Origin of the sequence: Salinicola acroporae (assembly GCF_003206615.1) — a bacterium.
Lineage (GTDB): Bacteria > Pseudomonadota > Gammaproteobacteria > Pseudomonadales > Halomonadaceae > Salinicola > Salinicola acroporae.
This window is the reverse complement of the sequence record NZ_PZJW01000008.1, coordinates 57,672-114,592: the sequence shown is the minus strand read 5'-3', so window position 1 is coordinate 114,592 and position 56,921 is coordinate 57,672. Positions and strand designations below refer to the sequence as shown.

50 protein-coding genes (2 of these 50 cut by a window edge) are annotated in these 56,921 nt (G+C 65.3%); 42 read left to right on the top strand and 8 right to left on the bottom strand.

The annotated features are described in order from the left end of the window. The 14 genes from DOM54_RS14455 to DOM54_RS14395 all read left to right on the top strand — a co-directional run. Positions 1–1,055 carry the 3' portion of an NAD(P)(+) transhydrogenase (Re/Si-specific) subunit beta gene (locus DOM54_RS14455; RefSeq protein WP_110717017.1) on the top strand. 388 nt of this gene lie to the left of the window's left edge, so only the last 1,055 of its 1,443 coding nucleotides appear in the window; its start codon lies off the left edge, out of view; it ends in the stop codon at positions 1,053–1,055. 226 nt (positions 1,056–1,281) lie between these two features. Further along, a complete protein-coding gene (locus DOM54_RS14450; protein WP_240613918.1) occupies positions 1,282–2,361 on the top strand; it encodes an NAD(P)H-dependent glycerol-3-phosphate dehydrogenase in 1,080 nt (359 codons plus the stop codon). Continuing rightward, the gene (gene sixA, locus DOM54_RS14445; RefSeq protein WP_110717015.1) at positions 2,361–2,831 is read left to right on the top strand and encodes a phosphohistidine phosphatase SixA; all 471 of its coding nucleotides are present in this window, start codon (positions 2,361–2,363) and stop codon (positions 2,829–2,831) included. The genes DOM54_RS14450 and sixA overlap by 1 nt, the downstream gene beginning before the upstream one ends. Positions 2,832–2,922: 91 nt before the next feature. Further along, positions 2,923–3,963, top strand: coding sequence for a LacI family DNA-binding transcriptional regulator (locus DOM54_RS14440; protein WP_110717014.1), 1,041 nt, complete (start codon positions 2,923–2,925; stop codon positions 3,961–3,963). Between the two features lie 189 nt (positions 3,964–4,152). Further along, the gene (locus DOM54_RS14435; RefSeq protein WP_110717013.1) at positions 4,153–5,283 is read left to right on the top strand and encodes an L-talarate/galactarate dehydratase; all 1,131 of its coding nucleotides are present in this window, start codon (positions 4,153–4,155) and stop codon (positions 5,281–5,283) included. Positions 5,284–5,402: 119 nt separating this feature from the next. After that, on the top strand, positions 5,403–6,731 hold the full coding sequence (locus DOM54_RS14430) for an enolase C-terminal domain-like protein (protein ID WP_110717012.1): 1,329 nt from the start codon (positions 5,403–5,405) through the stop codon (positions 6,729–6,731). A gap of 203 nt (positions 6,732–6,934) precedes the next feature. Next, the gene (locus tag DOM54_RS14425; protein ID WP_110717011.1) at positions 6,935–8,854 is read left to right on the top strand and encodes a GGDEF domain-containing protein; all 1,920 of its coding nucleotides are present in this window, start codon (positions 6,935–6,937) and stop codon (positions 8,852–8,854) included. Between the two features lie 353 nt (positions 8,855–9,207). Beyond that, positions 9,208–9,339: a C2 domain-containing protein gene (locus DOM54_RS20530; RefSeq protein WP_276309684.1), complete on the top strand. Its 132-nt coding sequence runs from the start codon at positions 9,208–9,210 to the stop codon at positions 9,337–9,339. 302 nt (positions 9,340–9,641) lie between these two features. Further along, positions 9,642–10,643: a TRAP transporter substrate-binding protein gene (locus tag DOM54_RS14420; protein ID WP_110717010.1), complete on the top strand. Its 1,002-nt coding sequence runs from the start codon at positions 9,642–9,644 to the stop codon at positions 10,641–10,643. 70 nt (positions 10,644–10,713) lie between these two features. Beyond that, positions 10,714–11,235 carry a TRAP transporter small permease gene (locus DOM54_RS14415; protein ID WP_110717009.1) on the top strand — a complete coding sequence of 174 codons (522 nt, stop codon included), beginning with the start codon at positions 10,714–10,716 and terminating at the stop codon, positions 11,233–11,235. A gap of 4 nt (positions 11,236–11,239) precedes the next feature. Continuing rightward, the gene (locus DOM54_RS14410; protein ID WP_110600967.1) at positions 11,240–12,520 is read left to right on the top strand and encodes a TRAP transporter large permease; all 1,281 of its coding nucleotides are present in this window, start codon (positions 11,240–11,242) and stop codon (positions 12,518–12,520) included. A 77-nt stretch (positions 12,521–12,597) separates the two neighbouring features. Next, the gene (locus tag DOM54_RS14405; RefSeq protein WP_110717008.1) at positions 12,598–13,407 is read left to right on the top strand and encodes an NAD-dependent epimerase/dehydratase family protein; all 810 of its coding nucleotides are present in this window, start codon (positions 12,598–12,600) and stop codon (positions 13,405–13,407) included. A gap of 78 nt (positions 13,408–13,485) precedes the next feature. Beyond that, positions 13,486–14,265: a FadR/GntR family transcriptional regulator gene (locus tag DOM54_RS14400; RefSeq protein WP_240613917.1), complete on the top strand. Its 780-nt coding sequence runs from the start codon at positions 13,486–13,488 to the stop codon at positions 14,263–14,265. A 125-nt stretch (positions 14,266–14,390) separates the two neighbouring features. Beyond that, positions 14,391–15,968, top strand: a complete 1,578-nt coding sequence (locus DOM54_RS14395) for an aldehyde dehydrogenase (NADP(+)) (protein ID WP_110717007.1) — start codon at positions 14,391–14,393, stop codon at positions 15,966–15,968. A 91-nt stretch (positions 15,969–16,059) separates the two neighbouring features. On the opposite strand, the gene DOM54_RS14390 is transcribed toward DOM54_RS14395, so the two are convergent. Further along, a complete protein-coding gene (locus tag DOM54_RS14390) occupies positions 16,060–17,007 on the bottom strand; it encodes an AEC family transporter (protein WP_110717006.1) in 948 nt (315 codons plus the stop codon). Between the two features lie 227 nt (positions 17,008–17,234). Between DOM54_RS14390 and DOM54_RS14385 the strand changes: the two genes are divergently transcribed. The 3 genes from DOM54_RS14385 to DOM54_RS14375 are packed head-to-tail and all read left to right on the top strand — an operon-like array spanning position 17,235 to position 19,992. After that, on the top strand, positions 17,235–18,041 hold the full coding sequence (locus DOM54_RS14385; RefSeq protein ID WP_110717005.1) for an alpha/beta fold hydrolase: 807 nt from the start codon (positions 17,235–17,237) through the stop codon (positions 18,039–18,041). Beyond that, positions 18,038–18,919: an alpha/beta fold hydrolase gene (locus DOM54_RS14380; RefSeq protein WP_110717004.1), complete on the top strand. Its 882-nt coding sequence runs from the start codon at positions 18,038–18,040 to the stop codon at positions 18,917–18,919. Before DOM54_RS14385 ends, DOM54_RS14380 begins: the two co-directional genes overlap by 4 nt. Continuing rightward, positions 18,916–19,992, top strand: a complete 1,077-nt coding sequence (locus DOM54_RS14375) for a patatin-like phospholipase family protein (protein ID WP_110717003.1) — start codon at positions 18,916–18,918, stop codon at positions 19,990–19,992. The genes DOM54_RS14380 and DOM54_RS14375 overlap by 4 nt, the downstream gene beginning before the upstream one ends. A gap of 153 nt (positions 19,993–20,145) precedes the next feature. Here DOM54_RS14375 and DOM54_RS14370 read toward each other — a convergent pair whose 3' ends face one another. Beyond that, the gene (locus tag DOM54_RS14370; RefSeq protein ID WP_110717002.1) at positions 20,146–20,718 is read right to left on the bottom strand and encodes a Smr/MutS family protein; all 573 of its coding nucleotides are present in this window, start codon (positions 20,716–20,718) and stop codon (positions 20,146–20,148) included. Positions 20,719–20,876: 158 nt separating this feature from the next. Here DOM54_RS14370 and prmB point away from each other — a divergent pair, with 158 nt between their 5' ends. Next, on the top strand, positions 20,877–21,833 hold the full coding sequence (gene prmB / locus DOM54_RS14365) for a 50S ribosomal protein L3 N(5)-glutamine methyltransferase (protein WP_240613916.1): 957 nt from the start codon (positions 20,877–20,879) through the stop codon (positions 21,831–21,833). A gap of 33 nt (positions 21,834–21,866) precedes the next feature. Next, a complete protein-coding gene (gene aroC, locus DOM54_RS14360) occupies positions 21,867–22,958 on the top strand; it encodes a chorismate synthase (protein WP_110717000.1) in 1,092 nt (363 codons plus the stop codon). A gap of 30 nt (positions 22,959–22,988) precedes the next feature. Here the strand turns inward: aroC and DOM54_RS14355 are convergent, their stop codons facing one another. Both DOM54_RS14355 and DOM54_RS14350 read right to left on the bottom strand, forming a co-directional pair. Beyond that, positions 22,989–24,377, bottom strand: a complete 1,389-nt coding sequence (locus DOM54_RS14355) for an MFS transporter (RefSeq protein ID WP_110716999.1) — start codon at positions 24,375–24,377, stop codon at positions 22,989–22,991. Between the two features lie 115 nt (positions 24,378–24,492). Then, positions 24,493–25,392 (bottom strand): LysR family transcriptional regulator, encoded by a 900-nt coding sequence (locus DOM54_RS14350; RefSeq protein WP_110716998.1) that lies wholly within the window; start codon positions 25,390–25,392, stop codon positions 24,493–24,495. Positions 25,393–25,588: 196 nt separating this feature from the next. On the opposite strand from DOM54_RS14350, the gene leuC reads away from it, so the two are divergent. The 18 genes from leuC (at position 25,589) to DOM54_RS14260 (ending at position 45,718) form a co-directional block, all read left to right on the top strand. Then, positions 25,589–27,043: a 3-isopropylmalate dehydratase large subunit gene (gene leuC, locus DOM54_RS14345; protein WP_110716997.1), complete on the top strand. Its 1,455-nt coding sequence runs from the start codon at positions 25,589–25,591 to the stop codon at positions 27,041–27,043. After that, positions 27,040–27,684 carry a 3-isopropylmalate dehydratase small subunit gene (gene leuD, locus DOM54_RS14340; RefSeq protein WP_110716996.1) on the top strand — a complete coding sequence of 215 codons (645 nt, stop codon included), beginning with the start codon at positions 27,040–27,042 and terminating at the stop codon, positions 27,682–27,684. The genes leuC and leuD overlap by 4 nt, the downstream gene beginning before the upstream one ends. Continuing rightward, positions 27,629–28,462, top strand: a complete 834-nt coding sequence (locus DOM54_RS14335; protein WP_240613915.1) for a class I SAM-dependent methyltransferase — start codon at positions 27,629–27,631, stop codon at positions 28,460–28,462. Before leuD ends, DOM54_RS14335 begins: the two co-directional genes overlap by 56 nt. Before the next feature lie 9 nt (positions 28,463–28,471). Next, positions 28,472–29,551, top strand: a complete 1,080-nt coding sequence (gene leuB / locus DOM54_RS14330; protein ID WP_110716995.1) for a 3-isopropylmalate dehydrogenase — start codon at positions 28,472–28,474, stop codon at positions 29,549–29,551. A 163-nt stretch (positions 29,552–29,714) separates the two neighbouring features. Next, positions 29,715–30,830, top strand: a complete 1,116-nt coding sequence (gene asd, locus DOM54_RS14325) for an aspartate-semialdehyde dehydrogenase (protein WP_110716994.1) — start codon at positions 29,715–29,717, stop codon at positions 30,828–30,830. A gap of 156 nt (positions 30,831–30,986) precedes the next feature. Continuing rightward, positions 30,987–33,341 (top strand): FimV/HubP family polar landmark protein, encoded by a 2,355-nt coding sequence (locus tag DOM54_RS14320; RefSeq protein WP_110716993.1) that lies wholly within the window; start codon positions 30,987–30,989, stop codon positions 33,339–33,341. Positions 33,342–33,365: 24 nt separating this feature from the next. Continuing rightward, a complete protein-coding gene (truA, locus tag DOM54_RS14315) occupies positions 33,366–34,343 on the top strand; it encodes a tRNA pseudouridine(38-40) synthase TruA (RefSeq protein ID WP_110716992.1) in 978 nt (325 codons plus the stop codon). Then, positions 34,340–35,017, top strand: a complete 678-nt coding sequence (locus DOM54_RS14310) for a phosphoribosylanthranilate isomerase (RefSeq protein WP_110716991.1) — start codon at positions 34,340–34,342, stop codon at positions 35,015–35,017. Before truA ends, DOM54_RS14310 begins: the two co-directional genes overlap by 4 nt. A gap of 13 nt (positions 35,018–35,030) precedes the next feature. Continuing rightward, positions 35,031–36,245 carry a tryptophan synthase subunit beta gene (trpB, locus tag DOM54_RS14305; RefSeq protein WP_240613914.1) on the top strand — a complete coding sequence of 405 codons (1,215 nt, stop codon included), beginning with the start codon at positions 35,031–35,033 and terminating at the stop codon, positions 36,243–36,245. An 11-nt stretch (positions 36,246–36,256) separates the two neighbouring features. Continuing rightward, positions 36,257–37,087 (top strand): tryptophan synthase subunit alpha, encoded by an 831-nt coding sequence (trpA, locus tag DOM54_RS14300; RefSeq protein ID WP_110716989.1) that lies wholly within the window; start codon positions 36,257–36,259, stop codon positions 37,085–37,087. A gap of 96 nt (positions 37,088–37,183) precedes the next feature. Further along, complete coding sequence (accD, locus tag DOM54_RS14295; protein ID WP_110716988.1) at positions 37,184–38,131, top strand: acetyl-CoA carboxylase, carboxyltransferase subunit beta; 948 nt, start codon at positions 37,184–37,186, stop codon at positions 38,129–38,131. 15 nt (positions 38,132–38,146) lie between these two features. Beyond that, positions 38,147–39,430, top strand: coding sequence for a bifunctional folylpolyglutamate synthase/dihydrofolate synthase (locus DOM54_RS14290; RefSeq protein ID WP_110716987.1), 1,284 nt, complete (start codon positions 38,147–38,149; stop codon positions 39,428–39,430). Positions 39,431–39,491: 61 nt separating this feature from the next. Then, positions 39,492–40,217 carry an SPOR domain-containing protein gene (locus DOM54_RS14285; protein WP_110716986.1) on the top strand — a complete coding sequence of 242 codons (726 nt, stop codon included), beginning with the start codon at positions 39,492–39,494 and terminating at the stop codon, positions 40,215–40,217. Beyond that, positions 40,217–40,828 carry a CvpA family protein gene (locus tag DOM54_RS14280; protein WP_110716985.1) on the top strand — a complete coding sequence of 204 codons (612 nt, stop codon included), beginning with the start codon at positions 40,217–40,219 and terminating at the stop codon, positions 40,826–40,828. Before DOM54_RS14285 ends, DOM54_RS14280 begins: the two co-directional genes overlap by 1 nt. 175 nt (positions 40,829–41,003) lie before the next feature. Beyond that, complete coding sequence (purF, locus tag DOM54_RS14275) at positions 41,004–42,515, top strand: amidophosphoribosyltransferase (RefSeq protein WP_110601013.1); 1,512 nt, start codon at positions 41,004–41,006, stop codon at positions 42,513–42,515. Positions 42,516–42,567: 52 nt separating this feature from the next. Continuing rightward, positions 42,568–43,770: an O-succinylhomoserine sulfhydrylase gene (locus DOM54_RS14270; RefSeq protein WP_110716984.1), complete on the top strand. Its 1,203-nt coding sequence runs from the start codon at positions 42,568–42,570 to the stop codon at positions 43,768–43,770. Between the two features lie 710 nt (positions 43,771–44,480). Next, positions 44,481–45,035, top strand: coding sequence for a cytochrome b (locus DOM54_RS14265; RefSeq protein WP_110601015.1), 555 nt, complete (start codon positions 44,481–44,483; stop codon positions 45,033–45,035). A gap of 95 nt (positions 45,036–45,130) precedes the next feature. Further along, a complete protein-coding gene (locus DOM54_RS14260; RefSeq protein WP_110716983.1) occupies positions 45,131–45,718 on the top strand; it encodes a YceI family protein in 588 nt (195 codons plus the stop codon). A 124-nt stretch (positions 45,719–45,842) separates the two neighbouring features. Here the strand turns inward: DOM54_RS14260 and DOM54_RS14255 are convergent, their stop codons facing one another. Beyond that, positions 45,843–46,985 carry an NAD(P)/FAD-dependent oxidoreductase gene (locus tag DOM54_RS14255; RefSeq protein ID WP_110716982.1) on the bottom strand — a complete coding sequence of 381 codons (1,143 nt, stop codon included), beginning with the start codon at positions 46,983–46,985 and terminating at the stop codon, positions 45,843–45,845. A 137-nt stretch (positions 46,986–47,122) separates the two neighbouring features. Here DOM54_RS14255 and dkgB point away from each other — a divergent pair, with 137 nt between their 5' ends. Together dkgB and DOM54_RS20090 are read left to right on the top strand one after the other, a co-directional pair. Continuing rightward, entirely contained in the window at positions 47,123–47,935 is an 813-nt protein-coding gene (dkgB, locus tag DOM54_RS14250; protein WP_110716981.1) for a 2,5-didehydrogluconate reductase DkgB, read from the top strand. A gap of 117 nt (positions 47,936–48,052) precedes the next feature. Continuing rightward, on the top strand, positions 48,053–48,499 hold the full coding sequence (locus DOM54_RS20090) for an EF-hand domain-containing protein (RefSeq protein WP_162619885.1): 447 nt from the start codon (positions 48,053–48,055) through the stop codon (positions 48,497–48,499). Between the two features lie 91 nt (positions 48,500–48,590). Here DOM54_RS20090 and DOM54_RS14245 read toward each other — a convergent pair whose 3' ends face one another. From DOM54_RS14245 to DOM54_RS14235, 3 genes are all read right to left on the bottom strand, one after another. Further along, positions 48,591–49,781 carry an amino acid aminotransferase gene (locus tag DOM54_RS14245; RefSeq protein WP_110716980.1) on the bottom strand — a complete coding sequence of 397 codons (1,191 nt, stop codon included), beginning with the start codon at positions 49,779–49,781 and terminating at the stop codon, positions 48,591–48,593. Continuing rightward, positions 49,774–50,121 (bottom strand): 4a-hydroxytetrahydrobiopterin dehydratase, encoded by a 348-nt coding sequence (locus tag DOM54_RS14240; RefSeq protein WP_110716979.1) that lies wholly within the window; start codon positions 50,119–50,121, stop codon positions 49,774–49,776. Before DOM54_RS14240 ends, DOM54_RS14245 begins: the two co-directional genes overlap by 8 nt. 70 nt (positions 50,122–50,191) lie before the next feature. Continuing rightward, positions 50,192–51,178: an aldo/keto reductase gene (locus DOM54_RS14235; RefSeq protein ID WP_110716978.1), complete on the bottom strand. Its 987-nt coding sequence runs from the start codon at positions 51,176–51,178 to the stop codon at positions 50,192–50,194. A 145-nt stretch (positions 51,179–51,323) separates the two neighbouring features. Between DOM54_RS14235 and DOM54_RS14230 the strand changes: the two genes are divergently transcribed. The 3 genes in view from DOM54_RS14230 to DOM54_RS14220 are tightly spaced (at most 3 nt apart) and all read left to right on the top strand, a layout consistent with a single transcriptional unit that may run on beyond the window. Then, positions 51,324–52,772, top strand: coding sequence for a hypothetical protein (locus DOM54_RS14230; RefSeq protein ID WP_110716977.1), 1,449 nt, complete (start codon positions 51,324–51,326; stop codon positions 52,770–52,772). 3 nt (positions 52,773–52,775) lie between these two features. Continuing rightward, complete coding sequence (locus DOM54_RS14225; protein WP_240613913.1) at positions 52,776–53,717, top strand: hypothetical protein; 942 nt, start codon at positions 52,776–52,778, stop codon at positions 53,715–53,717. After that, positions 53,714–56,921, top strand: partial view of a coiled-coil domain-containing protein gene (locus DOM54_RS14220; RefSeq protein ID WP_110716976.1) — the 5' portion only. It continues 1,709 nt past the right edge of the window; the window shows 3,208 of its 4,917 coding nt (coding positions 1–3,208); its start codon is at positions 53,714–53,716; the stop codon falls past the right edge of the window. Before DOM54_RS14225 ends, DOM54_RS14220 begins: the two co-directional genes overlap by 4 nt.

The following is a 56,921-nucleotide window of genomic DNA, read 5'->3' as shown; positions in this document are numbered from 1 at the left end:
CCGCGACCCTGGCCCACAAGACGCCAGCGGAACTCGCCTTCCTGCAGGGCGAGGTGGTGCTGGGCGTGTTCATCGGTGCGGTGACGTTTACTGGCTCGGTGGTGGCGTTCGGCAAGCTGGCCGGCAGGATCGGCGGCAAGCCGCGCAAGCTGCCCGGCGGGCATCTGCTCAACGCCGGCGCGGTAGCGCTGTGCCTGCTGCTGGCCATTGCCTATTTCAACGGCGCCGGTTTCTGGACGCTGTTGCTGCTGGCGGCGCTGGCGTTCTTCATCGGCTGGCATCTGATCATGGGCATCGGCGGCGCCGACATGCCGGTGGTGGTATCGATGCTCAACAGCTACTCCGGCTGGGCGGCGGCGGCGATCGGTTTTACCCTTTCCAACGATCTGCTGATCGTCACTGGCGCCCTGGTCGGTTCTTCCGGCGCGATTCTCTCCTACATCATGTGCAAGGCGATGAACCGCAACTTCGTTAGCGTGATCCTGGGTGGCTTCGGCGGGACCCAGGGGCCGGCCGCGGAGATCGAGGGCGAGCAGATCGCCATCGACACCGGTGGGGTGGCGAGCGCGCTCAACGATGCCGACAGCGTGATCATCGTCCCCGGTTACGGCATGGCCGTGGCCCAGGCCCAGAACGCGGTGAGCGATCTGGTGCGCAAGCTGCGGGCGGCGGGCAAGGAGGTGCGTTTCGGTATCCATCCCGTCGCCGGCCGCCTGCCGGGGCACATGAACGTGCTGCTGGCGGAGGCCCGGGTGCCCTACGACATCGTGCTGGAGATGGACGAGATCAATGACGATTTCGCCACCACCGACGTGGTGATCGTCATCGGCTCCAACGACATCGTCAATCCGGCGGCGCAGGAAGATCCCGCGAGCCCCATCGCCGGCATGCCGGTGTTGAAAGTATGGGAGTCGAAGCAGGTGTTCGTGTGCAAGCGAGGCCAGGGCACCGGCTACTCCGGTATCGAGAATCCACTGTTCTTCAAGGACAACACACGCATGCTCTACGGGGACGCCCGCGCCAGCATCGACTCGCTGGTCGGGATGATCGACTAGGTACTGTCTGAAAAGTGCCGTGCTCGCCCATGCGGCGTTGAAAATCGGCTGGCGTGCCAGTTCACGCAGGCAGTTGCAGGCCTCGAGCCGAGCCCCGGCAGTTCTGGTGCCAAGCTTGGTGATCGCGACGTGTTGCCGATAGCGCGGATCTGGCAAGAGCAACGCCCCGTTTTCGGGGCGTTTTTTCGTTACACTGTGGGTATCGCTCATCGTCAATGGAACGACCATGTCAGACAAGCACGGGTCAGAACAACGCATGCAGGTCGCGGTACTCGGCGGGGGCAGCTTCGGTACCGCCATCGCCAGCATCGCCGCCGACAATGGCGCCGAGGTTCGTCAATGGCTGCGCGACGAGGCCCTGGTCGATCAGATCAACCGCGAACACCGGAATGGCCGCTATCTGCCGGACTATCCGGTCAATCCGGCAGTGGTGGCCTCCACCGATCTGGCGACCACTGTCGCCGAGGCCGCCGTGGTGTTCATCGCGATCCCCTCCAAGGCGTTCCGCCAAGTGCTTCAGCAGGTGCGCCCGCACCTGAGACCGGAGCAGATCCTGGTCAGTACGACCAAGGGGATCGAGGCCGACGGTTTCAAGCTGATGAGCCAGGTGATCGAGGAGGAGACCGGCTCGTCGCATATCGGGGCATTGTCCGGTCCCAACCTGGCTGCGGAAATCGCTCAGAAGCATCTCACGGCCACGGTGATCGCGAGCGACGACCCGGTGACGCGGGCCTATGTCCAGGCGGCGCTGGGCTGCAGTTACTTTAGAGTCTACGCGGGCAACGATCGCTACGGCGCGGAGCTCGGGGGCTCGCTCAAGAACATCTACGCCATCGCCGCGGGCATGGCGGCGGCGCTGGGCATGGGCGAGAATACGCGCAGCATGTTGATGACCCGGGCGCTGGCCGAGATGAGCCGCTTTGCGGTGGCCCTCGGCGCCAATCCGATGACCTTTCTGGGGCTTTCCGGGGTCGGCGACCTGATCGTGACCTGTTCATCCGAGCTGTCGCGCAACTACCGGGTCGGCTATGCCCTGGGCCAGGGACACGATCTCGACTCCGCCATCGAAGTGCTCGGCCAGGTAGCGGAAGGCGTCAATACGGTCAAGCTGGTCTGCGAGAAAGCCCGCCAGGAGGATATCTACATGCCGCTGGCCCAAGGGCTCCATCAGGTCATGTTCGGCGGCATTCCGGCCAAGGACATGGCCAAGGCGCTGATGGAGAGCGAGCAGAGCAGCGACGTCGAGTTCATGCTGTCGCGAGAGGCGGTCTCCCGCGCTCACGACCTCGCGCCGGACAACGATTGATGGGTTGGCTGGCGGTGGTCCGGCATGGCGAGGCGGGGCCCGGGCATCCTGACCGGGAGCGCCGATTGACCCCACGTGGCGAGCGCGAGGCACGGGGCGCCGGACGGTGGCTGGCCGCTCGTCCCGAGCTGCAAGGGGCGATGGTCTGGGCCAGCCCGTATGATCGCGCCCAGCAGACGGCGCAGGCTGTGGTCGAGGCGACGCGTTGCGACCTTGAGACCGTGGACACGATAACGCCGGATGATGATGTCGATGCCCTCGTCGAACGACTGACGGGACGCGAGGTGTCTCGACCCTTGATCATCGTCAGCCATATGCCGCTGGTCGGCGCATTGGTCGGGCGGCTGGTCGAGGGCTCCCCTGGCGCCGGCATCGCCTTTCCGACCGCCGGCATCGCGCTGCTCGAAGCCGATGTCTGGGCGGCGGGTTGCGCCACCTCGAGGGTTTTCGTCGGGCCACCGTATGCTTGAGGCGCGAGCGGCGCAGCGGGTTCTCCAGCTTCTATTGGCTGTCGAGACAACCCCGTGTCACCCACCGAGTCGATAGGCCGCCGAATGAGTCATGACAGCCATGGACGATAGCCGTACCAGAGGGCGCTCCTCCCGCTCCACCGGCAGCGCACGTCTGACCGACGTGGCGCGGGTGGCGGGCGTCGCGCCAATGACCGTGTCGCGGGCCCTCAATCGGCCGGAACTGGTCAGCGAGAGCACGCGGTTGCGGGTGCAGCGGGCGGTACTGGAGACCGGCTACGTGCCCAACCGGGTCGCCGGCGCACTGGCGTCGAGCCGCAGCCGGCTGGTGGCGCTGCTGGTGCCGACGGTGGCGCACTCGCTGTTCGCCGAGGTGGTACAGACGGTGATGGGCGTCCTGGCCCCGCAAGGTTATCAGGTACTGCTGGGCTTGACCGGCTATACGCCGGAACAGGAGGAGACGATTCTCGAGACCGTGCTGAGCCGCCGTCCCGACGGAATCGTGCTGACCGGCTGCTGTCATTCGGCGCTGACGCGTCAGCGACTCCTGTCGGCCAAGGTGCCGCTGGTCGAGATCTGGGACATGAGCGACGACCCGGTGGACATGCTGGTCGGGTTTTCCCATGAAGCGGTGGGGCGTGCCGTGGCCGAGCACCTGCTGGCACGCGGCTATCGCCGGTTCGGACTCATCAGTGCGGACGATTCCCGCGGCAGGCGACGCGTCGCCGGGTTCGTTGCCGGGCTCGAGAGCGCGGGCAAGGGCACCTATCAGCTGCGCGAGGTCGGCACGCCCTCGAGCATGCCCTGGGGGCGAGACATGGGCGCCGAGTTGCTCGATAGCCATTCGCTCGATGCGATCGTCTGCAGTTCCGATATCCTTGCCCTGGGGGTGCTGGCGGAAGCGCAGAGCCGCGGGCTGGCGGTGCCGGATCGACTGGCGATCATGGGATTCGGCGACAGCAGCTATGCGGGTGCCAGCTTTCCGGCGCTGAGCACCGTGCGTATCGACGGCGCCGCCATCGGCCTGCGCGCGGCCGAGCACCTGCTCCAGCGGATGGCCCAGCCGACGTTCGAGCGCGCGGGCCGATCCCAGGATGTCGGCTTCGAGATCATTGATCGCGACACCACCTGATCGTCCCGGATCCGCCAGGGGCGCCTTTCATTCTTTGGTCGAAAACGCTCCCGTGACGCTTTGTCATACAAATTGATTGCGCTAACATTCACTCGTCCAAGACTCGGATGCTGGAGTGATAGCGCAATCATTCGCGGTGCCGGGACCCTCGGGAGCTGAGTCTCCCAGCCACGATAAGGAGGAATCCGAATGTCTAGCGATGCGATCCGCTGGGTCCGTTTTTCCCATGTGCTGTTGCCACTGGCGACACCCATCAGTGATGCCAAGGTGCTGACCGGCCGTCAGAAGCCCATGACGGAGGTCTCGTTTCTGTTTGCCGAGATCGAAACCCGCGACGGCCATCAAGGTATCGGCTTCAGCTACTCCAAGCGCGCAGGAGGGGATGGTCAGTTCGCCCACGCCAAGGAGATCGCCCCGGCCATTCTGGACGAGGACCCCAACGACATCGGCAAGCTCTGGCAGAAACTGGTCTGGGCCGGTGCGTCGGTGGGGCGTAGCGGGCTGTCGACACAGGCGATTGCCGCCATCGATGTCGGGCTGTGGGATCTCAAGGCCAGGCGGGCCGGGCTGCCGCTGGCCAAGCTGCTGGGTGCGCATCGCGACTCCGTGCAGTGCTACAACACCTCGGGCGGTTTCCTGCACACGCCGATCGAGGCGGTCAAGGAGAACGCCACGCGCTCGCTCGAGAATGGGATCAAGGGTATCAAGATCAAGGTCGGTCAGCCCGACTCGCGTATCGACCTGCAGCGGGTGGAGGCAGTGCGCAAGCACTTGGGTGATGACGTGCCGTTGATGATCGATGCCAACCAGCAGTGGGATCGTGCCACGGCACTGCGCTTCGGCCGCGCCATGGAGCCTTACAACCTGGTGTGGATCGAGGAGCCACTGGACGCCTACGACGTGGAGGGGCATGCCGCGCTGGCCAGCGCGCTGGACACGCCGATCGCGACGGGAGAAATGCTGGCGAGCGTGGGCGAGCACATGGAACTGATCAAGCATCGCAGCGCCGACATCATTCAACCGGACGCGCCACGCATCGGCGGGATCACCCAGTTTTTGAAGCTGGCGACGCTGGCGGATGCCGCTGGTCTGCAGCTGGCGCCGCATTTCGCGATGGAGATTCACCTGCATCTGGCGGCCGCCTATCCGGCCGAGCCGTGGGTCGAGCATTTCGACTGGCTCGAGCCGCTGTTCAACGAGAGCCTGGAGACCCGTGACGGTCGCATGCGAGTACCGGATCGGCCAGGGCTCGGCATCACTCTGACCGAGCAGGCACGTCGGTGGACGGTGGCTAGCGCCGAGTTCGGCAAACGCGGCTAGCAAGCAAGGAATCCATAGCTGCGCGGCGCATCGCTGCGTCGCCGGTGCCGGGGCGCCGGGCGCCTTGCGTGCAGGCTGCTGCGGCATTTCCGCAATGATCGAATATCGAGGAGTGCGATATGAGTTTCCCCAAGATTACCAGGATGACCGTGATGCCGGTCGCCGGCTACGACAGCTTCCTGCTCAACCTGAGCGGTGGCCACGCACCCTGGTTCATTCGCTGTCTGCTGATCCTAGAGGACGACGCCGGCAACCAGGGCGTCGGCGAGATTCCGTCCAGCGAAGGCATCCTCAAGGGGCTCGATCAGTGCCGCTCCCTGGTCGAGGGGGCTCGCGTCAACGAGGTCAAGCAGACGCTCAATCGTGCGCGACTGCTGCTGGCCACTAACGGTCGCGAGGAGCGGGGTCGCCAGACCTTCGACCTGCGCGTCGCCGTCCATGTCCTGACCGCCATCGAATCGGCGTTGTTCGATCTGTACGGTCAGGCGCTTGGTCAGCCGGTTGCCGACCTGCTGGGTCGGTTCGGGCGTCAGCGCGACGAGGTCGAGGCGCTGGGCTACCTGTTCCTGCTCGGCGATCCGGACAAGACCGATCTGCCATATCCCAAGGCCGCCAATCCGGCGGATACCTGGGACGAAGTGCGTTGCCGGGAAGCCCTGACGCCGGACGCGGTGGCCAACCTGGCCAAGGCGGCTTATGAGCGTTATGGCTTCAGGGACTTCAAGCTCAAGGGCGGCGTCTTGCGCGGCGAGGAGGAGGCCGATTGCATTCGAGCGCTGCACGACGTCTTCCCCGAGGCACGGCTGACCCTAGATCCCAACGGGGCCTGGAAGCTCGACGAGGCGGTCAGGATTCTCGAGCCGATCAAGGAGATTCTGAGCTACGCCGAAGACCCTTGTGGCCAGGAGGAGAGCTGGTCGGGTCGAGAGACCATGGCCGAGTTCAAGAAACGTACCGGGCTACCCACTGCTACCAACATGATCGCCACCGATTTCAAGCAGTTGCAGTACGCGGTGGCACTCAATGCGGTCGACATCCCGCTGGCGGATTGCCACTTCTGGACAATGCAGGGTGCGGTCATGGTCGGCGAGCTGTGCGACGAGTGGGGCATGACCTGGGGTTCGCACTCCAACAATCACTTCGATGTATCCCTGGCGATGATGACCCACGTGGCAGCAGCCTGCCCCGGCAGTATCACGGCCATCGATACTCACTGGATCTGGCAGGATGGGCAACGCCTGACCGAGCGCCCCTTCGAGATCCAGGATGGCAAGTTGAGAGTGCCGAAGACGGGAGGCCTCGGGGTCAAGCTCGATATGGCCCAGGTGGAAAAGGCCCATGCCCTTTACAAGTCGCTCGATGTGCGCAGCCGTAATGACGCCATGGCGATGCAGTACCTGATCGACGGCTGGTCGTTCGACCCCAAGCGCCCGGCAATGGTGCGTTGAGCCGGCCGTGTCGGCACGGCGGGATCCACGCCGGCCGTGCGGCGTCGATGGCCTAGGAGGAGCTGGCAACTGACGTCAGGCAGGGTAGTGGCCAGGATAAGGGGGAAGAAGATATGGAGGTACAGCTAGATTACGTTTAGATGCTTATCTTGACACTTGGTTTCATGACACTATGAGCTTCTTGGAGCGGGGGGGAGCTCATCATGCGCGTGATCGGCGCTGTGACCGGCCTGTGCGTATTGCTGATCGGCATATTCGTGGCCTGGAGCTGGGCCACGCGTGAGCCCGAGGGCGAGATACCGAGTGTCGAGCCCAGCGGTTGGGAGTACCGGTGGGGCGATTCACCTCAGGATAGTGCCGGACTGCCGGCCTGGCTGAACGACGCTGCCCTTGGCTGGCAGCCCATTGCCTTTCCTGCCAACCCTCCTGAGCGTGACGGTCGCGACAAGGTGTGGTTCCGCCTGCACCTGCCGGACAATCAATGGCACGATCCGGTGCTGTTCATCTCCAGTATCGATCTGATCGCGCAGGTTTATCTCGGCGACCGGCTGATCTACCAGCACGGCGACTTCGACGAGGGCGACGGGATCGCCTTTGCCGGCTGGCCCTGGCACATGATCGCACTGCCCCGTGACTTCGGCGGGCAGACGCTCTGTTTGCGCGTCTTCTCCGACTACACCAGCATCGGCCTATGGGGCCAAGTTCGCCTGATGGAGCGCGGAGAGGCCTATCGTCAGATTATCCGGCGCTCGGCCTGGGACGTGGCGGTGAGCGCGCTGGCCCTGGCGCTCGCGGTGTTCGCCGCGATCTTCGCCGCCAGCGGGGTCGAGCGGCGCAGCTTCGGCGCCATCGCGCTGTTCGCCGGCGCTTCGGGGCTGATGCTGCTGGCCGAGGCGCCGGCGCGGCAATTGATCGCCGGCAATCCATTGGGATGGGATCTGGTCAGAGCCTTCAGCTACTACATGCTCCCGGTGGCGACCGGACTGATCCTGGCGCACTGGCTCCAGGGCCGCGCGCGGCGCTGGATGCAGCGGCTGTGGGCGCTGCATCTCGCCTACGTGGTACTGGTGATGGGGCTGGTCCAGGGGAATGTGATCAATCTGTCGCTGACCTTTCCGATCTTCGACGGGCTGCTGGTGGCAACGCTGCCGGCGATGCTGGCGCTGGCGCTATGGCAGTGGCGTACGCTGGATGGCACCCAGCGCACCGTGGTGATGTGCTTCGCGCTGTTCGCGCCGTTGCTGCTGGCCGATATGCTGGTGGCGCACGGCTTCATCCCATGGCAGCCCATTCCGCTGAGCTTTGGCTCGCTGGCCTTCTCGCTCTCCTGCGTGGCGATCTCGCTGCACCGCTACCATCGGGTTCATCGTGAGCTGGCGCGCTCCCACGAGACGCTGGAGCAGCAGGTGGCAACGCGCACCGAGGAGCTGGCACAACTGGTCGAGGAGCTCGAGGGGCTGTCCTATCGCGATGCCCTGACTGGGCTCTACAACCGTCGTCACTTCGACGCCGCCTACGCCCAGGCGGGCCGACGGGCGGTATCACGTGGCGAGTGCCTGACGCTGGCGATTCTCGATCTCGACCATTTCAAGCGTATCAACGACCGCTTCGGGCATGATGCCGGCGACAGCGTGTTGGTGACCCTGGCCGGGCTACTCAAGGCGCATCAGGAGGTTGGCGAGAGCGTCTGCCGCCTGGGCGGCGAGGAGTTCGCGCTGTTGTCCCACGCCTCGCCGACGGTGCTGGCCGCACGCCTCGAGCGGCTGCTCGGACGACTTCTCGCGACGCCGCTCAAGCGTGGTGAATGGTGCCTGGGCCATGTCACCTTCTCCGCCGGCATCGCCAGCTACCCGTTGCACAGTGCAAGTCCAGACAGCCTGCTGCGACTGGCCGACGAAGCGCTCTACTGCGCCAAGCGTGGCGGGCGCAGTACGGTGGCGATCCATTCGGACTCGGCCGCGCCGCGGCTACAGAAAGCGGATGCCCGGTCGAGTGCCGGCCGCGAGGGCTGGGATGTGAGCAGTGATGCGCAGCCCTCGCAGGAGGAGACGGGGCAGGATGACCGGCGGGGCAGGACGCGGGAGGAGGCGCCGGCGGAAAGGAAGCCGGAGACTCGCGCGTGACAGAGAACGCGCGCGAGGAGAAATGGTGCTCTAGTCGAAGCCGGGGCTTGGGTAGAAATCGCGTGCGGCGACAGAACGCGCAAGGCGAAAACGCGCCCGGCAGCGGCAGAGTGCAGTCATGGCCGGCGAGCGGTGAGACGGGTGGGGTGTGACCTGGGTCTCGCATTCCGACGATCATTTCGATATCTCGCTGGCGATGATGAGCCTCGTGGCAACAGCCCGCCCCGGCACGTCGCGGGCGCTGGCACTCACTGGCTCGGGCAGGATGGGCAATGCCTGACCGAGTGACCTCCCGATCCGGGATGGCAAGTTGGCGGTGCCGAAGACAGCAAGGCCTCGGCGTCGAGCTCGATATGGTCCAGGTGAAAAAGGCCCATGCACTTTCCCACTCGCTCGATGCGCGCAGCCGCAGCGACGCCAAGGTGACGCGGTACCTGATCAACGACCGTTCGTTCGATCCCAAGCGCCCGGCACCGATGCGTTGACGCGCGGGGCATGATTTTTGACCTGGACAGCGTGGAGAGGGGGCATCTCGAAGAGGTCACCTTTCCCCGCGTCGGGAACTGAAATCCGCGTCTCCTGAAGAGTCAGTTCGATTTTCCAGTCAACGAAAAGAAATCATGGCGTTGTCATTGATAGCGATAATTCAGAGATAAAATTTTGTTGCATGGCAATGAATTGTCAGACATTCGTCTGCGAGCCCAAAGTCTAATATTGTCCTAAGTATGATGTATGGCAGCCTGTAAAACGATAACAAACAGGCGATCCATCGCTACAGGAGCAGATCATGCCGCAATCTCTTTTCTCGAGAATGACCGTGCCGCTGACGGCGCTATTGACCGCCGGTGCGCTGATGGGCGTCGCCGCGAGTGCCTCGGCGGAAGATTGGAGAGGTTGGAACGTCCATCCCGATGGTTATCCCAACTCGCTGGCGTTGAAATCCTTTGCCGACGAGGTCTCTGACAAGACGCAAGGTCGGATCAATCCGCGCGTCTACAACAACGCGGTGTTGGGCGATCAGCCGGATGCGATCGATCAGACCCGTAGCGGGGCGCTGGACTTCGGCAATTTCAACATGGGTCCGATGGGCCCGATCGTGCCGGAAACCGACGTGCTGTCGCTGCCATTTTTGTTCAACAGCGTCGACCAGATGTACCGGGTCATGGATGGTGACATCGGCAAGCGCTTCGCCGATGCGTTGGCCGACAAGGACTTGATCGCGCTGTCGTGGTTCGGCTCCGGTGCGCGAAGCTTCTACGATACCGACCACCCGATCGAGGAACCGGACGACGTCAAGGGGCTGAAGCTGCGGGTCATGAACAACGACCTGTACGTGCAGATGGTCGATGCGCTGGGCGGCAACGCCACGCCGATGTCCTACGGTGAGGTATTCCAGTCTCTCAAGACCGGGGTCATCGACGGTGCCGAGAACAATTTCCCGTCGTTCGAGTCCAGCAACCACTATGAAGTCGCCAAGTACTTCTCCGAAACCGATCATCTGATCATTCCGGAGTGCTTGTGCATCGCCAAGACGAGCTGGGACGCCCTGTCCGACGAGGACAAGTCGATCGTGCGCACCGCTGCGGAGAACGCCGCCAAGGATCAGCGAAAACTGTGGGCGGAGCGAGTCGAGAAGAGTCGCGAGATCGTCGAGAAAGCGGGCGTGAAGGTCAACCAGGTCAAGGACAAGAGTGCGTTTCAAGCTCGGATGGAGCCGATCTACCAGGCATTCATCAAGGCGCATCCCGACCTGGAATCGCTGATCGACGATATCCGCAACACCCAGTGACAACCGCAGGGTGACGGGGCCGGGTCACCGGCGCTCGTCACTCGCTCCCGACACCGACAGGACAACCCACGTGGACAAGGTTCCGGATTCGGCTTCCGCCCCTGGCTCGACATCGGACAGGGTGCTGGATGCTCTGGCACGTCTGTGTCTGATCGTCGCCGGCATTCTGCTGGTGTTTCTCATCTTCTCGTTCGGCTGGCTGGTGTTCGGACGCTACGTGCTCAACGACACGCCGACCTGGATCGAGCAGTCGTCGCTTTTGATCGTCGTCTACATCACCTGTCTCGGCGCTGCGGCCGGAGTGCGCTTCAATTCCCACTTGAGCATCGATTTCCTGCGAGAGGGTGCACCTCGCGTGCTCCGCGCGATCATGCACGCCATCGCCGATGGCTTCGTGATCCTGTTCGGCGCCTTCATGGCGTGGCAGGGCGGGCTGATGGTCATGAGCAACGCCGGGCGGCCGATTCCGATGATCGGATTGTCGGAGAGCTGGCGCGCCGCGCCGCTCGTCGTGTGTGGTGTGCTGCTGGTGATCTTCACCGGCGCCAATCTCATCAAGCGATGGTTTTCGAACCCGCGGGCGGGGAGCTGAATTCATGGGACTGGCAATACTCTTCGGTGTTTTCCTGCTCGGCCTGATCGTGGGCGCCCCGATCGCTTTCGCCGTGGGACTTGCCTCTATCGTGACCTTTCTCTACGAGGGACTGCCGCTGTTCGTGGGCTTCCAGCGTATCGTGTCGGGGATCTCCGTCTTTTCGCTGCTGGCGATCCCGTTCTTCATCTTCGCCGGCGAGCTGATGCTCCATGGCGGAATCTCGAGCCGGCTGGTGCGTTTCGCCTCGGCGGCCGTCGGGCGCATGCGCGGCGGGCTCGGCATGGTCAACGTCACCTCGTCGATGCTGTTCGGCGGCATTTCCGGGTCGGCGGTCGCGGACACGTCCGCGCTGGGCTCGATCCTGATCCCGGTGATGAAGGAGAAGGGTTATGACACCGACTATGCGGTCAACGTCACCGTCACTTCCTCCATCGCCGGTGTCGTGATCCCGCCGAGCCACAACATGATCCTCTATGCGGTGGCCGCCGGCGGGGGTGTTTCGGTGACGCAGCTTTTCGTCGCCGGCATCGTGCCCGGGGTACTGATGTGTCTGGCCCTGGCAGTGGCGGCCTATCTCGTTGCCGTCAAGCGGGGCTACGGTGGCGAGGCATTTCCGGGCTGGGCGGCGCTGGTGGTCAGCTTCTTCGCCTCGTTACCGGGCCTGCTGACGGCAGTGATCATCGTCGGCGGCGTGCTCTCCGGCATCTTGACAGTGACGGAGTCGGGGGCATTCGGCGCCATCTACGCGATCGTGATTACCGGCCTGGTCTACCGGGAGCTGCGCTGGTCGGCCTTCAAGACGGCGGTCTACCAGGCCGTCAAGACCACCGCGCTGGTCATGATCCTGGTCGGCTGTGCCTCGGCATTTTCCTACCTGCTGGCACTCTACAACGTGCCGGAGCTGCTCGCCGAGGCGCTGACCTCCATCTCCAGCAATCCGGTGGTGGTGCTGTTGATGCTCAATCTGCTGCTGCTGGCACTCGGCATGATCATGGACATGGCGCCGTTGATCCTGATCTGCACGCCGATCTTCCTGCCGGTGGCGCAGCAGTTCGGCATGGATCCGATCCAGTTCGGCATCCTGATGATGATGAACCTGGGAATCGGGCTCTGCACGCCCCCGGTCGGCGGCTGCCTGTTCGTCGGCAGCGCCATCGGCGGGATCAAGATCGAGCAGACGGTCAAGACCATCTGGCCGTTCTATCTGGCACTGTTCGTGGTACTGATGCTGGTGACCTATGTCCCCGCCGTGTCGTTGGCGCTGCCGAACTGGCTACAGTGATCCCGTTTCCCACCTCAGGCCCGACCCGATTTGGGCCCTGGCCATCCTGCGAATGATCTGACTCGAGGAGTCGACCGATGTTGAACCGACTGTTGGTCACCGGCGCCGCCGGTGGCGTGGGCCAAGCGATCCGCCCTCATCTTTCCCGGCTGGCCCGACAGGTACGCCTGTCCGACATCGCCGATCTGGGCGATGCGGCCGATCACGAGGAACTCGTCTCCTGCGAGCTGTCGGATGCCCAGGCCGTCGCCCGGCTCGTCGACGGCTGCGATGGCGTCGTCCACCTGGGAGGCATCTCGGTGGAGAAGCCCTGGGAAGGTATCCTCCAGGCCAATATCATCGGCGTCTACAATCTCTATGAAGCGGCTCGCCGACAGGGCAGGCCGCGAATCGTGTTCGCCAGCTCGAATCACACCATCGGGTACTACGAACGCGCGACGCACATCGATACCCGGGTTCCCCACCGGCCGGATTCGCTCTACGGCGTTTCCAAGTGCTTCGGCGAGGATCTGGCGAGTCTCTATTTCGATAAATTCGCGATCGAGACCCTGAGTGTCCGTATCGGCTCCTGCTTTCCCCGGCCCAAGGATACCCGGATGCTGGCCACCTGGCTGGGAACCGAGGACTTCGTGGCGCTACTCGAGCGCGCTTTCCAGGCACCACGGCTGGGTCATACGGTGATCTACGGGGTGTCGGACAACGATGAACGCTGGTGGGACAACCGCCACGCGCAGTTCCTCGGTTGGGTGCCCCAAGAGAGCTCGTCGCCGTGGCGTGGGGAGGTAGAGGCTCAGGCCCGCCAATCGCCCCAGGATCCGCAGGATCCGGCAGTCGTCCGCCAAGGGGGGAAGTTCGTCACCCTGGGGCATCCCGACGACGAAACATGAGCCCGTGGCCGCCAGATCGAACTGGTATGCTGATGGTCTCGAAGGTCATACAGCGCTGGCGGCGTCCGAGTGATTCGGATGTCGGACAAGAAAATCGATAAGGTAGGCAGCACGATGGAGCAGACCAAGGCTTGGGAGATAAAGCGTATCTCGTCTCAGGAGAGTCTTTCGCGCCAGATTGCCCGGCAACTGGAGGCGTTGATCACTCAGGAGCGGATCGCGGTGGGAGAGAAGTTGCCGACCGAGAGTCAGCTGTGCGACATGTTCGGTGTCAGCCGGACGGCGGTGCGTGAGGCGATTGCCCACCTCAAGTCGATGGGGCTGGTCGAGACGCGTCGCGGTATCGGTACGCGTGTGCTGCGCTCCGCACCGGATCACCACTTCCCCGCGCGTCGCATCAGTGCCACCACGGTAGAGGACATCCTGCACGTGCTGGAGATGCGCATCACGCTGGACTCCCAGGCTGCCGCGCTGGCGGCCGAGCGGCATACGCCGGCCGATGTCGCGGCGCTGGAATCGGCCCACGAACGGTTCCTGGCCGCCTGCGAGACTGACAGCCAGGCGCGCCACGAGGACTATGTCTTTCATCGCGCGGTCGTCGAGGCCACCCATAATCCGTTTTTCGTGTCGCTATACGACCAGTTGCACGAGGGTGCCATCCCTCGCACCAAACTCCTGTCCGTGGAACTCGACCCCGAAGCCGTATCTTACTATCTTGAAAGGGTGGCGCGTGAGCACGCCGAGGTCCTGCAGGCCATCGTCTCGGGCGATGCGGAAGCCGCGCGCAATGCCATGTACCGTCATCTTCAGCGGGCGTACGACAACTACGCCGCGTATCAGGATCATTCCCAAGCGTGACGCCCACCGGCCCGGACCGATGTCCGGGCCGGCCAACTGCAGTCCATCCGCGCCTATCGCCCTCGCCAGGAGGGCAGTGGCGTTGCGTTGGCGTTCGCACATTCAAGCGCTATCCAGGAGGCAACGTGAATCTGACTGGCGAATTATTGATCGGGCAGCAAGCCGTCAAAGGTAGCCGCGACCCCATCGTGGCGATCAATCCGGCAACCGGAGAACGGCTGCCGACCGAGTTCCCCGGGGGAACGGCGGATGACGTTTCACGAGCCTGCGAGCTGGCCTGGTCGGCCTTCGATACCTACCGTGAATCCTCGCTCGAGGCACGCGCCAGCTTCCTTGAGACGATTGCCGACGAGATCGAGGCGATCGGCGATGATCTGATCGAGCGTGCGGTGGCCGAATCCGGCCTGCCGCAGGGGCGTATCCAGGGCGAGCGAGGGCGTACCTGCGGCCAGCTCCGGCTGTTCGCCAAGACCGTACGGGCCGGCGAATGGCTGGACGTGCGGGTCGACCCGGCCCTGCCTGACCGTCAGCCGATGCCGCGGGTCGATCTGCGTCAGCGCCACATCGCCCTGGGGCCGGTGGCCGTCTTCGGCGCCAGCAACTTTCCGCTGGCGTTTTCCGTGGCCGGCGGCGATACCGCCTCGGCGCTGGCCGCGGGTTGTCCCGTGGTGGTGAAGGCGCATCCGGCCCATCCCGGTACCTGTGAACTGGTCGGCCGCGCGGTGCAAGCGGCCGTGAAGCAGTGCGGGCTGCCGGAGGGAGTCTTCTCGATGCTGCACGATGCCAGCTTCGAGGTCGGCCAGGCCCTGGTTGCCGATCCGCGGATCAAGGCCGGCGGTTTCACCGGGTCTCGCAAGGGCGGCCTGGCGCTGCTGGATATCGCCCAGCGCCGTCCGGAGCCGATCCCTTTCTATGCCGAGATGAGCAGCATCAATCCGGTTTTCCTGATGCCGGCGGCGCTCAAGGCGCGCGGCAAGGCGCTGGGCGAAGCGTTCGTGGGCTCTCTCAACATGGGGGCCGGGCAGTTCTGCACCAATCCGGGGCTGGTGATCGCGATCGAGGGCCCGGATCTCGATGCCTTCCTCGACGCTGCCGCGCAAGCCGTCGAGGCGAGCGCCGCCCAGACGATGCTGACCCCGGGCATCCACGATGCCTACGACCACGGCGTCAGTGCGCTGGCCGCGAGTGCCAAGGTAAGAGAAGTCGCGCGGGGGCAGCAGGGCGACGGCCCCAACCAGTGCCAGAGCGGACTGTTCGTGGCTGCTGGCGAAGACGTGATCGCCGATGAATCGCTTCAGGCCGAGATATTCGGGGCCTCCTCGCTGGTCGTCGCGTGTCGTGACGCCGCCGAGGTCAAGCGCGTGGCCGAGGCGCTGGAAGGCCAGTTGACGGCGACCCTGCAGATGGACGATGGCGATCTCGATGCCGCCAGGACGCTGCTGCCGATCCTGGAGCGCAAGGCCGGACGCATCATGGCCAACGGCTGGCCGACCGGCGTCGAGGTGTGTCACGCCATGGTTCACGGCGGCCCGTTCCCGGCCACCTCCGATGCGCGCTCCACTTCCGTTGGCACGGCGGCGATCTTCCGCTTCCTGCGGCCAGTCTGCTATCAGGACCTGCCGGATGCGCTGTTGCCGGAAGCCGTTCGCGAGGACAATCCGTTGAAGCTGCGCCGGCTGCTGGACGGCGAGCGCGAGGGCTGAATCCTCGGCCCGGGTGCCGATCCCTGGCACGACCGTGAAACGGGCCGCTCGAGAGAGCGGCCCGTTTTTTTCGAGGGATGGCAGTGGCCGGCTATACCAGCGCCAGCCACTTCAGCAGGAAAAGCCCCAGGCTCAAGGTGAACATGGAGGCGAACGTGGTGATGACGATGATATTGGCGGCCAGCTTGTCATTGGCCTTGAACGCCTTGGCCATGACGAAGCTGGCCGCCGCCCCGGGGCAGCCCAGGTAAAGGAACAGGATCCCCAGGGCCGGACCGTGGATGCCCATGGCAAGCGCCCCGGCAATCCCGAACAGCGGAACCCAGACCAGCTTCCACAGGCTGGCATCGAGTGCGATGCTGCTGCTGCGCTTGAACGCGCTGACCGATAGCGTACCGCCGATGCAGATCAACCCCAGCGGCAGCGACATGCCGGCGAGATAGCCGCCCGAGGTCATGGCCCAGCCGGGCAGCTCGATGCCCGACAGCGCCACCGGAATGGCGAAGACCACGCTCAGGATCAGGGGGTTTTTGGCCAGGTTCTTGGCCAGGCTGCGGAAGTCAGTGGTGATCTGGTCGCTGTAGAACGACAGAATGAAGACCGAAAAGACGTTGTAGATGACGATGACGGCACCGGCCAGCACGCCACCGACGGAGAGACCGTAGTCGCCGTATTGGCCAGCGGCCAGCGCCAGTCCGACGATACCGTTGTTGGCCCGGAATGCACCCTGGGTGAAGATGCCGCGCTCTATCCGTGGGTGTCGCCAGACTGCCCAGGCCCAGGCGAGGAAGAAACTGAGCACGGTATAGCCGATGAAGTAACCGATCAGCTCCGGTTGCAGCGCACGGTTCAGATCGGCCTTGACGATGCTGAGGAACAGCAGCGCCGGCATGGTGACCTTGAACACCAGCATCGACGCCGTGGTGATGAAATGGGCGTCGATCCAGCCGATGCGCTTGAGACCGAGGCCCAGAAAGACCATCAGGAAGACGGGGAGCGTGATCTCCAGCGTATGGGTAAAGGCGGCCAGCAGCCCCATCGTTCACTCTCCGCTGCGTACCAGCCAGAAGCCGACGATCAGCGCGACGATCAACAGGGTCCAGAATAATCGGTTACGCAGACGCGTGTCGCGATGGGATCCTTTGCGAGACACAGTACAATCCTTTTTGGCAAACGCTTCGAACGCGCGTTCGACGAGCGTGTCGACGATAGCGTCGGCAAGATGAAGCGGTAAAAATGTATAGCCGATAGTCTAAGGGAATTTGGATGTCGATGCTGCCTTATCCACTGGTCTTCGCCCACGCCAACGGCTTCACCGGCGCCAGTTACCGGACGCTGCTGTCGCCGTTGGCGGGGCATTTCGAATTGCATCCGCTGGATCGTCTGGCTCACGACCCCCGCTACCCGGTCGGGCGCAACTGGCTGTCGCTTCGCGAAGAGTATCTCGCCGCGATCGAGCCGCTGGCCGCGCCGGTCGTGGCCGTGGGCCACTCCATGGGCGGGGTGTTGTCGATCATGGCCGCGGCCAAGGCGCCGCAACGTTTCCGGGCCGTGGTGGCGCTGGACCCCCCACTGCTGCTCGGGCGCGATGCCTGGATGTTGAAGGCCGCCAAGCTGACGGGGTTCGTCGACCGGGTGACGCCGGCGGGCAAGACGCTGAAACGCCGCGAGACCTGGCCCAGTCGCGACGCCATGGCGGCGGCACTGCGTCGTCGCTCGCTATTTCAGCGCTTCACCGAGACTGCCATGAGCGACTACGTCACCGGAGCGACGACAATCGACGATGACAGCGGCGCGGCCAGCTTGCGATATGCGCCCCGAACCGAAGCGGCCGTGTTTCGCCACCTGCCCGATCACCTGACGTCGGTGCTGCGCAAGCTCGCCGTGCCGCTGACGGTAATCGCCGGTGAGCAGTCCGACCTGTTGACGCCCGGTCGGCGACGCTCGCTCGAGCGGCTGGGCATTCGACTTCGTTGCGTGCCCGGGGGACACATGTTCCCGTTCGAACAACCAGAAGCCACTCGCGAGGCGATCGTCAGGGCCGTTGGCGAGATGTTGGGAGAGCGCGCGTGAGACCGACAGAAACGGTATTGGGAGAAGGGCGGCTGGCGGCATTGAGCTGGGGCGACGAGGCTGCGCCAACCTGGGTAGCCCTGCATGGCTGGCTCGACAATGCCGCGTCCTTCGCTCGCCTGGCGCCGGCGCTGGTCGCCGAGCTGGGCATCCGCCTGGTGGCGCTGGACTTGCCGGGACATGGTCATTCGCCGCATCGCGGCGAGCGCGCCGACTATCCACTGTGGGGCTACGTCCCCGACGTGCTCGAGGCGCTGGACGGGTTGAGCCTGCGCTCCGCGACGCTGGTCGGCCACTCGATGGGGGCGGGGGTCGCCAGCCTGGTCGCCGCGGCGATGCCGGCGCGGGTGGCGCGGCTGGTTCTGATCGACGGGCTCGCCTCGACCACCAACGAACCGGCCGAAACGGTGGCACAGCTGCAGGCGGCCCTGGCGGCGCGCGCTCGGTCACGCGGCGATACCGGCGGCTACCCGAGTGTGGAAGACGCTGTCGCCGCACGGGTCCGGGGCGGGGTCACCCCGATCGATGCGGATACGGTGCGGCCCATCGTCGAGCGAAACCTGGCGAGAGCGCAGGATGGGGGCTACCGCTGGTGCACCGACCGGCGCTTGACCTGGCCGTCGCTGCTGCGCTGGACGCCGGACCAGATGCTGGAGACGGTCGCCGCGATTCGGGCACCGGTATTGCTGTTGCAGGCCTCGGGCGGGGTATTGAACCAGCACCCGCACCTCGGCGATGCCTGCCGTCGGCTCGCCAGGCTCGAACGGCGCATCGTCTCCGGCGGTCATCACCTGCATCTGGAGCGAATCAGAGTAGCGCAGGTGGCGGCCGAAATCGTACGCTGGCATCAATCGACCGTCGGGGAGTGCGTGTCATGAAACCTCGAGTCTCGTTGGTATTGGGGAGTGGTGGTGCGCGGGGCTACGCGCATATCGGCGTGATCGAGGAGCTCGAGGCACGAGGCTACGAGATCGCCTCGATCTCCGGTTGCTCGATGGGGGCCCTGATCGGTGGGATCCATGCCGCCGGCCAGCTCGATGCCTATCGCGACTGGGTCTGTAAGCTCGACTATTTCGACGTGCTGCGGCTGGTCGACATCACCTGGAGCGCCATGGGCGCGATGCGCGCCGGCAAGGTCATGACCAAGCTGGAGTCGCTGGTCGGCGACATCCGGATCGAGGATCTGCCGATGCCGTTCACCGCCGTGGCCACGGACCTGGGACGTCAGCGCGAGGTGTGGTTCCAGAGCGGGCCACTGCTGCGGGCGATCCGTGCTTCGATCGCGGTACCGGGAATCATCACGCCGGTCCAGGAAAACGGCCACGTCCTGGTCGACGGCGGACTGCTGAACCCGCTTCCGATCATTCCCACGGTGTCGGTCGACGCGGATCTGGTGCTGGCGGTCAATGCCACCGCCCAGACGCCGCGGCCGGTAACGCTGGAAGAGTTACTGCCGGCCGATCAGGCGGCCCAGGAGCATGCCCGCGAGATCGAACGCGAGGCGGAGGGCAAGAGCTTCAGTGGCTGGCTGAAGAACGTGCGCACGCGGGTCCAGGGCATGGTCTCCTCGTTCAACGACGAGGAGGAAGCGTCCGAGAATGTCAGCTGGTCCAGCCAGACCGAGCGTGCCTGGAGCAAGCTGGACATGATGCTGGCCTCGTTCGATATCACCCAGGCGGCGCTGGCCAAGTACAAGGTCGCCGGCTATCCGCCCGATATCCTGATCGACGTGCCCAAGAGTGTCTGCGGGGCCTACGAGTTCCATCGCGCGGAAGCGCTGATCGAGCTGGGGCGCTATCTCACCGCCCAGGCCCTGGACCGCCATGAGCGCCAGCGCGACCGCACCATGGTGGCCGGTGAGCCGGTCGATGGCCGCCGCCATCCTTCCAGCAGCGGCGACCCGCAGGGGCGGCTGCCCCTGCCGCTGTCGTCGCCCAAGCGGCACGGTTGAAGACACGGCATGATGGCCTGGGCGAGCACTGCGGTCGCGCGCGAGTTCGCCCGATCTCAATCCCAATCCCGAGCCCTGTCTCTCTCGCCTCGCCGCGCGCTCCTGCCCGCTCGGCGGCGGGGTTCGCGTTGTCCGGGCGCTCCAGGTGACGGTTCAGCGGCTTGAGTCGGCCCGGGTGCGCAGCAGAACGTAGAGCGCGCCGGTGCCGCCGTCGATCTCGCTGGCGGAGCAGAAAGCGATCACTCGCGACCAGTTCTTGAGCCAGGCATTGACGTGGCTCTTGATCAGCGGGTAGTCCGCGCCACTGCCGCGATAGCCGCGGGCCTTGCCGTGGACCACCAATACGCAGCGGACCCGGTTGGCGATGGCGTCGTCGATGAACGATTCGAGCTCGAGGCGCGCCTCGTCGAGGGTGTGGCCATGGAGGTCGAGTCCGCCCTCCCAGGCGATGTGACCGCGCTTGAGCTTGGCGAAGGTGCGCTGGGGGAGATCGGGGATCGCGAACTCCAGCCGCTGGTGCGGTGTGACGGCCTCGACGCCACCGTCGGAGAGCTGGGACTGCACCACCGCCGGCGCCTGTTCGGCGGCTTCACGACGGATGTCGGCGTTGATGTCGCTGCGGCGTGGCTTGCCGACGGCGGCGCGATTGACGCTGAGCCGCCTGACGCCGGCCGCCTTCAGCGCGTCGCGGAACGCGTTGTGATCGTCATCGTCGCCTGAAGTCATGACCGTGGAACCTCCGCTTGCCATCGTCGTGCCGGCTGGAATCGTCGCGCGGCGCAAAGGGTAAACGATTCCGGGCTTCGTGGCATGGCCGGCTGTGAACCCGCCCCCCTTGAGGGTACAATCGTCGTCCGTTTTTCAGCCTGATGCGAGTCCCGTCCATGCCCCGTTTGCCGTCGACCCTGACGCTAGCCGACGATGCCATCGTCGCCGATCTGTTCAGCGTGAGGGACTGCCTGCGTTGGGCAACCAGCGAATTCCATGCCCACCGCCTCCATTTTGGCCACGGCACCGACAGCGCCTGGGACGAAGCGGTGGCACTGGTGCTGGGTGCACTGCACCTGCCCTGGGACGTCGACCCGGCCGTACTCGATTCGCGGCTTCTGGGCATCGAGCGCGAACGCATCGTGGCACTGGTCAGGACTCGGATCGAGACGCGCCAGCCGCTGCCTTACCTGATCGGCGAGGCGTTTTTTGCCGGCTTCCCGTTCGAGGTCGACGAACGGGTACTGATTCCGCGTTCGCCGACGGCGGAGCTGATCGAGCAGGGGTTCTCGGCCTGGTTCGACGACAGGCCCCCGGCTCGCGTCCTCGATCTCTGCACCGGCTCCGGCTGCATGGGCATCGCCACCGCGCTTCACCTGCCGACCTGCGAGGTGGACCTGGTCGATATCAGCGTCGATGCCCTCGACGTGGCCAAGGCCAACATCGTGCGCCACGACGTCGGCCGGCGCGTGCGTGCCGTGGCCTCCGACCTGTTCGAGGGGGTTGCCGGGCAGCGCTACGACCTGATTGTCAGCAACCCGCCCTATGTCGACAGTCGCGATCTGGCGGCGATGCCAGCGGAGTATCGCCACGAACCCGACCTGGCGCTGGGCGCTGGTCGAGACGGTCTCGACATCGTGCGACGCATCCTGCGCGAGGCGCGGACCTATCTGAACGATGGCGGTATGCTGATCGTCGAGGTCGGCAACTCCCAGCACCATCTCGAGGCGGCTTTTCCGACGGTGCCGTTCCTATGGCTCGAGTTCGAGCGCGGGGGCGAAGGCGTTTTCGCACTCAGTGCCGAGGATCTCGATACCCACGCGGATGTTTTCGCCGCTTCCCAAGCGCGTTGATTGCGAGCTTTTACCCTTTTCTGAGGATCGTGCATGTCCGGCAACACCTTCGGCAAACTGTTCACCGTCACCACATTCGGTGAGAGTCACGGCCCCGCGCTGGGCGCCATCGTCGATGGCTGCCCGCCGGGACTCCAGATCGGCGAAACGGACCTTCAGGTCGACCTGGATCGCCGTCGCCCCGGCTCCTCGCGTCATACCACCCAGCGCCGGGAGCCCGACCAGGTGAGAATCCTCTCCGGGGTCTTCGAGGGCAGAACCACCGGCACGCCGATCGGGCTGTTGATCGAGAACACCGACCAGCGCTCCAAGGACTATTCCAAGATCGCCGAGCAATTCCGGCCGGCGCACGCCGACTACACCTACCACCACAAGTACGGCGTCCGCGACTATCGGGGCGGCGGACGCTCCAGCGCTCGCGAGACCGCGATGCGGGTGGCCGCGGGTGCCATCGCCAAGGCCTGGCTGGCGCAGCAGGGCATCCGGGTGCGCGGCTACATGAGCCAGCTCGGACCGATCGAGCTCGACTTCAAGAGCTGGGAGGGGGTGGACGACAACCCGTTCTTCTGTCCCGATCCGGCCAGGCTCCCGGAACTCGAGGCCTACATGGATCAGCTGCGCCGCGACCAGGATTCGGTCGGCGCGAGAATCACCGTGGTTGCCGAGGGCGTTCCGGTGGGGCTGGGCGAACCGGTCTTCGACCGGCTGGATGCCGACCTCGCCCACGCCCTGATGGGCATCAACGCGGTGAAGGGCGTCGAGATCGGCGACGGCTTCGGTGTCGTGGCGCAACGCGGGAGCGAACATCGCGACGAGATGACGCCTGAGGGCTTTCTCTCCAACCATGCCGGTGGCGTGCTCGGTGGGATCTCCAGCGGCCAGCCGATCGTCGCGCATCTGGCGCTGAAGCCGACCTCCAGCATCACCCGGCCGGGGCGTTCCATCGACGTGCACGGCGAGCCGGTGGAGGTGGTCACCAAGGGCCGTCACGATCCCTGCGTCGGCATTCGCGCCACGCCGATCGCCGAGGCGATGATGGCGCTGACGCTGATCGATCACCTGCTGCGCCACCGGGGGCAGAACGGCGATGTGCGGGTAGCCACCCCGCGTCTGGGCCAGCGCTAGACTCGGCGAAGGCCTCGACCCTGGCGGCGATCACTCGTCGCCAGGGGGCTCGCCACGGCCTGCCTTGCGATCCTCGGCTGCGCCAACGCCATTCTCGTAGTCCTCATTTCCACCATTTCCGTTGTCACTTTCCTTGTCCGTGCCGCGTATCTCTGCGCCGCCCTTGTTCGCGCCGCCTTGGCGCTCCTCCTGTGCCTGCTGCTGGCGCTCCTTGACCTTGCGCTGGCGAAGCTGCTGGCGATAGCCGTAGGTCGCGCTGCGGATCGTTTCGTCGCTCTCCAGACTCGATCCCAGGGCGCCGGCGACGGTGGCCACCGAGGCGGCGAGCCAGGCCAAGGCGGGAAAGTTGAGCCAGTTGATCGACTGGCCAACTGTCGTCTCCAGTAGATCGGCAGGGACGAACAGGATCACCGCCGCCAGAAACAGCGCGAACAGGATGACGTAATAGCAGGCAACGCCCGCCGTCAGCGTCAGCACCGTGGTCAGATTGTAGAAGCTCGTCAGGCGGTTCGATCCGCTGTATCGCCTGGGTTCCCACAGGCCGTGATCGAGTATCAGCCAGGTCACCATCGCTGCCATGGCGGCGATCATCAGAATCACGAAACGGTAGAGCTCGTAGGCGGCGCTGAGTTTCCACAGCGACGGAAAGATCAGGCCGTAGGCGCCGGTGGCGAAGGCTACCGCGACGATACGGCGGAAGGCGGGCAGGATGGTCCAGGGGCGATTGGCCCGCACCATGCCGCCGAGCAGTTTGGCGTATCCCCGCCACTTGCCGGCGCTGAAGAAGCGCACATCGATATGCTTTTCGCGCTCATCGGACGGCGTGACCCGCCGTATCGGAACCAATCGCTCGGAGAGCCGCCAAGCCATCAGCTCGCGTGAATTGCGATTGCGAATCCCGCTCCGTTCTCGGGCCTCTCGTCGCTGCTCGAGATGTCGTTGCTGGCGCTCGCGCTCTTCACCATCGCTGCCGTGATGCATCTCGTTGACCAGATGCAGGATCGCCTCGCGCAACCGCCGCCTGAGCGGCGAAATGCCCAGCGCGGGCTGCGAGATGATCGCCACGCCCAGATTCTCGCTGGCTTCCGCCAGTGTCAGGCGGCCATCGCGGAAGAGCGGCAGGTCGGTAATGCAGACCACGTAGTGCCAGCCGTGGTCACGCTTGATCCGCTCTGCCTGGTCGATGACGTTGTCCGCCGAGTCCTCGGCCCCGACCAGTGCGTCGGTGACGCACTCCACCCGCCACCGATGACGATCATCGGTGTGGCGCCCGAGCAGGTCGGACAGCTCGTCGGCGATCTGGCCGGCGACCCGCTCCGGCAGCTCCGGTGCCGGGACCAGGCCCAGGCGCAATGTGTCCTCGGAACGCGCTTCCCGTGTCGTCGATTCCCGTGATCCGTCCCCATGGTCCTGCGCCATGCGCGACAACTCCTTCCTTTCTGGATTGGCGCCTCTCGAACGAGGGCGTCTCGAATGACTCCGCTTCGAACCCGAACCGATCGAGCGTGGCCGTGCAACAGATCCTGCAGCGGGGCTAAGCGTAGCCGCTTCGGGAGGCTTCGGCCGCCCTGACCGTCTCGAGTTCGGCGATCATCGCGCGACCGGCATTGGAGAGCGTGCGTTCGCGATGAACCAGATAGCCGAGGCGACGCACGATCGGCGGGTGATCCACCGGCAGCTCCGCGATGTCGTCGTCGATCAGGCTTTCCGGCAGTACGCTCCAGCCCAGGCCGATGCTCGCCATCATCTTGAGCGTTTCGAGATAGTTGGTGGACAGCGCCACGTCGATGGAAAGCGCCGCCTGGGTGAAGGAGTTGATCACGATATCGCGGGTAAAGGTGAGAGGGCCGGGCAGGACCGCCGGGTAATCGACGAGATCGGCGAGCGAGAGCGAGTCTCTCGCGGTCAGCGGGTGGTCGGGCGCGGCGAGGAATCGCAGCTGATCGATCCAGACCGGTACCGACTCTACCTGCGGGTAGGGCTGGGGGGAGAGCGTCACCACGGCCAACTCGATCTCGCCGGCGATCACGCCATGATAGGCCTGCTCGGAGTCGAGAAAGCGCAGGTCCAGATCGACATCGGGATAGCGCTGGGTGAAGGCCTTGAGCACCGGCGGCAGCCGGTGAAGGCCGACATGGTGGCTGGTCGCCAGCGTCAGGCTGCCCTCGACGCTGCCGCTCAGGTTGCTCAAGGTGCGGCGGCTGTCCTCGACCAGTTGCAGGATCTGGCGAGCGCGTGGCAGTAGCAGGCGGCCGGCTTCGGTCAGGCTGACCCGCCGATTGATGCGATCGAACAGTTTGGCTCCGGTCTGATATTCCAGTGCGGCGATGCGTTTGCTGATCGCTGGCTGGGTGAGGTGCAACTGCTCGCCGGCCAGCGAGAACGATGCCGTGTCGGCGACCGCGATAAAGGCCTGCAGGCTCTGCGTGTCCATGGCATCGGGTTCCTGGCAATGATTTCATGAATTCTGTTATGGAATGCAAAGCATAATCAAGATGAATTGATTTTATGCATGTGCTGGCCGTATCTTGACGCTTCAATCAGTTGCAGCGTCGAAGCGAAGCGCTGCGATTCGCAGGCATCACGTCACTCAAGCTGCGTCAGACAGCGTGACGGAGGAGATAACCCCAATGGCAAGCCAGACGCTCTACGACAAATTGTGGGCCCAGCACCTGGTCACCCAGCGCGACGACGGTTCCGCGCTGATCTACATCGATCGTCACCTGCTGCACGAAGTCACCTCGCCCCAGGCGTTCGAAGGGCTGCGGCTGGCCGGTCGCAAGCCGTGGCGCCGCGACGCCAACCTGGCGACTCCCGATCACAACGTGCCGACCACGCTCAAGGAGCGTAGCGCCGGCAATGCCGGGATCCTCGACGATGTCTCGCGGATTCAGGTCGAAACCCTGGATGCCAACTGCGAGAGCTTCGACATCGAGGAGTTTCGCATCAATGACGAGCGCCAGGGCATCGTCCACGTGGTCGGGCCGGAGCAGGGCGCCACGCTGCCGGGCATGACCGTGGTCTGTGGCGACTCCCACACCGCTACCCACGGCGCCTTCGCCGCGCTCTCCCACGGCATCGGCACCTCCGAGGTGGAGCACGTGCTGGCGACCCAGTGCCTGATCGCGCAGAAGATGAAGAACATGCAGGTGCGGGTCGAGGGCAAGCTGGGGCTCGGCGTCACCGCCAAGGATATCGTGCTGGCGATCATCGGCCGTATCGGCACCGCCGGCGGCACCGGTTATGCCATCGAGTTCGCCGGCAGCGCGATTCGCGAGCTGTCCATGGAAGGTCGCATGACGATCTGCAACATGGCGATCGAAGCCGGCGCCCGCGTCGGCCTGGTGGCGGTGGACGACCACACCATCGATTACCTGAAAGGGCGGCCCTATGCGCCCTCGACCGAGCAGTGGTCGGCGGCCGTCGAGGCCTGGCGCGACCTGGTCTCTGACGATGGCGCGCATTTCGACAAGATCGTCGAGCTCGACGCTGCCGAGATCGAACCGCAGGTGACCTGGGGGACCAGCCCGGAAATGGTCGTCAACGTTTCCGCCGAGGTGCCCGACCCCGCCGGCGCCGCCGACGAAACCGTCACCCAGGGCATGACCCGTGCGCTGGAGTACATGGGACTCAGCGCCGGCCAGAAGATCACCGATATCCAGCTCGACAAGGTGTTCATCGGCTCCTGCACCAACTCGCGGATCGAGGATCTGCGCGAGGCCGCCAAGGTGGCGAAAGGACGCAAGGTCGCCGACAACATCCAGTTGGCCATGGTGGTGCCGGGCTCCGGCCTGGTGAAGCGCCTGGCCGAGGCGGAAGGGCTCGACAAGATCTTCGTCGAGGCAGGGTTCGAGTGGCGCGAGCCGGGCTGTTCGATGTGCCTGGCGATGAACGCCGACAAGCTCGGCGCTGGCGAGCGCTGCGCCTCGACCTCCAACCGCAACTTTGAAGGGCGCCAGGGTTATGGCGGCCGGACCCATCTGGTCAGCCCGGCAATGGCGGCGGCCGCGGCTATCGAAGGCCATTTCGTCGATGTCCGCGAATACGACTACGACCGGGGCAACGCACGGGAGATGAGCGCATGAAGAAGTTCGAACGCCTGCAGGGTCTGGTCGCGCCGCTCGATCGAGCCAACGTCGATACCGACCTGATCATTCCCAAGCAGTTCCTGAAGTCGATCAAGCGCACCGGCTTCGGCCCCAACCTGTTCGACGAACTGCGCTACCTCGACGAGGGCTACCCCGGCCAGGATGCGTCGAGCCGGCCGCTCAATCCAGACTTCGTGCTCAACCAGTCGCGCTATCGCGGTGCGCAGGTGTTGCTGGCCCGGCGCAATTTCGGCTGCGGCAGTTCGCGCGAACACGCGCCCTGGGCACTGGACGATTTTGGTTTCCGAGCGGTGATCGCGCCGAGCTTCGCCGATATCTTCTACAACAACTCGTTCAAGAACGGCATCCTGCTGATCACCCTGGACGAGGAGACGGTCGAGCGCCTGTTCCAGGAGACCGAAGCGAGTGAAGGCTATCGCCTCGACGTCGATCTCGAACGCCAGCAACTGACCACGCCGGGCGGCGAGACGATCACCTTCGAGGTCGACCCGTTTCGCAAGCACTGCCTGCTGGAAGGGCTCGACGATATTGGCCTGACCCTCGAGCAGTCCGGGGCGATCCATGATTTCGAGCGCCGTCATCGCGCCGCACGCCCGTGGCTGTTTCGCGATGCCTGAGGCCCCCGGCAGCACCGATCATGGCGCCGTCGTCGAACGCCAGTTCGGCGCCCAGGCAGCGGCCTATCTGAGCAGCAGCGTGCATGCCCAGGGCCAGGAGTTCATCCAGCTTCGCGAGCGGGTCGGCGAGCTCGATGCTCCCCGAGTGCTGGATCTGGGCTGTGGCGCCGGCCACGTCGGTTTCCAGTTGGCCGAGCTGGCGTCCGAGGTCGTCGCCTACGACCTGTCGCCGCGGATGCTCGCGGTCGTGAGTGAGGCGGCCGGCGAGCGTGGCTTCGGCAACATCCGCACGGCCCAGGGGGTCGCCGAAGCGCTGCCGTTCGCCGCTGTCAGTTTCGACGTGGTATGCAGCCGTTTCTCCGCCCATCACTGGCGCGACGTGGGGCTGGCGCTGCGGGAAGCGAGGCGGGTCCTGAAGCCGGGCGGCTTGGCGGTATTCATCGACGTAGCCGCCTCCGAGCAGCCGCTGTTCGACAGCTTCCTGCAGACGGTCGAGATGCTGCGTGATACCAGTCATGTGCGGGATTATGCGCCTAGCGAATGGGCGAAAATGGTGGGTGAGGCAGGGCTGGTGGTGACTGCCAGCTCGCGCCAGCGCCTGCGGCTGGATTTCGAGACCTGGATCGCACGCATGCGCACGCCTGACGTCATGCGCGATGCGATCCGCCACCTGCAGAGTCAGGTCGGAAGGGAAGTGCGAGACGCCTTCGAGATCGGCGAGGATGGCTCCTTCACGACCGACATGCTGGTGTTGTGGGCGACCAAGGAACATGTTTGAGGACAATGCATGAGCAAGAAGATTCTGGTTCTTCCCGGTGACGGCATCGGCCCGGAAATCACTGCCGAGGCGGTCAAGATTCTGAACGCCTGCCGCGAAGCCGGGCTGGATGCCGAGCTGGAAGAGGCGCTGGTCGGCGGTGCCGGCTACGACGCCGAAGGGCACCCGCTTCCCGAGTCGACGCTGGCCAAGGCCAAGGCGGCGGATGCGATCCTGCTCGGCGCCGTGGGCGGGCCGAAGTGGGACACGCTCGAGGACCTGAGCAGACGCCCGGAGAAGGGGCTGCTGGGGTTGCGCAAGCATCTCAACCTGTTCGGTAACCTGCGCCCGGCGCTGCTCTACCCGCAACTGGCCGAGGCGTCGACGCTGAAGCCGGAAGTGGTCTCCGGGCTCGACATCATGATCGTGCGCGAGCTGACCGGAGGGATCTACTTCGGCCAGCCGCGGGGCATCGAGGAGCGTGACGGCGAGCGAGTCGGGTTCAACACCTACGTCTACTCGGAGTCCGAGATCGAGCGGATCGGCCGAGTCGCCTTCGAGATGGCGCAGAAGCGTGGCAAGAAGCTCTGCTCGGTGGACAAGGCCAACGTGCTCGAGGTCACCATCCTGTGGCGCGAGGTGATGAACCGGCTGGCGCCCGAGTACCCGGACGTCGAGCTGTCGCATATGTACGTCGACAATGCCGCCATGCAGTTGGTGCGCGCGCCCAAGCAATTTGACGTGGTGGTCACCGGCAACATGTTCGGCGATATCCTGTCGGACGCCGCGGCGATGCTGACCGGCTCCATCGGCATGCTGCCGTCGGCGTCGCTCAATGAGCATCAGCAGGGCATGTACGAACCGTGCCACGGCAGCGCGCCGGATATCGCCTGTCAGGGGCTGGCCAACCCGCTGGCGACGATCCTGTCGGTGGCGATGATGTTGCGCTATTCGTTGGGTGAGCCGGCCCTGGCCGAGCGCATCGAGCGGGCGGTCGGCAGCGTTCTCGATCAGGGCCTGCGGACCGCCGACATCGCCTATCCGGGCACGCGTCAGGTTTCCACCAGCGAGATGGGGGATGCGGTACTGGCGGCTTTCGCCGATGCTTGAGCGCGGATAGCTGGCGCCAATGCGCTATAATGCGCATTCAAGATCGACATGATACGACGACTCGAATGAGTCGTCGTGTCGCATTCATGATCATGAAAAGTGTCCGGTGGTCCGCGTGGCCACGCAGACGCCACTTTTCCAACAGCTTCGGGGTAACCAATCTATGTTGAAAGTCGGATTCGTCGGCTGGCGCGGTATGGTCGGTTCCGTGCTGATGCAGCGCATGCTGGATGACAACGATTTCGCCGGTCTCGAGCCGGTCTTCTTCTCCACCTCCCAGGCCGGCCAGGCCGGGCCCGATATCGGCATCGACGTGCCGGCGTTGAAGGACGCCAACGATATCGAGTCGCTCAAGGCAATGGACGTGATCGTCACCTGTCAGGGGGGCGACTATACCGGCGCGGTCTACCAGCCGCTGCGCCAGGCCGGCTGGAAAGGCTACTGGATCGACGCGGCCAGCACGCTGCGCATGGCGGAAGAGTCGTCCATCGTGCTCGATCCGGTCAACCGACACGTGATCGATGCCCAACTCGCCAAGGGCGCCAAAACCTTCGTCGGCGGCAACTGTACCGTCAGCCTGATGCTGATGGGCCTCGGGGGGCTGTTCGAAGCCGGCATGGTCGAGTGGATGACTTCCATGACCTATCAGGCGGCCTCGGGTTCCGGCGCCAAGCACATGCGCGAGCTGCTGTCGCAGATGGGCGCGCTGCAGTCTGCCGTGGCCCGTGATCTCGCCACGCCCTCCAGTGCCATCCTCGACATCGACCGCGATGTCACTGCCGCCATGCGCGGGAGCGAATTCCCGATCGACAACTTCGGCGCGCCGCTGGCCGGCAGCCTGTTGCCGTGGATCGACAAGGCGATGGAGAACGGTCAGAGCAAGGAAGAGTGGAAGGGGGGCGTCGAAACCAACAAGATTCTTGCCACCGGCAACAACCCGATTCCCATCGACGGCCTCTGCGTGCGGATCGGCGCAATGCGCTCCCACAGTCAGGCGTTCACCATCAAGCTCAAGCAGGACGTGCCGATCGACGAGATCGAGGATCGCCTGGCCAAGCATAACGACTGGGTCAAGGTCGTTCCCAACGAGAAGGAGGCCACGCTGGCGCAACTGACGCCGGCTGCTGTCAGCGGCACGCTCACCGTCCCGGTGGGTCGGCTGCGCAAGCTGGCCATGGGGGGCGAGTACCTGACCGCGTTCAGCGTCGGCGACCAGCTACTGTGGGGCGCAGCCGAGCCACTCAAGCGCATGCTGAAGATTTTGCGCGAGCAAGCCTGAAGGCAGTTTGCGGTCGCGATATCGCTGCGCGGTCGAGCCCCGCCAACGTTCGTTGGCGGGGCTTTTGTTATCCGACTGTTAACGAAGGGGTAAAGTTTACTGAGCCTGTGCCGATGAGTGATTCGAGATTCACTCCAATGCGTTGGCGAGGACACCATGCGGCAATGGCTCACAATGATGGCCGGCGGACTCTGTCTGGCTCTGGCTTCGGCGTCCCATGCACTCGGCGTTGGCGATCCGCAGCAGGTGTCGTCGCTCAATCGTCCGCTGCATGTGGTGCTGCCCCTGAGTGATGCGAAGGGGCTGGATGCATCGCGAATCTCGGTCGCCGTGGCCGACGCCGCGGCCTATCGCCAGGCGGGGCTGGCTCGCACTGCCCTGGCTGACACCGTGTCGGCCAGGGTCATGCGTCAGGGTGGCGGGTTGACGCTGGTGCTCGACAGCCCGAAGCGGGTGCGGGAACCTTACCTCGACCTGTTGCTGGTGGTGACCTGGCCGGAGGGGCAGTGGCAACGGGGCGTGTCGTTACTGTTCGATCCCGTCGACTATGCCAGTTCGAAGCCGCTGCTGGACGCTGATGCCTCGGCGGGAGCACGGCCAGCGAGGGCAATGCCCGCACCGGCACCACCGCCGGTGCGGGCAGCGACAAATGCGCCCCGGGCCTGGCCTGACCATCTGCAGGTGCAGCCGGGCGACTCGCTGTCCGGCCTGGCGGCCTCGCTACTACCTCGCGCCGGCATCAGTCGTCAGGCGTTGATGGTGAGCCTCTTTCAAGCCAATCCCGCGGCATTCATCGATGGCAATATCGGCCGTCTACGGGCCGGGGCCGATCTGCAGGTTCCTGCGGTCGATGCCGTGACCGGATTGTCCCGTGAAGACGCCGTGGCTCGGTTGCGGACGCTGACGGAACAGGTCAGCGAGGGCCGTCCGGTCGTCGATACACCGGGGGTGAGGGCCGCTTCCGATCGAGCTGGCAGCACGGAAATCTCGCCGCTCGCCTCGCTGGAGCAGCGCCTGGCCGAGTTGACCGCCGAATCCGAACGGCAACGGACCACAATCGATGCCTTGAGCGCCGAGCGCGACGAACTGCTTGAGACCCTCGCGGCGGCGCCCGCGGTCGGTGCTCCGTCGGCAACGATGGACCACGATGACGACTCCGCTCCCGAACGCTCCCCTGCGGATCAGGCTCCCGCCGGCGGGGGCAATGTCGTGGGCGATACGGCGGCGATAGCGGTAGCGCCGGTGGCTGCGGGCACGAGCGTTTCCGATGCCGGCGCAGCGACCTTGGCCGTGTCTGCCCCGAGCGCCGCTCGCGCTTCGACCACGCCGACTCCGACGACCCCGGCGAGAGGGTCGCTGCTGGATCACCTGGACTGGGTCGGTGGCGGATTGGTGGTCGTGCTGCTGGCGCTGTGGGGCTTTCAGCGGCGGCGTCGGGCCAGGGGCGAGGCGCTGCCGGTCGCCGACGAGCCCTCGCCGGACGAGACGACGGAAACCGGTGCGAACAGCGCCGCGAGGGCCTCCCCGCTTCGGCGCGCGGCGGGTGCCGACCTGGATCTCGACTCCGCTTCGATCAGCCAGGCGGACATCTACATGGCCTACGGTCGCTACGCCGAGGCGCGTGATTGGCTGCGTCAGCGACTCGCAGAGCGGGAGGACGCCCAGCTTCGGCTGGGCCTGCTGAGAGCGCTGGGCGAGCTCCGGGATATGGATGCGCTGGAATTGGCGCTATCCGGTTTTGGCGAGGACGCCACGCCACAGCAGCGACGAGCAGGTCAGGCCCTGGTCGACGACTATCGCGCCCGCTACGTCGAGGAGAGCTGGCAGGAGGCGACAGGCGACGGCATCGTGGGGGAGGAGGAAGCCGGGTGGCAGGCGGACGTGGACGACGTCGATGCGCTGTTCGAGTCCCAGGCTCCGCACGCCGTCTCCGGGGTTCCGGTTTCGGGGGGGATCGACGACATGGCGACTTCCCCAGCGGCCTCATCCCGAAGCAGGGACGCGCGTTTCGATATCGATGCCACTCCCCGTCGGTCCCCGTTGGGGGATGCCGGAGCCGAGGGAGCGCGGCGCGATGGCGTGGCGACGCTGTTCGAGGATGACTTGAGCGTGGCTGCCGACGCTTCGGAGGGGTTGTCGCTCGTCGCCCGCATCGAGTACGAAGCGCCGACGCTGGAGTTGGCGACGGAACCGCCAGAAAAAGCCACGTCCTCCTCTGTGGCCAGGCCTGTCGTCGACTTCTCGACACTCTCGCTGGAGCCCACGGAACAGTCGCTGGGGGTCATGGCCGGGCCGGAGCGCGGATCGTGCGCGGAGTCGTTCGACGACGGCGAATTCGGCATCAGGATCGATGACCCCGCGAGTGGGACGCCAAGGCATTCCGATGGTGCCGGCGTCGCGTCGAGGATCCTGGGCGAGGAGGCTATTGGCCGCCGCCGCGAAGTTCCCGCCGATCAGGACGTCGAGGAGGTGGAATTCCGGTCGTCGCATCGGGATAATGGGCGCCCCTAACGACTTTCGGCTGCACAGGTTTCGATGGCGTTTTTCTCCCGGCAGGACGACAACCAGCCGCTGACGGGCCGTCTGGCCCTTGGCGTCGAGTACGACGGTACGCATTACTGCGGCTGGCAACGCCTGCGCCAGGCTCCATCGGTGCAGGGCGCGCTCGAGACGGCGTTGAGCAAGATCGCCGCCGCGCCGGTGCGCGTGCTCTGCAGCGGGCGCACCGACAGTGGCGTCCACGCCACACGCCAGATCGTTCACTTCGATGCGCCGGTCGCGCGCACCCAGAAGGCCTGGCTGTTCGGCGCCAACGCGCAGTTGCCGCGGGATATCGCGGTGCGCTGGCTGATGCCGGTCGCCGACGACTTCCATGCCCGCTTCTCGGCGCTGGCCCGCCGCTATCGCTACCTCATTCTCAATCAGCCGACGCGCCCGGTCATGGAACGGAACAACGTGACATGGTGCCGGGAGCCGCTGGATGCCGGGCGCATGCATCGCGCCGCTCAAGCTCTGGTCGGCGAACATGACTTCTCCAGCTACCGGGCCGCCGGCTGCCAATCGAAGGTGCCGGTGCGCCACCTCCATTTCATCGAGGTACGCCGCCTGGGGCCGCTGGTCATGATCGATGTGCAGGCCAACGCCTTCTTGCATCACATGATCCGCAACATCGCCGGCGTGCTGGTGGCGGTCGGCCGGGGGGACGAGGATGAGACCTATCCCGCCAGGCTGTTGGCACTGAAGGATCGCAAGCTGGGTAATGTCACCGCACCCGCCTGCGGGCTGCATTTCGTCGATGTCCGTTTCGACGAACGCTTCGCGTTGCCCGAGGAGCCGGTGGGGCCGAGCCTGATGGCGTTTCTCGGTGACTGGACCGGCGAGCGGGACATGATCCCGGATACGCCGCTGATGCGCCGGCGTCGGGTATGGCCGAAATGGATCGACGATCAGGGCCGGGTGGTCGACCAGCATCCCCAGGCCGCGATAGAAGCCGGTGAGGAGGTCTCGCCATGAGTACGGAGATCAATCAGGCCAGAGTCAAGATCTGCGGTCTGACCCGGGCCGAGGACATTCGGGTCGCCATCGCTTGCGGGGCCGACGCCCTGGGTTTCGTGATGTGGGCGGGCAGTGCTCGCGCCATCGATGTCGATAGACTCGCGACGCTGAGTGCCACGGTGTCACCGTTCGTGACCCGGGTCGGTCTGTTCGTCGATCCGAGCGTTGCCGATGTCGAGGCGTGTCTACCCTATCTCGACCTGCTACAGTTCCATGGCGACGAGCCTGCCGATTTCTGCGCGCGGTTCGACAAGCCCTGGATCAAGGCGATCCGGATGCGCGACGAGATCGATCTCGTGGCGGCGGCCGAGACCTATGCGGGAGCCGGTGCGCTGCTTCTCGATGCGTTTCGCCCGGGCGTCCCCGGCGGTACGGGAGAAACCTTCGACTGGCAGCGCATCCCCGACTCGCTGGCGAAACCCGTGATCCTCGCCGGTGGCCTGACCCCCGACAATGTCGCCGCGGCCATCCTGCAGGTGCGACCCTATGCGGTCGATGTCTCCGGCGGCGTCGAGTCGGGCAAGGGGATCAAGGATCCGTCGCGGGTCCGGGCATTCTGCGCGCAGGTGCAGGCGACGATTGCCGCACTGTCCGATGCGCCGTTCACCACCAAATCATCCACCGCCAACTGATGAGGGTCCCTTCGTGAGCCGATTCCACGACCTGACGCAACTGCCGGACGCTCGCGGCCACTTCGGCCCTTACGGTGGCCGCTTCGTTTCCGAGACCCTGAGTTTCGCCCTCGAAGAGCTCGAGACCATCTACGCGAGCCTCAAGGACGATCCCGAATTCCAGGCCGAGTTCGACCGTGATCTGAAGCATTACGTCGGCCGGCCGTCGCCGCTCTATCATGCCGAGCGCTGGTCTCGCGAGATCGGCGGCGCCCAGATCTGGCTCAAGCGAGAAGATCTGAATCACACCGGCGCGCACAAGGTGAACAACACCATCGGTCAGGCCCTGCTGGCCAAGAAGTCCGGCAAGCCCCGAGTGATCGCAGAGACCGGCGCCGGCCAGCACGGTGTCGCCACGGCCACGGTCGCCGCGCGGCTGGGGCTGAAGTGCGAAATCTACATGGGCGCCGAAGACGTCGAGCGTCAGAAGCTCAACGTCTACCGCATGCATCTGCTGGGCGCCAAGGTGGTGCCGGTGGAGTCCGGTTCGCGCACGCTCAAGGACGCGATGAACGAAGCGCTGCGTGACTGGGTGACCAACGTCGACGACACCTTCTATATCATCGGCACGGTGGCCGGCCCGCATCCGTATCCGATGCTGGTGCGTGACTTCAGCGCCATCGTCGGCCGCGAAGCGCGCCGGCAATCGCTGGAACAGATCGGCCGGCTGCCGGACGCGCTGGTCGCCTGCGTCGGCGGCGGTTCCAATGCCATGGGGCTGTTTTACCCGTTCGTCGAGGATGACGATGTCACCATGTACGGCGTCGAGGCCGGCGGTGAAGGCGTTGCCACCGGACGCCACGCCGCGCCGTTGACCGCCAATGCGCCGCGTGGCGTGCTCCACGGCAACCGGACCTACCTGATGTCCGACGAGGGTGGACAGGTCGCCGACACCCAGTCGATCTCCGCCGGCCTGGATTATCCCGGCGTCGGCCCCGAGCATGCGCTGTGGAAGGATGTCGGCCGCGTCCGTTACGTAGCGGCGGACGACGACGAGGTACTGGCGGCGTTTCGCGAACTGACGCTCGTCGAGGGCATCATGCCCGCGCTCGAATCCGCTCACGCGCTGGCCCACGCCAAGAAGCTGGCGGGGGAGATGTCGCCGGATCAGCATATCGTCGTCAACCTTTCCGGCCGTGGCGACAAGGATATTCACACCGTCGCCAAGCTCGACGGCATCGAATTTTGACTGGGGTCGACATGAATCGAACCGTATCCAACCGTATCGACCGGCGCTTCGCGGCACTCAAGGCCCAGGGTCGCACGGCGCTCATCCCCTATATTACCGCCGGCGACCCGGCGCCCGCGCACACGGTCGATTTCATGCACGCCTGTGTGGAAGCCGGGGCCGACGTCCTCGAGCTCGGTGTACCGTTCTCCGATCCGATGGCGGACGGGCCGGTGATCCAGAAGGCTTGCGAGCGGGCGCTGGTGCACGGTACCCGGCTACGCCACGTGCTGGAGATGGTGGCCGAATTTCGCCAGCGGGACAGCGAAACGCCGGTGGTACTGATGGGGTATCTCAATCCCATCGAGCGGATGGGATACGACGTCTTCACGCGCCAGGCGCAGGCGTCCGGTGTCGACGGGGTACTGGTGGTCGATATGCCGCCGGAGGAAGCCGGCGACAACGCCGCGTTGTTCGCGGCCCACGGCCTGCAGTCGATCTTCCTGCTCGCACCGACGACCTCCGAGGCGCGGGCCAGGGAGATCTGCAGCCACGGCGAGGGCTATCTCTATTACGTCTCGCTCAAGGGCGTGACCGGGGCGGCAACGCTCGACGCCGACGCCGTCGGCGAGCAACTGGGCAAGCTGCGGCGCGTGACCGAGCTGCCGCTCTGCGTCGGGTTCGGCATCCGCGATGGCGAGACGGCAGCGGCGATCGGCCGGGTGGCCGACGGCGTCATCGTCGGCAGTGCCTTGGTCGGCCGTATCGCCGAGCATGCCGACGACCCGGACGCCATTCCCGCAGAGCTGAAGTCGATCCTCGGCGAGATGCGGGAAGCGCTCGACCGCGACGTGGCCGGCTGAGGCCGGGGCGACGATTTGGTATCATCCAGCGTTTCCGTTTCTCGTATGGCTGTTTTCACCACTTTCTGTTTTGGCAAATAGGGAAGCTTTCCTGACATGAGCTGGCTAGACAAGATCGTTCCGTCGATGAGCCGCACCCAGCGCAATGACCGCCGCGCTAGCGTGCCGGACGGCCTGTGGCGCAAGTGCCCGAACTGTGAATCGGTGCTCTACCTTCCCGAGCTGGAGAAGCACCAGAATGTCTGCCCCAAGTGCCAGCATCATCTGCGGCTGACCGCTCGCAAGCGGCTCAACTGGTTCCTCGACGCGGAAGGGCGCGAGGAGATCGCCGGCGATCTCCAGCCGAGCGACCGACTCAAGTTCCGCGACTCCAAGAAGTACAAGGATCGACTGGCATCGGCCCAGAAGTCGACCGACGAGAACGATGCGCTGATCGCCATGCGCGGAACGCTCGATGGCCTGCCGGTGGTGGCGGTGGCGTTTGAATTCTCGTTCATGGGCGGCTCCATGGGTGCGATCGTCGGCGAGAAATTCGTGCGTGCGGCGACGCTTGCCCTCGAGGAGCGGATTCCGCTGGTCTGCTTTGCCGCCTCCGGTGGCGCGCGCATGCAGGAAGCCCTGTTCTCGCTGATGCAGATGGCCAAGACGTCGGCGGCGCTCGAGAAGCTCAAGCTGGCCGGCGTGCCCTATATCTCGGTGCTCACCGACCCCGTCTTCGGCGGTGTGTCGGCGTCGCTGGCGATGCTGGGCGACCTCAACGTGGCCGAACCCAACGCCCTGATCGGCTTCGCCGGCCCGCGCGTTATCGAGCAGACGGTACGCGAGACCCTGCCGGAAGGCTTCCAGCGCAGCGAGTTCCTGCTCGAGCACGGCACCGTCGACATGATCGTGTCGCGACCGGAGCTACGCGAGCGATTGGGCAGCGTGCTGCGCAAGCTGACGCATCAGCCGGTCGTCGGCGTGGCGACGGACGAGGCGTCCGAAGCGGACGAGGATTTTTCTCCACTACCGGACGAGCCGGACGCTTCCCGAGCCTCACGTTAAGGAATCTGTCGAGCCATGAGTGCCACCCTCGACGACTGGCTGGCGCGCCTTGAGCGCCAGCATCCGGTTGCCATCGACATGGGGCTGGAGCGGGTGGCTGTCGTGGCCGAGCGGCTCGGCCTGACGCAGGGCCCGATCGCGCACCGTGTGGTGACCGTTGCCGGTACCAACGGCAAGGGTTCCACGGTGGCGATGCTGGAGCGGCTGGCGCGAGCCCACGGTCTGACGACGGCCAGTTATACCTCACCTCACCTCCTGCGCTATAACGAGCGGCTCTGCTTCGACGGTTGTGCGGCCGGGGACGAGCTCCTGGTTGCCGGTTTCGAGCGCGTCGAGGCGGCGCGCCTGGCCGGCGATCCCGTCAGCCTGACCTATTTTGAAGCGGGAACCCTGGCGGCGCTGGTGACGATCGCCGATGTCCGCCCCCAACTGGCCATTCTCGAAGTGGGGCTGGGCGGCCGCCTGGACGCGGTCAACGTGGTCGACAGCGACGTCGCGATCATCACCACCATCGCCCAGGATCACGCGGATTTTCTCGGTACCGATCTCGAGGGCATCGGCTTCGAGAAAGCCGGCATTCTCCGGCAGGGGCGACCCGCGGTATTGGGTAGCCGTGAACTGCCGGCGAGCGTCTCTCGGCGGATCCAGGCACTGGCCGTCTTCGATCATTGGCTGGGCGGCGATTTCGATCACGCCGAAGCGGGCGAGGGTGAATGGTCCTGGCAGGGCCGGTCGGAAGCGGGTGATCGCTATCGTCTCGATAGCTTGCCCGACCCGGGGTTGCCGCTGGACAATGCCGCCGTCGCGCTCGAGGCCCTGAGCCTGTGCGGTGTGCCGCCACGAGAATCCGAATCTCGCCTGGCAATGTCGGACGTGGCGCTGGCGGGCCGGTTGCAGTGGCTGGGGAACTGGTGCTTCGACGTGGCGCACAACCCGCATGCGGCCCGTTACGTGGGGTCGCGGTTGGCCCGGCGCCCGCGGCCGGCACGCCGTATCGGACTGCTCGGCGTGCTCAAGGACAAGGACGCCGAAGCGCTGATCGAGGCACTGGCTCCGGTCGTCGACGTGTGGCTGCCAGTAGGCTTGCCGGGTACGCGCGGGCGTTCCGGTGAAGAGCTAGCCACGGTCGTTGCCTCGCGGGGCGGAGAGACGTTGATGGCGGCATCGTCGCCGTCGGCGGCCGTCGCCTGGCTGGCGCCACGTCTTGCGCCCGATGAAGAAGTGTTAGTATGCGGTTCGTTTCTCACCGTGGCCGGCGCGCTCGAGGCGCTCCAGGCCCGGCTGAATGACGACGCGTAATCAATTCGATCACGGGATGATCGAGCGGCTGTCGAAGCATGTCTAAGGAGGTCCAGGTCCTATGAAGTATGGATGGCGTGAACGTATCAGCGGCGCGGTCATTCTCGTCGCGCTGGGGGCCATTTTTCTGCCGATGCTGTTCGACGATCCCGAACCGCGCCAGCAGGAGCCGGGGCCGGTCATGGTGATCGAACAGCCGATCGACGGAGGCGAGACACGTCAGCGTATCATCGAGTCGCCGCAGCCGCCGGCGTCGGTCGCTACCCAGAATGGCAACAGGGGGGGCGATGCGGGTGACACTGCCGTGCCCGAGCCGGATACCCGCGATCAACTGGGTGCCGGCAGTGAAGACTCATTCGGCCAGAACAACGCTGGCGGCGGCGGATCGTCCACCACCGGCGGCGATGATCCGATTGCCGATATCGCGCAGTCCGAGCCGCCGCAGTCGACTTCACGCCAGCCGGAACCGGAGCCAGAACCAGCCAGGCCGGCTACCAGCCAGCCCGCCTCGCCGCAGCAGGCATCGACGCCCGAGCGCACCCCCGCGAGCAGCGATGGGGGCTGGGTGGTTCAGGTCGGCAGCTTCGGTCAGTCCGACAACGCCACGCGATTGGCGGCCAAGCTCAAGGAGCAGGGCTTCGCGGCATACTCCCAGCCCAGAGACAACAATCTGACCACGGTCTACGTTGGGCCGTTCTCGTCCTCGGACGCAGGCGAGAAAGCTCGCGCCGAGCTCAAGCAGGCCGCCAATATCCAGGGGCTGCTGATTCGCAAGCCGGGTAGCTGATGACATTGACCTGGCTCGACTATGCCTTCCTGCTGGTGTTGACGATATCGATGCTGGCAGGTTTCATGCGTGGCCTGGTACGGGAGGCGCTGGGGCTCGGCGCCTGGATCGTGGCGTTGCTGGCGGCGCGGGTATTCGCCAAACCGATCGCCGACCTGCTGGAACCGTACATCTCCCATCCCGACGCAAGGCTGGTACTGGGTTTCGTGCTGATCATCTTCGTGGTGGTGATGGTCTGCGGCTTCGTCATCCGGCTGCTCAATGCGGCGGTGGAGTGGGTCGGCATGGGCTTCTTCAATCGCCTGGCCGGAGCGGTCTTCGGCCTGGCCCGGGGAGCCGCGATCCTGGTGATCGTCACGGTCGTCATCGGATTGACACCGCTGGCGCAGTTGCAGGCGTGGCAGCAGGCCCAGTTGAGGCCGTCGTTCGAATCCCTGCGCGAGTGGGCACTGGTTCAGTTGCAGAGCTGGGACGTCGATACGACGGCTGCGGAGGATGCCATGCGGCAACTGCCGATGACATTACCGCAAAGCGACAATTCTTCATCCAGTCAGAACGGGCGCGGTGTGACGATTCCGATCCCCGCTCCGACCGAAAAACCAGCGCCCTGAAGGAGGCGATGAACGAATAGGCGAGCGGGCTGAAGTGCCGGACATCCGCAGCCCGGGGCCCCCGATGTATGGGACCCGGGCGAAGATGCCGGGCATCGCGTCACGGCGCGATTCATCCACGCAGGCTTTCGTGCACTGTTTCCCGAGTAGGTGCGACCAAGCGAGGTAAGTCGGCATGTGCGGTATCGTAGGCCTCATGGCCAATGAAGCGGTCAATCAGTTGATCTATGACGCATTGACGGTTTTGCAGCACCGCGGACAGGACGCCGCCGGCATGATGACCTGGGATGAAGGTCGCTTTCTGCTGCGCAAGAACAACGGGCTGGTTCGCGACGTCTTTCATACACGCCACATGAAGCGTCTGCAGGGCCACCTGGGGATCGGTCATGTGCGCTATCCCACCGCGGGGTCGGCGAGCGAGGCCGAGTCCCAGCCGTTCTACGTCAACTCGCCCTACGGCATCACCTTGGCCCACAACGGCAACCTGACCAACTCCGATCAGCTCAAGCAGGAGCTGTTCTCCTCCGACCTGCGTCACATCAATACCAGCTCCGATTCCGAGGTGCTGCTCAACGTGTTCGCCCATGAGTTGGGCAAGCAGGGACTGTACCTGACGCCGGAAGACATCTTCGACGCGCTGCGCCGCGTCCATCGCCGCTGCAGTGGCGGTTACGCCGCGGTCGCGATCATCAACGGCTTCGGCCTGGTGGCGTTCCGCGACCCCCATGGCATCCGTCCGGTGGTCTACGGCACACGCCAGACCGCCGAGGGCCAGGAGGTGATGATCGCTTCCGAGTCGGTGGCGCTCGACGTCGCCGGCTTCGAACTGGTGCGCGACCTGGCACCGGGCGAAGCGATCTTCGTCGACATGGACAAGAACATCCATACGCAACAGTGTGCCGACAAGCCGCGGCTGACACCGTGCATCTTCGAGCACGTCTACCTGGCGCGCCCCGACTCGATGCTCGACGGTGCCTACGTCTACGGTACCCGGATGCAGATGGGCCGCAAGCTTGGCGATCGTATCCAGCGTGAGTGGCCGGATCACGATATCGATGTGGTGATCCCGATTCCGGATACCTCTCGGACCACGGCACTGGAACTGGCCCAGCACATCGGGGTGACCTTCCGTGAAGGATTCATGAAGAACCGCTACATCGGGCGGACCTTCATCATGCCGGGCCAGACCCAGCGCAAGAAATCGGTTCGCCAGAAGCTCAACGCCATCGCCAGCGAGTTCGAGGGCAAGAACGTGCTGCTGGTAGACGACTCCATCGTGCGCGGAACGACCTGCAAGCAGATCATCCAGATGGCGCGGGACGCCGGCGCCAACAAGGTCTACTTCGCCTCCGCCGCGCCGGCGGTGCGCTATCCCAACGTCTACGGCATCGACATGCCGGTGGCCACCGAGCTGGTCGCCCACGGTCGCACCGATGCCGAGGTGAGCGAACTGATCGGCGCCGACAAGCTGATCTATCAGGACCTGGAGGACCTCAAGGCCGCCTGTCGCGAGGTCAATCCGGCACTGGACGATTTCGATTGTTCCGTCTTCGACGGCAGTTACGTGACTGGCGATGTCGACGAGGCCTATTTCGCTGCGCTGGAGGCTTCGCGCAACGATGCCGCCAAGCAGCGCGAGAGCCTCAATGCCGTGGTCGACCTGCACAACGATATCGAAGACGATTGAATCTTCCGACCCGATGATCCGCTCATCGGGTCCTGCTTTCAGGAGCTGCAGGATGAGTTTTGACGACCACCTCTCGCCGGGGTTGGACACACTGGGTCTGGAGACGCTGGCGATCCGCGCGGGGCACGAGCGTACCCACGAGCAGGAGCACGGCGAGCCGATCTTCCCGACCTCGAGCTTCGTCTACGGCAGCGCGGCGGAGGCGGCGCGCAAGTTCAAGGGCGAGGAGCCAGGCAACGTCTACTCCCGCTTCACCAACCCCACGGTGCGCACCTTCGAACGACGGCTGGCGGCGCTCGAGGGCGGCGAGCGCTGCGTCGCCACCAGCTCCGGCATGGCCGCGATCCTCTCTACCGTGCTGGCGCTGCTGGAAGCGGGCGATGAAGTCGTTGTCTCGCGCTCGGTGTTCGGCTCGACCATCGCTTTGTTCGACAAGTACCTCGCCAAATTCGGCGTGGTGCCACGCTATGTCGAACTCAACGATCTGGCGCAGTGGGAAGCGGCGATCACGCCCCGGACCAGACTGCTCTTCGCGGAGACGCCGTCGAACCCTCTCAACGAGCTGGTCGACATCGCGGCGTTGGCCGAGCTGGCCCACCGGCACGGCGCCTGGCTTGCGATCGACAACTGCTTCCTCACCCCGGCGCTACAGCGGCCGCTGGAACTGGGCGCGGATCTGGTCATTCACTCGGCGACCAAGTATCTCGACGGTCAGGGCCGGGCGATCGGCGGGGCGGTCGTAGGGCGTGATCAGGAGCTCGAGCAGCTCTACGGCGTCGTTCGTACCTGCGGCCCTTGCATGAGCCCGTTCAACGCCTGGATCTTCCTCAAGGGGCTGGAGACGCTCAGCCTACGGATGGAGGCGCATAGCCGCAATGCGCTGGCGTTCGCCGAGTGGCTGGAGTCGCAGCCCGCCATCGAGCGTGTCCACTACAGCGGACTCGAGAGCCATCCGCAGCATTCATTGGCCAGGCAGCAGCAGCGGGGGTTCGGCGCGGTGATGGGGCTCGAGGTGAAGGGCGGCCAGGAGGCGGCGTGGACGGTGATCGACAACACTCGCCTGATGTCGATCACCGGCAATCTGGGGGACGTCAAGACCACCATCACCCATCCCGGTACCACCACCCATGGCCGTCTCAGCGACGGGCAGCGCGCTTCCGCCGGCATCCGGGACGGCCTGATTCGCATTGCCGTCGGTCTGGAGACGCTCGACGATCTCAAGGCCGATCTCGAGCGAGGGCTGACATTGCTCTAGCCGGCGAGGAGAGCGACCTATCGTGTCAGGTTGGTGGACGCTAACCTGGCGCGTGCGGTAGGGCATGTTCTTGATGGGGACAGGGCTCCGGCGGTTGCGCTGGAGCCCTGTCGGTTTTGACGAACGGGTTTTCGGCTGGCCCGTGCTATCTATTGTTCGTTCGTGGGGCCATACTGACGTGGTCACGTCGGCCTGGCTGGCTGAAAAAATCATCACGTGGTCGCAGTCGCCGGGTTGACCAACTAGGTCGTATGCGGACGAGGAAAATGTGATGAGCAAAGGAAGAGACAGCAAGAAGGACACCAAGAAGAAGCCGCTCCTGACAGCCAAGGAGAAGAAGGCTGCGAAGGCCTCCAAAAAGTCCGATAGCAGTATATTCAGTCATTGAAAGCGCAGCGGCCATCGATGCTTCGATGGCTTTGATAATACCTCTCCATCACACCATCACCGGTATGCCACGCAATGATGCCCGCGCTGCCACGCGTTCGGGCGGCAGCGCGTTGCCCCCCTCGTTCTTTCCTCGATGTGATGCACTCCGGTGCGTCCGTGGAAGGCTCCGTTGGATGTCGGCTGGCGTCGAGATGAGGCGGGAAACCGGCTCGTGTCTCCGCCTTATTGTTTCCCACTCGTCACCAATCGTTTTACGGATCCCGGTCTAGCATCCTGACCGTGAGGCAGTATGCTGAATCGGAACGAAGGGGAGAGACGCCGTGTGGGGTAATACGCGATCGGGTTGGGGCTGGGTCAGCATCGCCATTCACTGGGCGAGCGCGCTGGCGATTTTCGGCCTGTTCGCCCTAGGCTGGTGGATGACCGGCCTGGGCTACTACGATCACTGGTATCACTTGGCGCCGTGGTGGCACAAGTCGATAGGCATCCTGGTACTGCTGGTAAGTGTACTGAGAGTGATCTGGAGAGTGCTGCAGCCGACGCCGGTCGCCCATGGCACCCGGCTCGAACGACGTGCGGCGCACATCGGCCATGGCCTGATCTATGCGCTGATGTTCGTCGTGATGATCTCCGGTTACCTGATTTCCACGGCGGAAGGCGATGGCATCAGCGTGTTCGGCTGGTTCACCATGCCGGCGCTGGTATCGGGCCTGCCGAATCAGGCCGTACTGGCGGGCGACGTGCACTGGTACGCGGCCTGGGCGCTGGTCGTTCTGGCCGTCGGCCACGGTCTGGCGGCATGCAAGCATCATTGGCTGGATCGCCAGGATACGCTGGTCCGGATGCTGACGCCCCGTGCGGCCAGGCAGCGCTGATCACGCTTTCCCGGCCAGGGCGACCGACATACGAGCCGGTCGCCCTGGCCGAATCGCTCGACAATACGAACGCAAACGCTTCGAGGAGCAAGACGATGTTGAAGAAGACCGCACTCGCCACGCTGATCGCCGCCGCGTCGGCCATGCCGCTGGCCCAGGCCCAGGCAGCCGACTACAAGATCGACACCGAGGGCCAGCACGCCTTCATTCAATTCAAGATCAGTCACCTCGGCTACTCGTACATTCTGGGCAACTTCAAGTCGTTCGACGGCGGATTCAGCTACGATCCCGAGTCACCGGACGATTCCAGCGTCAACGTCACCGTTGACCTCGACAGCCTGGAAACCAATCACGCCGAGCGTAACAAGCACATCCTGAGCGGTGACTTCCTCAACGCGGGCGAGTTTCCCCAAGCCACGTTCCAGTCCACGAGCTTCGACGTCGACGATGATGGTGAGGAGGCCGAAATGACTGGCGACCTTACCATTCATGGCGTGACCAAACCGGTCACCTTCGAGGTCGATCACATCGGCGGCGGCGACGATCCGTGGGGCGGCTATCGGCAGGGCTTCGAGGCTTCCACGACACTGGACCTGGCCGATTTCGATATCGACATGAGCCAGTTCCCGGAGCCGATGCACAGCGTCGAACTCTATATCGTGCTCGAGGGTATTCGCCAGTAGGACGTTTCGGGCAGGGAGGGCGTCCGCTGACGACCTCCAGGTGCAAGATCCCGGCCAAGGTGCCGGGATCTTGCGTCATGGGGTACCGGCACGGAAGGCGTCGTCTGGCCTGCCGCGGCAGGGGTCAGCGCTCGCCCAGGTAGTGCGCGACCTCGCGGCGATCGCGACGATGCTTCCAGCGCCGGACCCAGCGGCCGCGGCACCAGAGCGGGCCGCGCCAGGCGATGTCACGAAGATCGCCCAGATTGAGCGCCTTCCAGTGCTCGTTGTGGCCATGATGCAGGGCCCGGGACTCGCCGCCGACAGCCTCTTCCAGCGAGGCCAGCAGCAGCGCGTTGCGCTCGCGTGTGGTCAGATCCGCGCTACGACCGGCAGGCTTCTCCCTGGCCAGGAACAGGTTCGGGTCCTGCCGGCTACGCAGCTTCGCGTCGACATCGATGGCGTTGTCCTCGTCCCGGGTCAGGCCGAACATCTCGAGCGTGGGCGAGGGTTTCAGGTGATCGGTCACGACCAGTAGATCGGCGTCGACGCCGCTGCCATCGTCCAGGATCAACTGACTCCGGTGGTAGCGGGTTGCCTTCGCGACCAGCTCCAGTTGCAGTCCGCGACGATGCAGGCGCTGCGCCAGCCAGCGATTGGCACGGTGGCTGGCGCCAGGAAGCAGCTTGCGGTCGTTGGCGATCAGCGTCACCGGCAGTCGCCGTCCGTAGCGCTCGCCCAGTGCCAGCAGATTGGCGGCAAGCTCGACGCCATTCGGCCCGCCGCCGAGGAGCGCGACACGGGGCAGTCTGGCCGCGGCGCCGGCGAGTTGGCTCTCCAGCCGTTGGCGCAATTGCCACAGATCATCGGCGGAAGCCGTGAAAACGCCCTGTGCGGTATAGAAACCGGGGATGGCGTGTTCATCCACGACCGGAGGCAGGTCGAGCGATAGCCAGTCGTAATCGAGCTCGCGTCCGTCGGTGAGCGTGAGTCGGCGCTGGTGTCGATCGACCTGGGCCAAGTCGGCGCCCACATGGACACCGCCGTGAACGGCGATGCGGTCGGCAGGAAGACGAACGTCGTCGCGCTGCCATTCGCCGCCCAGCATGCCGCCGAGCCAATCCGAGAATGCGAAGTCCTGCCGGGTAACCAGCGTCACTCGGGCACCGTGTCGTGCGAGCCGCTCTGCATGGGCTGCAACGTGGAGGTGGGCGTCGCCGTTACCGACGAGTATCAGATGGCGGCCCTCGGGTGGAGGGTCGGAAGCGCGCGGCTGGGTATTTGGCATGCCTCGATCCGGGCGGAAAATCAGCGTTCAGTCTAGCATGGGCTGGGAGCGGGGCTTGAAGATGTCTTTTTCACCCACAGTCTCCTTCTAGCCACTCTTGGATTTCATCTGACCTTTCCGGTCAAGGAGAAAGCATCGTGACACGTCATCTACTGCCGCAACCCGGCCTGGGAACGTATCGCCTCAAGGAGCAGGCGGTGATCGATTCGGTGACCTCCGCACTCGAACTCGGCTATCGCCATCTCGACAGCGCCCAGATGTACGAGAACGAGGCTGCGGTGGGCAAGGCGATCCGCCAGAGCGGCGTCGCGCGCGACGAGCTGTTCGTGACCACCAAGATCTGGTGGGACAAGCTGGAGCCGGAGGCGCTGACCCGGGCCGTCGAGCAGAGTCTCGAGAACTTCGGTCTCGAGCAGCTCGACCTGATCCTTATCCATTGGCCTTCGCCCGGTGACGAGGTGCCGATGGCGGATACCATCGCTGCCCTGGATGCGGCCCGGGCGCGCGGCCTGACCAGGCACATCGGGGTTTCCAACTTCACCATCGCCCAGGTCGACCAGGCGCTCGGCTTGCCAGGTGGCGAGAACATCGTCACCAACCAGATCGAGGTGCATCCGTTTCTCGCCAACCGCAGGCTGGTCGAGCACTGTCAGGCCAAAGGGCTCGATGTCACGGCCTACATGCCGTTGGCGGTGGGCAAGGTGATGAAGGACCCGGTGCTCGAACGGATCGCCAACGCCCACGATGCCTCTCCGGCGCAGGTCGCCCTGGCCTGGATCGCGGCACGCGATATCATCGTGATCCCGTCCTCGACCAACCCGGCCAATCAGAAGTCCAATCTCGAGGCGATGGAGCTTCGGCTCAGCGACGACGAGATCGCCCAGATCGACGACCTCGATCGGGGCGATCGGCAGGCCAATCCATCGTTCGCGCCGCAGTGGGACGAGTGAAGCCCGGCCGGCGAGCACGAGTGGCGTCCTGACAGCCGCCGTGGGACGAAGGTTTGCCGACATCGAATCTTTATCGCGCTCGCGGGTCAAAGCGTTACCGTTTCAAGAGGATAAGCGATGCGTACACGGATGATGGCGAAGCGAGGCACCTCCGGCCTGGGTTTGAGCGTGGGCGTTCTGGCAGCCATGCTGGCGTTACCGGCCTGGGCCCAAGAGGGGGCGACGACGCAGGATTCGGCGCCGAATGCCGTGGCGAGCGAGGAAGCGCCGCAGGCGCCCGCCAATGCCTCCCAGGTCGACCACGAGTCGATCGAGAAATCCGGCGGCGTCGGGCGGGAGAACGCCGGTTTCACCGATGGTGGTGCCCAGACTCCGGTCGACCAGCGCCCCAACGCCTTGAGCTTCGATCAACTGGATGTGGATGGCGATGGTGTGATCGATGAGGACGAGGCGGTCAGCGCCGAGCAGCAGGCCCTGTTTCAGCAGCTCAACGATCCGCAAGCCGGGGGCGTGACACGGCAGCGCTTCGAGCAGGCAATGGGCGCCGATACGTTGCCCGAGTGACATCTCACGCCGCGGCGTGATCCATCCCTGCAAAGAAAATCCCGGCCTGAGCCGGGATTTTTGTGGGCGAGTCGGATGCGCGATGTCGGGTTCAGTCGACGACGGCAGCGATCGCCTTGGCCACGTAGGGTAGATTCTCGCTGGTGAAACCGGCGACGTTGGCGCGGCCGGAGCCGACCATGTAGATGCTGAACTCGTCGCGCAGGCGCTTGACCTGCTCGGTGCTCAACCCGGTGTAGGAGAACATGCCGCGCTGGGCCGCGACGTGGGCGAAGCGCTTGTCGAGACCGTAGGGCTCGAGCGCGGCGACCAGATCGCTGCGCAGACCGTTGATGCGGTCGCACATCTCGGTCAACTCCTCGCGCCATACTCGCGCCAGCTCCGCCGACTCGAGAATCTCGGTGACCACGGCGGCACCGTGGGAGGGCGGGTTGGAGTAGTTCTCGCGCGCCACGATCGCCATCTGCGAGCGCACGTTCTGCATCTGCTCGGCATTCTTGGCGATCACGATCAGGCAGCCGGTGCGTTCGCGGTAGAGACCGAAGTTCTTCGAGCAGGAGCTGGTGATCAGCACCTCGTCGAGATTCTCGGCCATCAGCCGCACGCCGTAGGCGTCCGCCTCCAGCCCCTCGCCGAAGCCCTGGTAGGCGAAGTCCACCAGCGGCAGCAGGCCGCGCGACTTGACCACTTCCAGCACCTGCTGCCACTGCTCGCGGTCGAGATCGAAGCCCGAGGGGTTGTGACAGCAGGCGTGCAGCAGCACCACGTCACCCTGCGGTATCTCCTTGAGCGTCGCCAGCATGGCGTCGAAGTCGAGGCGGTTGTCGGCGCTGACATAGGGGTACTTGCGCATCTCGATGCCGGCGGCGTCGAAGATGCCCAGATGGTTGGGCCAGGTCGGGTCGGAGAGCCAGATGCGCTTGCCCGGCAGGTTCGACTTGATGAAGTCCGCCGCCAGCCGTAGCGCGCCGGTGCCGCCGGGTGACTGGGTGGCGCTGGCCCGGTTGGCGGCCAGGACCGGCGAATCCGAACCTAGTACCAGTGGCAGGACCGCCTTGCCGTAGCGCGGGTCGCCATGGGAGCCGATGTAGCTCTTGGTCGTTTCGCTCTCCAGCAGGTGAGCCTCGGCCTGTTTCACGGCGCGCATGATCGGCGTGTTGCCGTTGGGATCCCGGTAGACGCCGACGCCGAGATCGACCTTCTGCGGATTGGCATCCTGATTGTATGCTTCGATCAGCCCGAGGATGGCATCTCCCGGGACGCGCTCGATCTTCTCAAACATTAGCGTGCACTACCTCGTCGGTTCTGGCGGCCATGATGAAATCGTTGCGATGCAGGCCGCGGATCTTGTGGGTCCACCAGGTCACGGTGACCTGACCCCATTCGGTGGTGATCGCCGGGTGATGGCCTTGCGACTCGGCGAGTTCGCCCACGCGATGGGTGAAATCCAGGGCCTGCGCGAAATTGCGGAACATGAAGCTTCGCTGCAACTGCATAATGCCACCGCGTTCCACGATCTGCCACTTGGACAGGGCCGGAAGCAGGGGGGCGATCTGCTCCGACGTCAGTGGCGCTGCGGCCCGGTGGCAGGCGCTGCAGTGCTCTTTGGCGAGGTTCGGCATGGCTCGATCTCCCGCATGAGTGACAAGCGCCATGCGGTTTTAGCATGGCGCGGAACACCGTTGCCGGACGTCAGGCGAACCCGACGACCTCGTGCGGCACGTAGGGCGCTTCCAGTTTCTCGACTTCCTCCGCTGTCAGGGTGATATCCAGCGCGCCCAGGGCCTGATCCAGATGATGCGGCTTGCTGGCGCCGACGATGGGGGCGGTGATGCCGGGTTTCTGCAGCAGCCAGGCGAGCGCGATCTGGGCGAGCGAGACGTTGCGCGACTCGGCGAGCCCTTGCAGCGCCTCGATGACCGGGGCGTCACGCTCGAGCCCCAGCTTCCAGTTGCGCATCTGCTCGTCGCTCTTGGCGCGGGTGGTACTACCCTCGCCGCCCACCGGCTTGCTGCCAGCGAGAATGCCGCGGGCCAGCGGACTCCAGGGAATCACGCCCACGCCCTGATCCAGGCACTGGGGGATCATCTCGCGCTCCTCCTCGCGGTAGATCAGGTTGACCATCGGTTGCATGGTGGCGAACGGGGTCCAACCGTTGCGCTCGGCAACGTGCTGGGCCTTGGCGAACTGCCAGGCGTGCATGCTGGAGGCGCCGATATAGCGCGCCTTGCCCGCCTTGACCACTTCGTGGAGCGCCTCCATGGTCTCCTCGATGGGCGTGTCGTAATCCCAGCGATGGGTCTGATAAAGGTCGACGTAATCCATCCCCAGGCGCTCGAGCGAGGCGTCGATGGCGTGGTGAATGTGCTTGCGTGACAGGCCGCGCTCATTGGGCGACTTGTTGCCGGTGGGGTTGTAGACCTTGGTCGCCACGACGACCTCCTCGCGCCGGGCGAAATCGTTGAGTGCCTTGCCGACGACGCGCTCCGACTCGCCATCGGAGTACATGTCGGCGGTATCGAAGAAGTTGATGCCGGCAGCCAGGGCCTGCTGGATGAAAGGGCGGCTCTCGGCATCATCCAGCACCCAGTCGCGCCACTGTGGCGTGCCGTAGGTCATGGTACCGAGACAGAGTGGAGAGACCTTGAGGCCGGTGCGGCCGAGACGACGGTATTCCATGCGAGAACTCCCGGTGAATCGTGGATGAAGGGACTTCTCACCATAGCAGTCAATGGCGACTTCGTTACGCGGATCGCCATGACCCGGCAGGCCATCCTTGGCATAATGCTGCGCTTTCTCTCGTTGTTCCCCGTCTGGAGTCGACATGACCGCCTGGAACAAGCTGCTGGTCGCGACGACGCGGCTGCTGGATCTACACGACAGCGCTCACGAACCGGGCTCGCCCTTCGTCCAGGTCTCCCAGGAGCAGCGTCGCGGCCTTCGCGACGGCTACTGGCTCGACCTGGGCTGCCTGCTGCTGGACTACCTGCTCGAGGTGGATTTCGCCACCAATAGTGCCTTCGTCACCCAGCGTCGCTGCCTGGCACACCTGCGAGGGGATTATCCCGAGCTGCCCGCGGACGACCTGAGCTTCGTCATCAATCTGCTGGCGACCCCCAGCGAGATCCACTATCGGGAGTGGCAGCCGGATGCCGCCGACAGCGGGGCCGACGAAGGTGAAACCTCGCCGGGAACGCGCAGTGGCCGCAGTACCAAGCGCACGGCGTTGATCGAGAAGCAGGGCCAGACCGGCCAGGTACGATTGACTCCCAGCGGTCGCCAGGCAGTCACCCTGGCCAGCCAGGTCGAAGACCTGCTCTATTCGGAGTACGACGCCGCCAAGGTCATCGCCGCGCTTTCGCGTGGGGACTATGCCCGCGTGCCCGACATCACCCAGCAGATCCTGATGGCGATTCGCGCGCTGACCCAGGAGCTGCGGCGGGTGCGCGAGAATCCGACCCACGAGGGCAAGCTGGCCGCGCTGCTGGACAACGAGCGTCACTACCACAATGCGTTGAGCACCATCCAGAGCACGCTGCTCAGCGCGCGCTCGCAGCTCTCGGCTCCAACCCTGATCGGCCATTTCGAGGCCTGGGCCGAGCGCCAGGAGGAGGAGTGGGACCTGCGCATGCTCTCCGCCACTATCGGCCGTGTGCTGAACGCCATCGAGAACCTTTCCCGGCGACTGTCCGAGCTGCTGTCGGATATCGCCGAAGGGCGGATCCAGTCGATGGGCGTGATCGACTTCGCCGGGCTGGCGCACCAGTTGCTGCTCTCTCCGCCCCCTGAACGTCTGCAGGATGCGGTGGTCGCGCGGATGATGCCGCTCGGCACGCAAGTGGCGATGCCTCGGGTGGAGACGCTGCTGCCGCTGGTGGAAACCCGTCGCGCCGAGCGCAGCGGGGCGGCGTTGGTATTCGACGAGGCCAGTGACAGGCCCAGTGCCGATCCGCTGCTGGCGCGCTATCTCAAGGCGCGTGGCCCGGCCCTACGCCGGCGTCTGCGCCAGTCGCCGCTGTCGCTGCCGGACGCCCTCAGCGAGGGCTGGCACCACTTCGAGACGGGTTCGGACTCGGTGCACACCGAAACCCTGGACTGCCTGCCGCAACTGCTCAACACCTTCGTCGATACCCAACTGCTCGACGACCACCTGAGCGTCGGTATCGACGACACCCCATTCGCGATCGCGCTGCCCGACGGACGCCGCATCGAGGGCGCGGTGACGCCCTCGCTGCGCCTGCGACCGGCGCCTACGAAAGAACAGGAAGTCTGACTGATGAACATGATGGAAATGGGTGAAGTCGTTGCCTATCTGCTGCGCTACCGAACCGCGGAACGGGTCCCCAGCGGTGGCCGCAAGCGCCGCGCCGCGCGTGAGGGCCAGCTCTCCGAGCGCGACGTCTGTGCCCTGATCGACGACGCCCAGGAGAACGAGCGCGAGGCGCTGCGGGACTTCCTGGCTGGCCAGGGCTTGCGGCTCAAGGCGTTCGAGTCTGGCGACTATCCGGGCATCGCGCCGGGATCGCGTTTCTTCGCGCTGCTACCGGATCCCGAGCTCGAGCAGCCGCCGCTCTATACCCGTGAAGCGGTATTCGAGGCGCTCAAGCTGCGCCAGGAGAGCCGGGCCGAGCTGGCATTGTGGTACCTCCAGCTGTGGTTGCTGCTGCACACCCTGATCTACACCCGGCTGAACCGCGCGCTCTCCGATGTCAGCCGCTATCAGGAGGCCACGTTCGTCACCCGCGAGCTGGTCGAACTGGTGCGCGATCAACTGGAGACGCTGCGCGGTCTGGGCGATCGGGCACCGGAGAACAGCCGGGTGCTGCTCGACGAGCGCGGCGAGGACATCCCGCGCCGGGTCAAGGCGTTCATCGACCTGCTGGTGCGTGCCGGTCATCTCGAGGCGGTCCGCGAAGCCGCCGACGAGGACGTCTGGCAGCAGACCCTGCTGGGCGCGCTGGAGGCCGAGCAGATCGGGGTCAACCACCTGACCCACCTGATCGAGCTGACTTCCACCGAGCCCTCGGACCGGCCCTTCGAGGGTGCCGGGCAGGACCGCGCCGACGAGGCGCCGGTGCAGGATGCGGACGTCGGTGCTCGAGATGCCGACCCCGATGACGGCGAAGAGTCCGGAACACGCGCCGCCGACATGTTCGACCAGCCATCGGAAGAGGCGGATGGATCGACGACCGAGAACGCCGAGGAGGATCGCCGGTGAGTGTCATCAACCGTATCGAGATCGCCAACCTGCTCAACAAGCACGGTGACATCGCCTCGCCCTGGGAAGCCAAGATGCGTCATCTGCTGCTCGACCTGCGCGGGCAGTCGAGCGCGATCAGCATGGAGAACGGCTTCGGCAAGACCACCATGGCCGAGGCCTTGATCGGCATGCTCTCCCGGGATCGCCAGCTCCTGACCCGGACTCGGCGCAAGTGCTCGCCGTCGAAGGTCAACGGCGAGGGCCGCAGCTGGACACACCTGCGCGTCGAGTTTCGCGCCCAGGACAGCGCCAGCCAGCAGGACGATATGCTGGCCGTCGCCGGCGAGGAAGTCTCCGGCGAGACCTTCGTGTTCGGCATGTACGGCTACAGCGATGGCAGCGGGCTGGTTTTCTACCACTATCCGGGCAGGCTGGCCGACGTGCCGGTGCATCACATCACCCGCGATGGCAAGCTGGCGCTCTACGCCAATGCCGACTTCCAGAGCACGATGCGCGCCCAGGGAGTGACCCGGGCCCACAACCGGGAGGAGTGGCTGGAAGCGGTGGGAGCGCATATCTCACGCCGTGAGCTGGCGCAGATGGCGGCATTCCAGAAGGAGGGCGGCGCCGACAAGAGCCAGATATTCAATGCCATCAAGCCGCGGGCCGGCGAGAAGGCCGACCAGGCGTTCTTCTACGAGGTGCTGGCGCCACAGATCCTGTCCGGGGCGACTCGCGGCGAGACCGACGAGGAAGAGGAACTGATCGAGGATGTGATCCTCAATTCCGGCACCCGGATTACCGAGCTGCGCCATCGGCTTGCGGAAGCCGAAAGCGACCAGCAGCGCGCCGGCGACAAGGTCGAGCGGCTGGCCACCCTGAACGAAGAGGGCGAGGGCCTGCTCGAGGCGCGCCGCCAGCTGGCCGAGCTCGATGCCTCGCTGCTCGAGGCCGAGCGGCTGCTCGGCGGGCAGGCGCTGGCGCCGCTGCAGGGCTTGCCGGGAGGCAGCGGCAGCGTCGAGCAGGCAGAGCCCGCCAAGGAGGTGGCCGACAACGCGGTTGGCTTTGCGTGGGTGGCCGGCGATACCGAACGGCCGCGGGTCTCCACCTGGCTGCTGGCCAAGCTGTCGCGTCAGGCCGAGCGCAACGTGCGGCTGGCGCTCTCCGAGCGCGGCGCGCGAGTCGACACGCATCGTCGTCTGATCCACCTGCCGCAGGCGACCTGGACCACGGCCCGCGACATCGGCCATGTTTCGTTCGACCAGGCGCGGGCCTGGCTGGCGGACAGCCACGCCTTCAATGACGACGCCTCCCGCTATCGTGCCCTCGGCCTGCTCGACGACGCCGCCGAGGCGTTCGAGTCGATGGATGGCAACCGTTTCCGCGAAGAGGTGATCGCCGACCGCGAGTATCGCCGTTCGCTGCGTCTCGATGCCGAACAGCTCGACGAGGAGATGGAGCGGCTGGAGCACGAGCGCGAGCAGCTGGAATCGCGCCAGCGCGACTTCATCGACAACCAGAGCGTCTACACCCAGGCGCTGGCCGAGGGGCTCTTCACCGAGGCCGAACTGGAAACGCCGGAAGCCACCCGCGAGAGCGCGCAGGCGAGGCTGGCCGAGGCCCGCAAGGCGCATGCCGACCACCTGGGGCGGATGGGCGAGCTCAAGCAGCCGGCGCAGTGGTACGAAGCGTTCCTTGCCGAACATCCCGATAGCTCACCCGACGAACTGCTGGCGACCAAGGAAGCGCAGCGGGAGCACCTGGAAGCGCAGCTTGACGATTGGGACGCCCAGGCAAACTCACTGGATAGCCAGCGCGAGAGTGTTCGCGAAGCGCTGCAGGCGCGACGCGAACAGCGCCAGCGCCTGGAAGGGGAGCTGGCGCCGCTGGCCTCCGGCCGGCAGGCCTGGCAGACCTTCGCCGAACGCTGGTCCGAGCATTCGGCGGTGGGGTTCTGGAGCGAGCGCAAGAACGCGCTGGCAGCACACGAACAGGCGCTGGCCGAGAGCCGGAGAGCCCAAAGCGATGCCAAGGCGCGCCTCGAACGGCTGGCGCCGCTCAGGGACGCCGCCGAGCGTTATCGTCACTGGCACGGCGAAGCCTCGCCGGTACACCTGCGAGACACGCTCTATCGCCAGTCACGGGAAGCCCAGGACCGGCTGCATCGACTCGACCAGCAGGCCCAGCAGCTCGGCATCCTGCGGCAGGCGCTGCACGACTTCCGGGAGCTGAGCGAACAGGCGCCGTCGGCCTGGCTCAAGGATGCCAAGGCGCGCTATCCCCGCCTGCTGAGAGAGCAGGAGACACTGGCTGCCGCCATCGACGCGCGCGAGCAGTATCTCGAAAGCTTGAGTGGCGATCCCCTGGCCCGGCTCGCGTCCGAGGCCGAAGCCCGCGCGTGTCTCGATGCCCGGGAGATCGCCTTCCGCCCCCTCCACGAGGTGCTGGCCGGTATCGAGGCGGAAGACGGTCAGCGCCGCGACTGGCTGGCCCAGGCTGCCGGCCAGCTGTTCGCGCCGGTGGTCGAAGGTGAGGACTACGCCCGCGAAGCGTCGCAGTGTCTGGTCGATGCCGGCTGCGGCGTTCCGGTGCTCGAGGCCGGTCGTCTGCAGGCAACGCTGGCACGTGGCGAGTTGCCGCTGGGGGCGGTGCAAGGCGTGGAGACGCTGGCGGTCAAGGCCGCGCTCGATCCTGCTTATCTGACTGCGTTGCGAGAGGAGACCCAGCAGCGTCTCGCGGTCGACCGTGAACGCCGGCTGGCGCTGGAAGCCGAGGTCCAGCGCCTCGATCCCCACGGCGAGCGTTTCCATCTTGCGCTCCAGGCCGACGAAGCGGTCAGCCAGGATGTCGAAGTGCAACTGGCGGCGCTGGAAGAGCAGCGCGATCGGGCGGAGAGCGAGCGACAGGCGCTCGAGCCGCGCTTGAGCGAAGCGGCGATGAAATCGATCGACGATTTCCAGCGTTTCCTCGAGGAGGGCGGTGAACCCGCGCTGGACGCGGCCGTCGAGGAGAGCGAGGCCGCCGCGGCTCGTATCGAGACGCTGAGCCCGCAGCGCGAGCAGGCCGCCAGGGAACTGGAGAGCCACGGTGAGCTCTGGCTGGCGGCGGAGCGATTCGCTGCGGCCGGTGGTGTCGAGCGGTTGGAGGAGATCGATGCCAGTCTGGCGGCGCTGACCGAAACCTTGACCGAGCACGAGGAACGGTTCGCCGAAATCGCGCTGC

What these genes read in the sequence shown, in the direction of transcription:
- DOM54_RS14450 (WP_240613918.1), top strand. Translation starts at nt 1,282, where the DNA reads ATGTCAGACAAGCACGGGTCAGAACAACGCATGCAGGTCGCGGTACTC.
- sixA (WP_110717015.1), top strand. Translation starts at nt 2,361, where the DNA reads ATGGGTTGGCTGGCGGTGGTCCGGCATGGCGAGGCGGGGCCCGGGCAT.
- DOM54_RS14440 (WP_110717014.1), top strand. Translation starts at nt 2,923, where the DNA reads ATGACAGCCATGGACGATAGCCGTACCAGAGGGCGCTCCTCCCGCTCC.
- DOM54_RS14435 (WP_110717013.1), top strand. Translation starts at nt 4,153, where the DNA reads ATGTCTAGCGATGCGATCCGCTGGGTCCGTTTTTCCCATGTGCTGTTG.
- DOM54_RS14430 (WP_110717012.1), top strand. Translation starts at nt 5,403, where the DNA reads ATGAGTTTCCCCAAGATTACCAGGATGACCGTGATGCCGGTCGCCGGC.
- DOM54_RS14425 (WP_110717011.1), top strand. Translation starts at nt 6,935, where the DNA reads ATGCGCGTGATCGGCGCTGTGACCGGCCTGTGCGTATTGCTGATCGGC.
- DOM54_RS20530 (WP_276309684.1), top strand. Translation starts at nt 9,208, where the DNA reads ATGGTCCAGGTGAAAAAGGCCCATGCACTTTCCCACTCGCTCGATGCG.
- DOM54_RS14420 (WP_110717010.1), top strand. Translation starts at nt 9,642, where the DNA reads ATGCCGCAATCTCTTTTCTCGAGAATGACCGTGCCGCTGACGGCGCTA.
- DOM54_RS14410 (WP_110600967.1), top strand. Translation starts at nt 11,240, where the DNA reads ATGGGACTGGCAATACTCTTCGGTGTTTTCCTGCTCGGCCTGATCGTG.
- DOM54_RS14405 (WP_110717008.1), top strand. Translation starts at nt 12,598, where the DNA reads ATGTTGAACCGACTGTTGGTCACCGGCGCCGCCGGTGGCGTGGGCCAA.
- DOM54_RS14400 (WP_240613917.1), top strand. Translation starts at nt 13,486, where the DNA reads ATGTCGGACAAGAAAATCGATAAGGTAGGCAGCACGATGGAGCAGACC.
- DOM54_RS14390 (WP_110717006.1), bottom strand. Translation starts at nt 17,007, where the DNA reads ATGGGGCTGCTGGCCGCCTTTACCCATACGCTGGAGATCACGCTCCCC.
- DOM54_RS14385 (WP_110717005.1), top strand. Translation starts at nt 17,235, where the DNA reads ATGTCGATGCTGCCTTATCCACTGGTCTTCGCCCACGCCAACGGCTTC.
- DOM54_RS14375 (WP_110717003.1), top strand. Translation starts at nt 18,916, where the DNA reads ATGAAACCTCGAGTCTCGTTGGTATTGGGGAGTGGTGGTGCGCGGGGC.
- DOM54_RS14370 (WP_110717002.1), bottom strand. Translation starts at nt 20,718, where the DNA reads ATGACTTCAGGCGACGATGACGATCACAACGCGTTCCGCGACGCGCTG.
- prmB (WP_240613916.1), top strand. Translation starts at nt 20,877, where the DNA reads ATGCCCCGTTTGCCGTCGACCCTGACGCTAGCCGACGATGCCATCGTC.
- aroC (WP_110717000.1), top strand. Translation starts at nt 21,867, where the DNA reads ATGTCCGGCAACACCTTCGGCAAACTGTTCACCGTCACCACATTCGGT.
- DOM54_RS14355 (WP_110716999.1), bottom strand. Translation starts at nt 24,377, where the DNA reads ATGGCGCAGGACCATGGGGACGGATCACGGGAATCGACGACACGGGAA.
- DOM54_RS14350 (WP_110716998.1), bottom strand. Translation starts at nt 25,392, where the DNA reads ATGGACACGCAGAGCCTGCAGGCCTTTATCGCGGTCGCCGACACGGCA.
- leuC (WP_110716997.1), top strand. Translation starts at nt 25,589, where the DNA reads ATGGCAAGCCAGACGCTCTACGACAAATTGTGGGCCCAGCACCTGGTC.
- leuD (WP_110716996.1), top strand. Translation starts at nt 27,040, where the DNA reads ATGAAGAAGTTCGAACGCCTGCAGGGTCTGGTCGCGCCGCTCGATCGA.
- DOM54_RS14335 (WP_240613915.1), top strand. Translation starts at nt 27,629, where the DNA reads ATGATTTCGAGCGCCGTCATCGCGCCGCACGCCCGTGGCTGTTTCGCG.
- leuB (WP_110716995.1), top strand. Translation starts at nt 28,472, where the DNA reads ATGAGCAAGAAGATTCTGGTTCTTCCCGGTGACGGCATCGGCCCGGAA.
- asd (WP_110716994.1), top strand. Translation starts at nt 29,715, where the DNA reads ATGTTGAAAGTCGGATTCGTCGGCTGGCGCGGTATGGTCGGTTCCGTG.
- DOM54_RS14320 (WP_110716993.1), top strand. Translation starts at nt 30,987, where the DNA reads ATGCGGCAATGGCTCACAATGATGGCCGGCGGACTCTGTCTGGCTCTG.
- truA (WP_110716992.1), top strand. Translation starts at nt 33,366, where the DNA reads ATGGCGTTTTTCTCCCGGCAGGACGACAACCAGCCGCTGACGGGCCGT.
- DOM54_RS14310 (WP_110716991.1), top strand. Translation starts at nt 34,340, where the DNA reads ATGAGTACGGAGATCAATCAGGCCAGAGTCAAGATCTGCGGTCTGACC.
- trpA (WP_110716989.1), top strand. Translation starts at nt 36,257, where the DNA reads ATGAATCGAACCGTATCCAACCGTATCGACCGGCGCTTCGCGGCACTC.
- accD (WP_110716988.1), top strand. Translation starts at nt 37,184, where the DNA reads ATGAGCTGGCTAGACAAGATCGTTCCGTCGATGAGCCGCACCCAGCGC.
- DOM54_RS14290 (WP_110716987.1), top strand. Translation starts at nt 38,147, where the DNA reads ATGAGTGCCACCCTCGACGACTGGCTGGCGCGCCTTGAGCGCCAGCAT.
- DOM54_RS14285 (WP_110716986.1), top strand. Translation starts at nt 39,492, where the DNA reads ATGAAGTATGGATGGCGTGAACGTATCAGCGGCGCGGTCATTCTCGTC.
- DOM54_RS14280 (WP_110716985.1), top strand. Translation starts at nt 40,217, where the DNA reads ATGACATTGACCTGGCTCGACTATGCCTTCCTGCTGGTGTTGACGATA.
- purF (WP_110601013.1), top strand. Translation starts at nt 41,004, where the DNA reads ATGTGCGGTATCGTAGGCCTCATGGCCAATGAAGCGGTCAATCAGTTG.
- DOM54_RS14270 (WP_110716984.1), top strand. Translation starts at nt 42,568, where the DNA reads ATGAGTTTTGACGACCACCTCTCGCCGGGGTTGGACACACTGGGTCTG.
- DOM54_RS14260 (WP_110716983.1), top strand. Translation starts at nt 45,131, where the DNA reads ATGTTGAAGAAGACCGCACTCGCCACGCTGATCGCCGCCGCGTCGGCC.
- DOM54_RS14255 (WP_110716982.1), bottom strand. Translation starts at nt 46,985, where the DNA reads ATGCCAAATACCCAGCCGCGCGCTTCCGACCCTCCACCCGAGGGCCGC.
- DOM54_RS20090 (WP_162619885.1), top strand. Translation starts at nt 48,053, where the DNA reads ATGCGTACACGGATGATGGCGAAGCGAGGCACCTCCGGCCTGGGTTTG.
- DOM54_RS14245 (WP_110716980.1), bottom strand. Translation starts at nt 49,781, where the DNA reads ATGTTTGAGAAGATCGAGCGCGTCCCGGGAGATGCCATCCTCGGGCTG.
- DOM54_RS14240 (WP_110716979.1), bottom strand. Translation starts at nt 50,121, where the DNA reads ATGCCGAACCTCGCCAAAGAGCACTGCAGCGCCTGCCACCGGGCCGCA.
- DOM54_RS14235 (WP_110716978.1), bottom strand. Translation starts at nt 51,178, where the DNA reads ATGGAATACCGTCGTCTCGGCCGCACCGGCCTCAAGGTCTCTCCACTC.
- DOM54_RS14230 (WP_110716977.1), top strand. Translation starts at nt 51,324, where the DNA reads ATGACCGCCTGGAACAAGCTGCTGGTCGCGACGACGCGGCTGCTGGAT.
- DOM54_RS14225 (WP_240613913.1), top strand. Translation starts at nt 52,776, where the DNA reads ATGAACATGATGGAAATGGGTGAAGTCGTTGCCTATCTGCTGCGCTAC.